Origin of the sequence: Streptomyces sp. SirexAA-E, assembly GCF_000177195.2 — a bacterium.
GTDB lineage: Bacteria > Actinomycetota > Actinomycetes > Streptomycetales > Streptomycetaceae > Streptomyces > Streptomyces flavovirens.
Genome location: NC_015953.1, coordinates 5,422,132 through 5,479,802, shown reverse-complemented (window position 1 = coordinate 5,479,802; position 57,671 = coordinate 5,422,132). Strand labels below are relative to the sequence as shown.

Sequence of the window (57,671 nt, the reverse complement as noted above, 5' to 3'; positions counted from 1 at the left end):
CCCTGACCCTGACGCCCACCGCCCAGCTGCCCACCACCCGCCACCCGCCACCCGCACCACCGTCCGCCCCACCCCCGGCACGTTCGCACGTCCCGCGGACCCGGCCGGGTCCGCCGCTACCCGTCCACCTCCCGGGCCGCGCATCATGGAGGCATGCCCGAAGGTGACACCGTCCTACAGGCGGCCAAGCGTCTCGACACCGCGCTCGCGGGTCATGTGCTGACCCGGTCCGATCTGCGGGTCCCCCGGTTCGCCACCGCCGACCTGAGCGGCCGCACGGTCCTCGACGTCACCGCACGCGGAAAACATCTGCTCACCCGTGTCGAGGACGGCCTCACGCTCCACAGCCACCTGCGCATGGACGGCTCCTGGCGTCTCTACGCCCCGGGCGAGCGCTGGCGCGGTGGCCCCGCCCACCAGATCCGCGCCGTCCTGGAGACGGCGGAGCGTACGGCCGTCGGCTACCGCCTGCCCGTGCTGGAGCTGATCCGTACCCGCGACGAGGACCAGGTGGTCGGCCATCTGGGCCCTGACCTTCTGGGACCGGACTGGGATCCTGACACCGCCGAGCGCAATCTTCGGTCGGCCCCCGGTCGCCCGCTCGGTGAGGCGCTGCTGGACCAGCGCAATCTGGCCGGCATCGGCAACGTCTACAAGTGCGAGCTCTGCTTCATGGCCCGTGCCACTCCCTGGCTGCCCGTGGGCGAACTCCCGCCGGCCACCATGACCCGTCTGGTCCGAACCGCCAAGCAGCTCCTCGAAGCCAACCGCGACAACCCCTCGCGGACCACCACCGCGCCCGTGGCCGTCTCCGCGCGTCCGGACCGCATGCGGGAAGCCCGCCGCTTCCGGGAGAGGCTGTTCGTCTACGGCCGGGCCGACCGGCCCTGTCTGCGCTGCGCGACGCCGATCCGCAGGGTCGAGCTGGACAACCGCCCTACCTACTGGTGCCCTGGCTGCCAGTCCGGCCCCACGCCCTGAAACGCTCGCCGACCCCGTCAAGAAGCAGACGGCAGGAAACCGACGTCAGGAAGCCGCCCGCTCCGGGCCCGGCTCCTCGGCTGCACGTACGTCCCCGTGGCCCTCCCCGGCGGCCCGCCCGCCATCGCCTCGATCCTCGTCTTCATCATCGTCGTCGGCGGGCCGTACGGTCGCCGCCACATGGACCGGCAGGAGACTCAGCCCCCAACCGCCCGCCACCACCGTGCCCTCGACCAGGCCCGCGTGTTCGGGTTCGAGAGCCAGCCGCAGGACGGCCCACCACCACACACCACCGAGGACGAGCGCCGGCACCCACCGCCGCACCATGGCTGCCTCCTCCGGCCGACGCTAGTACGGCCCGGTCTCGTGCCGGGAGGGCGCATCGGCGCACTACCGGCGTGCATGGCCACGACCCGGCGACGCTCGCGCGCCCTCCCCCACACGCCGGAGGCCGGAAGCCGTCCCGGGAGCGCCGCATCACCGCGCTCTCCCGCAGTTTCTCCCGGGGCCGCCCGGCCTGCATCCCACGCTCCGTGTGTCCCCGCACGCGGTGCCCGCCGGCCCGGCCGCCCGCACTCCCGGGCTCCGCACATGCCTGTGCCCCCGTCGTGTATCGACGGGGGCACGGATATGTACGACGCCGGTCCCTGCGCCAGGGACGTACGGGACCGAGCGGCAGCCACTACCGCCCGTCGTCGTCGGTCAGCGAGTCCTTCACACCCTTGGCGCGGTCGGCGGCCCCGCCCACGGCGTCGTCCGCCTTCGCCTTGGCCTGGTCGGACTTGCCCTCGGCCTCCTTGCGGCGGTTACCGGTCACCTTCCCGGTCGCCTCCTTGGCCTTGCCCTTGAGCTTGTCCATCGCGTTCTCGTTCTTGTCCGTCATGACTGCTCCTTGCTTGGAAGTCTGTGCTGCCCGGGCCGGTGGCACGGGGACGGTCAGGCGGATTCCGCCTGGAACATCCACGCGTGCTTCTCGAGGTCCGCCGTCAGCGTGATCAGGATGTCCTGGCTGACGGGGTCGGGCTCGTCCGTCGCCTCGATCCGCTCCCGCATCCGGTCGATGACCACCTGGAGGGCATCGACGAGCACCCGGACCGCGTCCACGTCCTTGACCCAGCCCTCCGGGACGGAGTCGATGGCGGTGGTCTTCGCGAGCGTCCTGGACCGTCCGTCCGGGTTGACGCCGACCGCGGAAGCCCGCTCCGCGACCGTGTCCGAGTGCTGCCGCGCCGTGTCCACGACGTCGTCCAGCTGGAGGTGCACGGACCGGAACCGCGGACCGACCACGTTCCAGTGGACCTGCTTGGCCACGAGGGAGAGGTCGATCAGGTCGACGAGCGCGCCCTGCAGGGCGTCGCCCACGATCTTGCGGTCGCTCTCGGACAGAGGGCTCTTCACGACAGACATCCACTTCTCCGATCAAATCGCTGTGCGGCATGCCTTCGTCCACGATGGCACAAATCACACAAAAGAGTCATTCGGGGAGTTCGTTCAGGAGAACGCCTCCCGGCCTCACTCCGCGCCTGCCCCGCGAACCGCCTCGCACACACACCAGCCAAAAGCCCCGGCCGGCCCGTGAGGGCCGACCGGGGCTTCCGGTTCACCATGAACCACGCAGGTCAGGCGGCGACGACATCCACCGCTTCCGCGGGCGCCTTGATGGTCACCCGTCCCGACGGCACGCCTGCCACCGAGGTGACGGAGACGGAATTGAGCATCGGGCGTACCGGCACGGGCACCGGGTCACTGGCTGCTGCCGACTCGGCCAGCTCTGCCAACGACAGTTCATCGCTCACTTCACGCATGAGCTCGGACATCCGTACGTCAAGCGCGTCGCAAATGGCGGAGAGCAGCTCGGAGGATGCCTCCTTCTGCCCCCGCTCCACCTCGGAGAGATAGCCGAGCGAGACTCGGGCGGACGAGGAGACTTCGCGCAGAGTACGGCCTTGGCGCTGGCGCTGCCGACGCAGCACGTCACCAAGCAGGCGACGGAGCAGAATCATCGGTGGCTCCCTCCTCGGACCGCGTAGCCGCATCCTTCACGCCCCACCGTACCGCCTCGCGCTGCGGCCGTGCGGGGAGCGATGTCGTGTTCACTCAGGGCTGCAAACATCAATTCCCCCCGTTCTGTTCCGTATCCTGTGCCCTCGCGTTCTCGGCGAGTTCGCCCGAGAGCAGCTCCAGCAGGCTTCGGACACTCTCTCTACGGATGTCCGCCCGCCCGCCGTTCAACCTCAGCTCGACGACTTTCTGTACGCCGCCGGGCCCGGAGACCGCCACGAAGACGGTGCCGACCGGTTTCCCGTCCTGGGGCTCGGGTCCCGCGACCCCGGTCGTGGAGATCCCCCAGTCCGCCCCCAGCGCCCGGCGCACACCGGCGGCCATCGCCACGGCGACGTCGGGATCGACCGCGCCTCGCTCGGCGAGCAGGGCCGCGTCGACGCCCAGTACATCCCGCTTGAGCACCGTGGCGTAGGCCGTCACCGACCCACGGAAGCAACGGGACGCTCCGGGTACCCCGGTGAGCTCCGCGGCCACCAGGCCTCCGGTCAGGGACTCGGCTACCGCGAGCGTCTCGTCGCGCTCCCACAGCCGCCTCAGCACCTGGGCCGCCACGGACGTCACCGCTCGGTCTCCGTCGCGCCACGGGCACCGGCGACGGGCTCCACGACGCCCTCGGGCGTGCCTGCGCCCTCGCCCGCTTCCGCGTCCACGGTGCCAGGGACGGCTTCCGCGCCCGCCGTGCCCGTGTCCGCGCTCAGCACGGCGACGACGGGCGCGGACTCGGGTCGTACGGCCTCCGCGGCCGCGACGACCGCCTCCAGGGCCGCCGCGCGCTCGGCCGCCAGTCCCTTACGGCGCAGCACGACAGCTTGCCGAACGTAGTCGAGTCCGGTGACGACCGTCAGCACGACGGCCGCCATCATCACCCAGAAGCGGAGGGTCGCCAGCGGGCCGGTCAGGGCCAGGACGTACATGCCGGCGGCCGTCCCCTGGGCCAGGGTCTTCAGCTTCCCGCCCCGGCTGGCCGGGATCACCGCGTGCCGGATGACCCAGAACCGCATGAGGGTGATGCCGATCTCCCGGAAGAGGATGACCGAGGTGATCCACCAGGGCAGATCACCGAGGGCCGAGAGACAGATCAGGGCGGCACCCATGATCGCCTTGTCGGCGATCGGGTCGGCGATCTTCCCGAAGTCGGTGACCAGGTTGTAGGCCCGCGCGAGATGCCCGTCGAAGAGGTCGGTGATCATCGCCACGGCGAACGCCGCCCAGGCGAACGAACGCCAGACCGGGTCGTAGCCGCCGTCGTGCAGGAGCAGCAGGACGAAGCCCGGGACCAGGAGCAGCCGCACCATGGTGAGGATGTTGGCGATGTTCCACAGTCCGGCCTGGTTGACGGCCGCCGCGCCCAGCTTGCCGCCGCGGGGTGCCGGCGTCGCGCCGGAGCCGCCTGCTGCGGATGCCGGGGCTCCCGTCATCTGGCTGCCTCCGCAAGCTCGTGGTGTTCGGCCACGAGGTCCACTCCCTCGGTGCCCACTGCCTTCGCTTCGACCATAAGGCCCGGGACGAGGCCCTCGCGTGTGGTGAAGACGACCTGGCCGTCCGTTTCGGGTGCCTGGTGCGCCGCACGGCCCACCGCGACCGGTCCGTCCTCGTCGGACTCCACGGACTCGACGAGGACCTGGAGGGTCTCCCCGACCCGTTCCTCGGCGCGCTGCGAGGTCAGCTCCTCGGCCAGCTGGGAGATGTGGGCGAGCCGCTCGGCGATGACGTCGGCGTCCAGCTTGTTCTCGTAACCGACGGCCTCGGTCCCCTCCTCGTCGGAGTAGCCGAAGACGCCGATGGCGTCCAGGCGTGCTCCGGTGAGGAAGCGTTCCAGCTCCGCGAGGTCGGCCTCGGTCTCGCCGGGGAAGCCCACGATGAAGTTCGACCGGGCACCGGCCTGCGGGGCCTTGCCCCGGATGGTGTCCAGGAGCTCCAGGAAGCGGTCCGTGTCGCCGAACCGTCGCATGGCCCGCAGCACCCCGGGGGCGGAGTGCTGGAAGGACAGGTCGAAGTAGGGCGCGACCTTCGGCGTCGAGGTGAGCACGTCGATCAGCCCGGGCCGCATCTCGGCGGGCTGGAGGTAGCTGACGCGGATCCGCTCGATGCCGTCGACGTCGGCGAGCTCGGGCAGCAGGGTCTCCAGGAGCCTGATGTCGCCGAGGTCCTTGCCGTAGGAGGTGTTGTTCTCGGAGACCAGCATGACCTCCTTGACCCCCTGCTCGGCGAGCCAGCGCGTCTCTCCCAGGACGTCCGACGGGCGCCGGGAGATGAAGGAGCCGCGGAAGGAGGGGATGGCGCAGAAGGAGCAGCGACGGTCGCATCCGGAGGCCAGCTTCACCGACGCGACGGGGCTGGTCCCCAGCCGGCGGCGCAGCGGCGCGCGCGGTCCGGAGACCGGGGCTACGCCCTCGGGGAGGTCGGCCGGCGCCGGCGCGATCTCCTGTGCGTGGCCGGGCAGCGCGACGGCGGTGTCCTGGCGCTCGGCGGGGCTGATCGGCAGCAGCTTGCGCCGGTCGCGCGGGGTGTGCGACGCGTGGATGCCGCCGTTGAGGATCGTCTGGAGGCGGTCGGAGATGTCGGCGTAGTCGTCGAAGCCGAGGACACCGTCCGCTTCGGGCAGCGCTTCGGCGAGGTCCTTGCCGTAGCGCTCGGCCATGCAGCCGACGGCCACCACGGCCTGGGTTCTGCCGTGATCCTTGAGATCGTTGGCTTCGAGCAGGGCGTCGACCGAGTCCTTCTTGGCGGCTTCGACGAACCCACAGGTGTTGACGACGGCGACATCCGCGTCCGAGGCGTCCTCGACGAGATCCCAGCCGTCCGCTGCCAAGCGGCCTGCCAGCTCCTCCGAGTCCACCTCGTTACGGGCGCAGCCAAGAGTGACAAGGGCGACGGTACGGCGTTCGGGCATGGACTCAAGACTACTTTGTCCCGGAGCCCGCCCCGGCGAGCAGGGTTCGGTGCTACGGGGAGTGACCGAACGGCGGGCGTGCGGCGAGGGCCGGGAAAGCGGTGAGCGCCCGGTACGGGACCGGGCGCTCAACGGTATGTCTGCGGCGTGGAGATCAGCCGACCTCGGGGTCGCCCTTGGTGTACGAGAGCCGCTCGACCTGTCCCGGCTCGAACTGGTCGTCGACCTTCTTGCCGTTCACGAAGAGTTCGATGGAGCCGGCGTCACCCAGGACGAGGTCGATGCGCTCCTTGTCCTGGAAGGTCTTGGAGTCGCCCTTGGAGAGCAGCCCGTCGAAGAGCTGGCGCCCGTTGTGGTCCTTGGCCGAGATCCAGCTCTTCCCGGTGGCGCTGAGCTTGACCGTCACCTTGTCCCGGGGGGCCGCGGCGATGGCGCTCTCGGAGGGGGCCGGCTTGGGGTCGGCGGGCTTGGTGGCGGTCGGGCTCGGCACGGTCGTGTCCGGGGTCGAGCCCTCGGCGACCTTGGCGGTGCCGGAATCGTCGTCGTCACCGGTGAAGACCGTGAACCCGACGAAACCGATCACGGCGACGATGGCGGCGACCATGGCCGCGGTCCAGTTGGGGCGACGGGGCTCGGAGCGGATCCGCTCCGCCTCGAACAGCGGCGCCGCCGGGGTGGGGGCGGGGCTGCCCCCGTGTTCGGCGTCGTACTGGGCGATCAGCGGGTCGGGGTCGAGCCGGACGGCCTGGGCGAGCATGCGGATGTGGCCGCGCGCGTACACGTCGCCGCCGCAGCGGGAGAAGTCGTCCGTCTCGATCGCGTGCACGATGGGGATGCGCACCCGGGTGGAGCTGCTGACTTCCTCGACCGTCAGGCCCGCCGCGATGCGGGCCTGCTGAAGCACATGACCGATCGAAGGCCGGTCGTCTTCTGGGGAGTTGCCGATGGACACGGGGGCGCCTTTCGAGCGTGAGCCACCTGCTGGATGTTCAGTCTAGGGGTGGTACGAAAGGGTGGGGCAACCGGGAGGGACGACTTTGTACGCCATCGGGTTCGCCGGAGAGCCCCTCGGGCAGGGCCTGGAACGGAGCGGCAGGCAGTCATCCCACCGCCTCTCCTTTCCACTTGACGTGCGACCGGTCGAAAGGGTTGCCCTTCACCTTCCTACGAAGCGGTTTCCCCACGAATCACGGCCAACACTCCGTCGATCTCGTCGGCCTTCACCAGGACGTCGCGCGCCTTGGAACCCTCGCTGGGCCCCACGATGTTGCGGGACTCCATGAGGTCCATCAGCCGCCCCGCCTTGGCGAAGCCGACCCGGAGCTTGCGCTGGAGCATCGAGGTGGAGCCGAACTGGGTGGAGACGACCAGCTCCGCGGCCTGGCAGAGCAGATCCAGGTCGTCGCCGATGTCCTCGTCGATCTCCTTCTTCTGTTTCGTCCCCACCACCACGTCGTCGCGGAAGACCGGGGCCATCTGATCCTTGCAGTGTTGGACGACGGCCGCGACCTCGTCCTCCGTGACGAAGGCGCCCTGCATACGGGTCGGCTTGTTCGCCCCCATCGGCAGGAACAGCCCGTCACCCTTCCCGATGAGCTTCTCGGCGCCGGGCTGGTCGAGGATGACGCGGCTGTCGGCGAGCGACGAGGTGGCGAAGGCGAGGCGCGAGGGCACGTTGGCCTTGATGAGGCCGGTGACCACGTCGACCGAGGGGCGCTGGGTGGCGAGCACCAGGTGGATACCGGCCGCGCGGGCGAGCTGGGTGATGCGGACGATGGAGTCCTCGACGTCCCGGGGCGCGACCATCATCAGGTCCGCCAGCTCGTCGACGATCACCAGCAGGTAGGGGTAGGGCGAGAGCTCCCGCTCGCTCCCCTCGGGCGCCTTCGCCTTGCCGCTGCGCACGGCGTGGTTGAAGTCGTCAATGTGCCGGTAGCCGTAGGCGGCGAGGTCGTCGTAGCGCAGGTCCATCTCCCGGACGACCCACTGGAGCGCCTCGGCGGCCTTCTTCGGGTTGGTGATGATCGGCGTGATCAGGTGCGGGATGCCCTCGTAGGCGGTGAGCTCCACGCGTTTGGGGTCGACGAGCACCATCCGGACGTCCTCCGGGGTCGCCCGCACCATGACCGAGGTGATCAGGCAGTTGATGCAGGAGGACTTTCCGGAACCGGTCGCGCCGGCGACCAGTACGTGCGGCATCTTCGCCAGGTTGGCCATCTCGTAGCCGCCCTCGACGTTCTTGCCGAGCGCCACCAGCATCGGGTGGTCGTCCTCGGCCGCGTCCGCGAGCCGCAGCACGTCACCGAGGTTGACCATCTCACGGTCGGAGTTCGGGATTTCGATGCCGACCGCGGACTTCCCCGGGATCGGGGAGATGATCCGGACGTCCGGGCTCGCCACGGCGTACGCGATGTTCTTGGTGAGGGCGGTGATCCGCTCGACCTTGACGGCCGGGCCGAGTTCGACCTCGTAGCGCGTGACCGTCGGGCCCCGGGTGAAGCCGGTGACGGACGCGTCGACCTTGAACTCCGTGAAGACATTGGTCAGGGAGGCCACGACGGCGTCGTTGGCGGCACTGCGCGTCTTGCCGGGGCCGCCGCGCGTCAGGAGGTCCAGGGAGGGCAGCGCGTAGGTGATGTCACCGGAGAGCTGGAGCTGCTCGGCGCGCGCGGGCAGCGGATCGGAACGTTCGGGCACCGGCTTGGTCAGGTCCGGGACGCCGCCGGAGGCGGAGGAGACCTCGTCGCGGGCGGAGCCGGAGGGCGTGCCGTCGCCTCCCGTGCCGCGTGTCCCCGGGGCGCTCCTCTTCTCGCCCGCCCTGGCCCCGGGCACCGGCGTCCCGGTGTGCTCACGGTCCGCGGAGACGCCCTGGGTGAGGTCGGCGACGACCGGCGAGGGCGGCATCCCGTTGAGTACGGCCCCGTCGAGGGCGGCAGCGGCGGCGGCCGCGACGTCCACCGCGTCCAGCGTGCGGTTCATGGCGGGCTGGGCGGAGGACCTGCGGGTCCGGCGGCGTTTGGCCGGCACCTCGCCGTCTGCGCGGTCCACGTCGTACACGTCCTCGGCGGCGGAACGGCGGCCCGGGGAACGCCGGGAGGCCTCCGGCAGCACGTCGCGCCACTGCTCGTCGTACCGCTCGTCGTCGGCGTCCGCGTACTCCTCCGGCGGCGCGACCAGGCCCAGCCTGACGCCCAGCTGCCTCAGTCGCTGCGGGATGGCGTTGACCGGGGTGGCGGTGACGACCAGCAGCCCGAAGACCGTCAGCAGCAACAGCAGCGGAACGGCGAGGACCTCTCCCATCGTGAAGATCAGCGGCTTGGAGGCGGCCCAGCCGATGAGGCCGCCGGCGTCCTGCATCGCGTCGGTGCCGTCCTCGCGGCCGGGTGAGCCGCAGGCGATGTGCACCTGCCCGAGCACGCCCACGACGAGGGCGGAAAGGCCGATGACGATACGGCCGTTGGCCTCGGGCCGCTCCGGATACAGGATCAGCCGCACGGCGACGGCGCCCAGCAGTATGGGCACGAGCAGGTCCAGCCGCCCGAACGCCCCGGTGACGAGCATCTCCACGAGGTCGCCGACGGGTCCCTGGAGGTGTGACCAGGTACCGGCCGCCACGATCAGCGCGAGGCCGAGGAGGAGCAGGGCGAGACCGTCCTTGCGGTGCGCGGGGTCGAGCCCCTTCGCGCCGCGCCCTATGGAGCGGAACACCGCGCCGACGCCGTGGGCCGTGCCCAGCCAGAGGGCCCGGGCCAGCCGGTACACACCCCCGGTGGGGGACGGCGCGGGTTTGGGCGCCGGCTTCCTGGCCGCCGCCTTCCTGGCGGCTGCCTTCTTCGCAGGCGCGGTCTTCTTCGCTGCGGGCTTCTTGGCGGGCGCGGCTTTCTTGGCCGGCCCTTGGGTACGGCCGGCAACCTTCGCGGTGCCCGCCGCTCCCTGGGAACCCTTGCCGGACGTACGTGAGGCCATGTGACTGAGGTTACCGGTGTCGACCTCGGTGGACACGTGTGCCTACGGCTTCACCCGTCCGTGTCGCCCGGTCGAGGCGCGAAACTGACGTCCTGTCAGCCGCGGCAACCCCCGGGGCCGCTAGCCCTGCGAGGGCAGCGCGTTCGCTGAGCCGCCGGTGCCGGGCTCCAGAGCGTCCAGCGCACGGCGCAGCCCGGTCAGCTTGCGCTCCAGATGGGCGGCGGTGGCCACGGCCGCGGCGTCGGCCGAATCGTCGTCCAGCTGCTTGGAGAGGGCTTCCGCCTGCTCCTCGACCGCGGCCAGCCGAGCCGAGAGCTCGGCCAGCAGGCCCGCGGGCTCCTTGTCGTCGGCGCCCGGCTGCACGCCGCCCTCGAGCTGGAGCCGCAGCAGTGCGGCCTGTTCACGCAGCTGGCAGTTCTTCATGTACAGCTCGACGAAGACCGAGACCTTGGCCCGCAGCACCCAGGGGTCGAAAGGCTTCGAGATGTAGTCCACCGCGCCCGCCGCGTAACCCCGGAAGGTGTGGTGCGGGCCGTGGTTGATCGCGGTGAGGAAGATGATCGGGATGTCCCGGGTCCGCTCCCGCCGTTTGATGTGCGCGGCCGTCTCGAATCCGTCCATGCCTGGCATCTGGACGTCCAGCAGAATGACCGCGAAATCGTCCGTGAGCAGCGCTTTGAGCGCCTCCTCCCCTGACGATGCCCGCACCAGTGTCTGATCGAGCGCAGAGAGGATGGCCTCCAGCGCCAGCAGATTCTCCGGCCGGTCATCGACCAGGAGGATCTTGGCCTTCTGCATCATGGCCCGCCCTCCTCGCCCCGGAATCGCACCGGGTGCCGCCCCAGGGGACGACTCCCTTACGCCGTCCGTCCTTGTGCCGGTCATGGTAGCCGCACCCCGCCCGTCACCACACCCTGTCACCGCGATGTCACTGTGCACATAGCTCAAACGCGGGGCGAGTCCAGAAGGTTCCCCGGATTCCTCACACTCACACCCGTTCCAGCACAACCGATCAAGGGTTCGCGATGACAGGCACCCTGTGCGGTCACTCTCCGCGCATCCACCTTTCCATCACGGACAACAGGTGGTCGGAATCGACGGGCTTGGTGACGTAGTCGGAGGCTCCGCAGTCGATCGCCTTCTCCCGGTCGCCCTTCATCGCCTTCGCGGTGAGCGCGACGATGGGCAGCCCCGCGAACTGGGGCATCCTCCGGATCGCCGTCGTCGTGGCGTAGCCGTCCATCTCGGGCATCATGATGTCCATCAGCACGATCGTCACATCGTCGTGCTGCTCGAGGACTTCGATGCCCTCGCGCCCGTTCTCCGCGTACAGCACCGACAGCCCGTGCTGCTCCAGCACGCTGGTGAGCGCGAAGACGTTGCGGATGTCGTCGTCGACGATGAGCACCTTCTCCCCGTGGAAGCGGAACACCGGCCGGGTCTCCTGTTCCTCCTGCGGGCCCTGCACCCACTCCTCCGGCACGGGGGCCGGGGCGGTGTCCGCCTCGCCGGTGGCGCCGTTCGGCAGGGCCGGGCGGCGGGCCGCCGTCCCCAGGGCCTTGCGCCGGCGCCGGAACACCCCGGCGGTACCGGCCGGATCGCCCAGGGGCGGCTCGTCACCGGCGTGCGGTCCCGTCTCCAGGTGCGGGTCCTCCCCCGCGCCGCCCGAGGGGATCTCGACGCTCCCGGGCACCGTCTGCGGGTAGCCCTGCGGCGGCAGCCCGCTCGGGTGCAGCGGCAGGTACAGCGTGAAGGTCGACCCGCGTCCCGGCTCGCTCGCGGCGTGGATCTCGCCGCCCAGCAGACGCGCGATCTCCCGGCTGATGGAGAGCCCGAGCCCCGTACCGCCGTACTTGCGGCTGGTGGTGCCGTCGGCCTGCTTGAACGCCTCGAAGATCACGAGCATCTTGCTCGACGCGATACCGATCCCGGTGTCGGTGACGGAGAACGCGATCAGGTCCGCGTCGGCGTCGTGCAGCGAGCCGGCCTCCAGCAGGTGTTCCCTGATGGAGTTCGGCACGTCCGCGCCGGCCGGCCGGATCACCAGCTCCACGGCACCGCTGTCGGTGAACTTCACCGCGTTGGACAGCAGGTTGCGCAGCACCTGGAGCAGCCGCTGCTCGTCCGTGTGCAGCGTGGCCGGCAGCTCCGGGGAGACCCGTACGGAGAAGTCGAGCCCCTTCTCCGCGGTGAGCGGCCGGAACGTCGCCTCCACGTAGTCGACCAGCTGGACCAGGGCGATCCGGGTCGGACTGACGTCCATCTTGCCCGCCTCGACCTTGGACAGGTCCAGGATGTCGTTGATCAGCTGGAGCAGGTCGGAGCCCGCGCCGTGGATCGTCTCGGCGAACTCCACCTGCTTCGGCGAGAGGTTGCTCTCGGCGTTGTCGGCGAGCAGCTTGGCGAGGATGAGCAGCGAGTTGAGCGGGGTGCGCAGCTCGTGCGACATGTTCGCCAGGAACTCCGACTTGTAGCGCATCGAGACCGCGAGCTGCTCGGCGCGCTCCTCCAGGACCTGCCGGGCCTCCTCGATCTCGGTGTTCTTCACCTCGATGTCGCGGTTCTGCTGCGCCAGCAGCTCGGCCTTCTCCTCCAGTTCGGCGTTGGAGGCCTGGAGTGCCTTCTGCCGGTTCTCCAGCTCCTGGGAGCGGTCCCGGAGCTGTTCGGTGAGCTCCTGGGACTGTTCGAGGAGCTTCTCCGTCTTCGTGTTGACGCTGATGGTGTTGACACTCGTCGCGATCATCTCGGCGAGCTGGTTGAGGAAGTCCCTCTGGATGTGCGTGAACGGCTGGAACGAGGCCAGTTCGATCACGCCGAGCACCTTGCCCTCGAAGAGCACCGGGAGCACGATCACGTGCGCCGGGGGCGCCTCACCGAGCCCGGAGGAGATCTTCAGGTAGCCGGGCGGCACGTTGTCCACCTGGATCGTCCGCTTCTCCTCGGCAGCCGTACCGATGAGCGTCTCGCCGGGCCGGAAGGACGTCGGCATCGAGCCCGCCGAGTAGCCGTAACTGCCGCGCATCCGCAGCTCGTACGCGCTGTCCTTGCCGCCGTCGGCCGTACCCACCTCGTCGCTGTCGCCGGTGGGCACGGCGAGGAAGAACGCCCCGTGCTGGGCCGAGACGACCGGGGTCAGCTCGCTCATGATCAGCGAGGCCACGTCGTCCAGGTCGCGGCGGCCCTGCATCAGGCCGGAGATGCGGGCGAGGTTGCCCTTGAGCCAGTCCTGTTCCTTGTTGGCCAGGGTGGTGTCGCGCAGGTTGGCGATCATCGTGTTGATGTTGTCCTGCAGCACCTGGATCTCGCCGGCCGCGTCGACGTCGATCTTGAGGTTCAGGTCGCCCCGGGTCACCGCGGTGGCGACCGCGGCGATGGCGCGCACCTGCCGGGTGAGGTTCCCGGCCATCTCGTTCACCGACTCGGTGAGGTCACGCCAGGTGCCGTCGACGTCGCGCACCCGGGCCTGCCCGCCCAACTGGCCCTCGGTACCCACCTCACGGGCCACCCGGGTCACCTGCTCCGCGAAGGACGAGAGCTGGTCCACCATCGTGTTGATGGTGTTCTTCAGCTCCTGGATCTCGCCCCGGGCGTCGATGTCGATCTTCTTCGTCAGGTCTCCCTTGGCGATGGCCGTGGTGACCGTGGCGATCTGGCGTACCTGGCCCGTCAGGTTGGACGCCATCGAGTTCACCGACTCGGTGAGGTCCTTCCAGGTGCCCGAGACACCCGGGACGCGCGCCTGCCCGCCCAGCTCGCCCTCGGTGCCCACCTCGCGGGCCACCCGGGTCACCTCGTCGGCGAACGAGGACAGCGTCGTCACCATCGTGTTGACGGTGTCGGCGAGTTCGGCGACCTCGCCGCGCGCCTCGACGGTGACCTTCTTCGTCAGGTCTCCGTTGGCGACCGCGGACGAGACCCGGGAGATGTTGCGCACCTGGCTGGTCAGGTTGTTGGCCATCAGGTTGACGTTGTCGCTGAGGTCCTTCCAGATGCCCGTCGCACCGCGCACCCGGGCCTGCCCGCCGAGGATGCCCTCGGTACCCACCTCGCGGGCGACCCTCGTCACCTCGTCCGCGAAGTTGAGCAGCTGGTCGACCATCGTGTTGACCGTCGTCACCAGTTCGAGGATCTCGCCCTTGGCGTCGACAGTGATCTTCTTGGAGAGGTCGCCCTTGGCGACGGCGGTGGTCACCTCGGCGATATTCCGCACCTGGAGGGTGAGGTTGTTCGCCATGCCGTTGACGGACTGGGTGAGGTCCTTCCACGTACCGGAGACGCCCTGCACCTCCGCCTGTCCGCCGAGGATGCCTTCCGTGCCCACCTCGCGGGCGACCCGGGTCACCTGCTCGGCGAAGTTGGACAGCTGGTCGACCATGGTGTTGAGCGTGTTCTTCAGCTCGAGGATCTCGCCCCGGGCGTCCACGTCGATCTTCTGCGACAGGTCGCCCCGCGCCACCGCCGTGGCGACCTGGGCGATGTTGCGGACCTGGGCGGTCAGGTTCCCCGCCATGCCGTTCACCGAGTCCGTCAGGTCACGCCATACGCCGGCCACGCCCGGAACCTGCGCCTGGCCGCCCAGCCGCCCGTCGGTGCCCACCTCGCGGGCCACCCGGGTCACCTGGTCGGCGAAGGCGGAGAGCTGGTCCACCATCGTGTTGATGGTGTTCTTCAGTTCCAGGATCTCGCCCCGGGCGTCCACGTCGATCTTCTGCGACAGGTCACCGCGCGCCACCGCCGTCGTCACCTGGGCGATCTGCCGCACCTGGGAGGTGAGGTTGCCCGCCATGAAGTTGACGGAGTCGGTGAGTTCCTTCCAGGTGCCGGACACACCGTCGACGCGCGCCTGACCGCCGAGACGGCCCTCCGTGCCCACGTCACGGGCCATCCGAGTCACCTGGTCGGCGAAGTTGGACAGCTGCGCCACCATGGTGTTGACGGTGTTCTTGAGCTCCAGCATCTCACCGGCCACATCGACGGTGACCTTCTGCGAGAGGTCGCCGTTGGCGACGGCGGTGGTCACCTGGGCGATGTCCCGGACCTGGCCGGTCAGGTTGCGGAAGGCGGTGTTCACCGAGTCGGTGAGGTCCTTCCAGGTACCCGCCGCGCCCGGCACCTCGGCCTGGCCGCCGAGGCGCCCCTCGACGCCGACCTCCCGGGCGACCCGGGTCACCTCGGACCCGAAGGACTGAAGCTGGTCCACCATGGTGTTGACGGTGTTCTTGAGCTCCAGCATCTCACCGGCCACGTCGACGGTGACCTTCTGCGTCATGTCACCACTGGCCACGGCCGTGGTCACCTGCGCGATGTCCCGCACCTGTGTCGTCAGGTTCCGGAAGACCGTGTTCACCGAGTCGGTGAGGTCCTTCCAGGTACCGGCGGCTCCGGGCACCTGCGCCTGCCCGCCGAGCAGCCCCTCGCCGCCGACCTCGCTCGCCACGCGCGTCACCTCGTCGGCGAAGGTGCGCAGCGTCTCCGTCATCTGGTTGATCGTCTCGGCGAGCTGGGCGACCTCGCCCCGTGCGCTCACCGTGACCTTCTGCGACAGGTCGCCGTTGGCGACGGCCGTCGTCACCTCGGCGATACCCCGTACCTGGGAGGTGAGGTTGCCCGCCATCGTGTTGACGGAGTCGGTGAGGTCCTTCCAGACCCCGGCCACCCCGGGGACCGTCGCCTGGCCGCCGAGCTCGCCCTCGGTGCCCACCTCGCGGGCGACCCGGGTCACCTCGGAGGAGAACGACGACAGCTGGTCGACCATCGTGTTGACGGTGTTCTTCAGCTGGAGCATCTCACCGGCCACGTGGACGGTGACCTTCCGCGACAGGTCCCCCTTGGCCACGGCGGTCGTCACCAGGGCGATGTCACGCACCTGTGCGGTCAGCCGGTACGCCATGGTGTTCACGGAGTCCGTGAGGTCCTTCCAGGACCCGGACATGCCCCGCACCTGGGCCTGCCCGCCCAGCTTGCCCTCCGTACCCACCTCGACCGCGACGCGCGTCACCTGCTCGGTGAAGGCGGACAGCTGGTCGACCAGGTTGTTGACCGTACGGGCGACCTTCAGGAACTCGCCGCGCAGGGGCCGCACCGTCTCGTCGGCCGTGTGCGTCCGCAGCTCCATCCGCTGCTCCAGGTCACCGTCGGCGACCGCGGAGAGCACCCGCCCGACCTCGGACACCGGCCGCGCCAGATCGTCGACGAGCTCGTTGGAGGCGTCGATCGCGGCCGCCCAGGAGCCCTCGCAGGCGCCGGTCTCCAGTCGTTCGGTGAGCTTTCCCTCGCGGCCGACCACGCGGCGCACCCGGGCCAGCTCACCGGTCAGATGGAGGTTGCGGTCGGCGACCTCGTTGAAGACCGCCGCGATCTCCGGGAGCAGGCCGTCGCCGGAGACGGTCAGCCGCCTGCGGAAGTTGCCGTCGCGCATCGCCACCAGGGCCGCGAGCAGTCTGTTCAGAGCCGCCGCGTCCACTTCGATGGTTCCATGGCGCTGTTTTTTCACGGACTGTCCGCCTTTTGTGCGCGTTCCTGAACCCCGCGCCGCCACGCCAGACTCCACCGTGTCCCTCCCGCAGGGGTTGACCGTTCGCTCGGGCCGTTCGGACCCGCTGTCGGAAGCTTTCCCACTTCCACTTTGGCTCACCGCCACAGCACACCGTCGACGGGTGACTATGCGGACGTCAAATCGTTGAAACGTACCAGGCCGGAACCGGACGGGGGGCAAGGTCGTGCGGTTGTCGCTCTTCCCTCACCGGGCATCCACAGCCGCACGCCCGCGCACCACCCGAGGGGCCGGGGAGACAAGTACGCCCTCGTGTACCCGGGACACCGGGCGAGCGTCTAGCCTGGCAAGCGAATCGAAGCGGCGAGAAACGGGCACAGGACTCGGGGAAGCGACGAGACACCATATGGGGAGTGCTGTGATCACCGCGCGTGCGGCTGCCACCTTCGATCCGGTCGGACGCTCGGTGGCGACGGCCCGCGCATTTGTCCGCGACACCCTCCAGGGGTGGGGGTACACCGACGTCGTCGACGACGCCGTCGTCCTGACCAGCGAACTCGTGACCAACGCGGTCGTCCACGCCGGCACCGCGGCCGACGTCCTGTGTCTGCGCACCGAGGACGGTGTGCGCGTCGAGGTGTCCGACCACTACCCGGAGCGTGAGATCCCGCTGCAGAGCTCCGGGCTGGACTTCGGCAGCCCGGACCGGGAAGGCGGCCGCGGGCTGCTGCTCTGCGCCGCTCTCGCCACGCGCTGGGGCGTCGAGTACAGCCCGGCGCACAAACATGTCTGGTTCCAGCTCGATCTTCCCGAGCGCCCGGTGGGTATCCGTTCCGCGGGACCGGTCCTGCCCACGGCCCTGCTTCCGGTCGCCGACGAGCGGGTGCGGGTCGCGGTCGTCCAGATGGACAGCTCGGGGGCCATCGCCTCCTGGAACGACGACGCCGTCTTCCTCTTCGGGTACGCGGCCGACCAGGTCACCGGCAAGCAGCTCACCGACTTCGCGGCCTGGCCGCACACCCCGGGCACGAGCACGGGCATCGCCGACGCGCTGCGGCTCTCCCGCTGGGAGGGCAGCTACGGCATCCGCGGCGCGGACGGCCGGGTGATCCCGGTGTACGCCTCGCACCTCAGGGTCCGTGACACCCAGGGTGAGCCCTCCACGGTCTGCCTCCTGGTGCGCGACTACGAGCGTGCCGTGCTGCAGACCCCGGTGCGGGCCCCCGTCGACTCCTCGAACGAGCACCGCGCCGCGGATCCCTTCGAGGTCTTCATCGGCTCTCCGGCCCCTGACGACCTCGACGGACTGCTGCAGCGCACGGTCGAGCGCGCCCGCGACATGCTGGACGCCGACGCCGCGTTCCTGCTGCTGGCCACGGACGACGAGACGGAGCTCGAGGTCCGGGCGACGACCGGACTGCCCTCGGCCCGTCAGCGCTTCGCCAGGGTCCCCGTCGAGGCGGGCACCAACCGTTACAGCTCGGCCCGGATGCCCGCGGTCCATGAGGACCTGGCGGCCGTCCCGGGCGCCGTACCGCTGCTCACCGACACGGGGATGCGTTCCGTCGTCACGGTCCCGCTCAAGGTCGAGGGGCGGCTCACCGGTTCCCTGGGGGTCGCCGCGGAGGCGGCGGGCCGGTACTCCAACGAGGAGGCGCTGCGCCTGCAGTTCGCGGCCGACCGCATCGCGCTCGCCGTGGAGTCGGCCAGGCTCGGAGAGCTGGAGCGGCTGCGCCGCGGTTCCCTGTCGTTCCTGGTCGAGGCGTCCGACCTGCTGGCGGGCACCCTGGACAGGGACCAGACACTGGCGCTCATGGCGCAGATGACGGTGCCGACGCTGGCGACCTGGTGCGCCGTGTACACGATCGCCGATCAGTTCTCGGAGCCGTACCTCTCGTACGTCCTGCACGAGGACGAGGAGCGTATCGACGGCCTCAAGGAACTGTTGGCCTCCATCGCCCCACCGGACCCCGTGCCGACCCCGGGGGCGCGCATCTGGCCCGCTCCCGCCCGCGCCGGCCACGAGGCCGCCCTGCGCGTCTCCACCCGGACGCTCGGCAGGGACGCACCCTTGAGCATGGGGACGGCCGCGCGTACGACGCTGGCGACGGCCGCCGCGGTCGGCGGCGAGACGGTGGTGCTGCCACTCGTCGCACGCAACCGTGTGATCGGCATGCTCACGCTGGGCAAGCCGTCCGACGAGCACTTCCGACAGGAGATCCTGGAGCTGGCCGAGGACCTGTCCCGGCGGGCGGCCCTGGCGCTGGACAACGCCCGGCTGTACTCGGAGCGCATGGCCATCAGCCAGTCCCTTCAGCGCAGTCTGCTCCCGCCGGGCCTGCCCGATGTGCCCAACGTCGAGATCGAGGTGATCTACCGCGCCGCGGGAGAGGGCAACGAGGTCGGCGGCGACTTCTACGACGTCTTCCCCATCAGCGACGGCGCCTACGGTTTCGCCATCGGCGACGTCTGCGGTACGGGGCCGGAGGCGGCGGCGGTCACGGGCCTGGCCCGCCATGCGCTGCGCCTGCTGGCCCGTGAGGGCTTCGGGGGCCCTGCGGTGCTGGAGCGCCTCAATGCGGCCATCATGGACGAGGGCGACCGCAGCCGCTTCCTCACCCTGCTGTACGGGGAGTTGTGGCCACAGGAGGACGGCAGCGCCCTTCTGAAGGTGGTCTGCGCCGGGCATCCCCTTCCGCTGCGTCTGCGTCAGGACGGCTCCGTGGAGGCCGCGGCCGACCCCCAGCCGCTGCTGGGCGTCATGGACGATCTGGAGTTGTACGAACAGGAGGTCACCCTGGAGCCGGGCGATGTCCTGCTCTGTGTGACGGACGGTGTGACCGAACGCCGTGAGGGGACCCGCATGTTGGGCGACGACGGCTTGGCAGAGGTTCTCTCGGTGTGTACGGGCCTCACGGCCGGCGCGGTCGCGGGCCGCATTCTGCGGGCGGTCGAGCGCTTCGCGGCGGAGCCGGCATCGGACGACATGGCGATCCTGGCCATGCGTGTCCCGGAGCCGCAGAACTTCTAGGGGACGCGTCGTCGCGCACAGCAGAAAGGCCCCCGCCTCAGGCGGGGGCCTTTCTGCTTTCCTGAGCCCCAATGCGGAATCGAACCGCAGACCTTCTCCTTACCATGGAGACGCTCTACCGACTGAGCTATTGGGGCCTGTTGCTTGTCGCCCTGCGGCAACGAGCTAAAGCATACCCTAATCAGGCGCTGCTCAGAACCACCGTTCGGCAGCTCCCTGCTTCTGCGGCTTCCGGCTACGCGCCCGGATGCGGGCCTCCGTCGCCGGCCAGGAGCCTCCGCTTCGAACCTCCTGCGGGCGGGCTCCCCTGGAACGCAGAAAAGCCCCGTGCCACAAGGGCACGGGGCTTTCCCGGAACAATAGTTCGGCGGCGTCCTACTCTCCCACAGGGTCCCCCCTGCAGTACCATCGGCGCTGAAAGGCTTAGCTTCCGGGTTCGGAATGTAACCGGGCGTTTCCCTAACGCAATGACCACCGAAACACTATGAAATTAACCAACACCGGAGAAAACACGGCAGTTCGTTATTTCAGAACCAACACAGTGGACGCGAGCAACTGAGGACAAGCCCTCGGCCTATTAGTACCAGTCAGCTCCACCCGTTACCGGGCTTCCACATCTGGCCTATCAACCCAGTCGTCTACTGGGAGCCTTAACCACTCAAGGTGGTGGGAATACTCATCTCGAAGCAGGCTTCCCGCTTAGATGCTTTCAGCGGTTATCCTTTCCGAACGTAGCCAACCAGCCATGCCCTTGGCAGGACAACTGGCACACCAGAGGTTCGTCCGTCCCGGTCCTCTCGTACTAGGGACAGCCCTTCTCAATATTCCTACGCGCACAGCGGATAGGGACCGAACTGTCTCACGACGTTCTAAACCCAGCTCGCGTACCGCTTTAATGGGCGAACAGCCCAACCCTTGGGACCGACTCCAGCCCCAGGATGCGACGAGCCGACATCGAGGTGCCAAACCATCCCGTCGATATGGACTCTTGGGGAAGATCAGCCTGTTATCCCCGGGGTACCTTTTATCCGTTGAGCGACAGCGCTTCCACAAGCCACTGCCGGATCACTAGTCCCGACTTTCGTCCCTGCTCGACCCGTCGGTCTCACAGTCAAGCTCCCTTGTGCACTTACACTCAACACCTGATTGCCAACCAGGCTGAGGGAACCTTTGGGCGCCTCCGTTACTCTTTAGGAGGCAACCGCCCCAGTTAAACTACCCATCAGACACTGTCCCTGATCCGGATCACGGACCCAGGTTAGACATCCAGCACGACCAGAGTGGTATTTCAACGGCGACTCCACAACCACTGGCGTGGCTGCTTCAAAGTCTCCCACCTATCCTACACAAGCCGAACCGAACACCAATATCAAACTATAGTAAAGGTCCCGGGGTCTTTCCGTCCTGCTGCGCGAAACGAGCATCTTTACTCGTAGTGCAATTTCACCGGGCCTATGGTTGAGACAGTCGAGAAGTCGTTACGCCATTCGTGCAGGTCGGAACTTACCCGACAAGGAATTTCGCTACCTTAGGATGGTTATAGTTACCACCGCCGTTTACTGGCGCTTAAGTTCTCAGCTTCGCACACCCGAAAGTGCACTAACCGGTCCCCTTAACGTTCCAGCACCGGGCAGGCGTCAGTCCGTATACATCGCCTTACGGCTTCGCACGGACCTGTGTTTTTAGTAAACAGTCGCTTCTCGCTGGTCTCTGCGGCCACCCCCAGCTCAGGAAGCAAGTCCCCTCACCAGTGATGGCCCCCCTTCTCCCGAAGTTACGGGGGCATTTTGCCGAGTTCCTTAACCATAGTTCACCCGAACGCCTCGGTATTCTCTACCTGACTACCTGAGTCGGTTTAGGGTACGGGCCGCCATGAAACTCGCTAGAGGCTTTTCTCGACAGCATAGGATCATCCACTTCACCACAATCGGCTCGGCATCAGGTCTCAGACTATATGCACGACGGATTTGCCTACCGTGCGTCCTACACCCTTACCCCGGGACAACCACCGCCCGGGCTGGACTACCTTCCTGCGTCACCCCATCGCTTACCTACTACAAGTCTGGTTCATCGGCTCCACCACTACCCTCAACTCCGAAGAGATCGGGCCGGCTTCACGGACTTAGCATCGCCTGATTCAGTACTGGGCGTTTCAAAGCGGGTACCGGAATATCAACCGGTTGTCCATCGACTACGCCTGTCGGCCTCGCCTTAGGTCCCGACTTACCCTGGGCAGATCAGCTTGACCCAGGAACCCTTAGTCAATCGGCGCACACGTTTCTCACGTGTGTATCGCTACTCATGCCTGCATTCTCACTCGTGAACCGTCCACAACTCGCTTCCGCGGCTGCTTCACCCGGCACACGACGCTCCCCTACCCATCCATACTCCCGTTGAGGATATGTGTATGAATGACACGACTTCGGCGGTACGCTTGAGCCCCGCTACATTGTCGGCGCGGAATCACTTGACCAGTGAGCTATTACGCACTCTTTCAAGGGTGGCTGCTTCTAAGCCAACCTCCTGGTTGTCTCTGCGACTCCACATCCTTTCCCACTTAGCGTACGCTTAGGGGCCTTAGTCGATGCTCTGGGCTGTTTCCCTCTCGACCATGGAGCTTATCCCCCACAGTCTCACTGCCGCGCTCTCACTTACCGGCATTCGGAGTTTGGCTAAGGTCAGTAACCCGGTAGGGCCCATCGCCTATCCAGTGCTCTACCTCCGGCAAGAAACACACGACGCTGCACCTAAATGCATTTCGGGGAGAACCAGCTATCACGGAGTTTGATTGGCCTTTCACCCCTAACCACAGGTCATCCCCCAGGTTTTCAACCCTGGTGGGTTCGGTCCTCCACGAAGTCTTACCTCCGCTTCAACCTGCCCATGGCTAGATCACTCCGCTTCGGGTCTAGAGCGTGCAACTCAAACGCCCTATTCGGACTCGCTTTCGCTACGGCTTCCCCACACGGGTTAACCTCGCTACACACCGCTAACTCGCAGGCTCATTCTTCAAAAGGCACGCAGTCACGACTGCTGTTCCGAAGAACAACAGCGACGCTCCCACGGCTTGTAGGCACACGGTTTCAGGTACTATTTCACTCCGCTCCCGCGGTACTTTTCACCATTCCCTCACGGTACTATCCGCTATCGGTCACCAGGGAATATTTAGGCTTAGCGGGTGGTCCCGCCAGATTCACACGGGATTTCTCGGGCCCCGTGCTACTTGGGTGTCTCTCAAACGAGCCGTTAATGTTTCAGCTACGGGGGTCTTACCCTCTACGCCGGACCTTTCGCATGTCCTTCGCCTACATCAACGGTTTCTGACTCGCCTCACAGCCGGCAGACTGTGAAAAAGAGATCCCACAACCCCGCATGCGCAACCCCTGCCGGGTATCACACGCATACGGTTTGGCCTCATCCAGTTTCGCTCGCCACTACTCCCGGAATCACGGTTGTTTTCTCTTCCTGAGGGTACTGAGATGTTTCACTTCCCCTCGTTCCCTCCACACTGCCTATGTGTTCAGCAGCGGGTGACAGCCCATGACGACTGCCGGGTTTCCCCATTCGGAAACCCCCGGATCAAAGCTTGGTTGACAGCTCCCCGGGGACTATCGTGGCCTCCCACGTCCTTCATCGGTTCCTGGTGCCAAGGCATCCACCGTGCGCCCTTAAAAACTTGGCCACAGATGCTCGCGTCCACTGTGCAGTTCTCAAACAACGACCAGCCACCCATCACCCCGTTCTGACGAACGAGTGCACTGGGGCCGGCAACCAAAGGGACAGACTCAAACGAGCCCGTACCTTCAGATACCCAACAGCGTGCCCGACCCGACCAACCCGTTCCCGTTTTCCACGCCGAAGCAGTACTAACGAAACCGTGCTCATCGTGCCGAATAGTCAACGTTCCACCCATGAGCAACCAGCACCGAACATTCGCCGGTGTACTGGCCTCTGACCCAGCGAACCGGGTAAGAAGTGCTCCTTAGAAAGGAGGTGATCCAGCCGCACCTTCCGGTACGGCTACCTTGTTACGACTTCGTCCCAATCGCCAGTCCCACCTTCGACAGCTCCCTCCCACAAGGGGTTGGGCCACCGGCTTCGGGTGTTACCGACTTTCGTGACGTGACGGGCGGTGTGTACAAGGCCCGGGAACGTATTCACCGCAGCAATGCTGATCTGCGATTACTAGCAACTCCGACTTCATGGGGTCGAGTTGCAGACCCCAATCCGAACTGAGACCGGCTTTTTGAGATTCGCTCCGCCTCACGACTTCGCAGCTCATTGTACCGGCCATTGTAGCACGTGTGCAGCCCAAGACATAAGGGGCATGATGACTTGACGTCGTCCCCACCTTCCTCCGAGTTGACCCCGGCAGTCTCCTGTGAGTCCCCATCACCCCGAAGGGCATGCTGGCAACACAGAACAAGGGTTGCGCTCGTTGCGGGACTTAACCCAACATCTCACGACACGAGCTGACGACAGCCATGCACCACCTGTATACCGACCACAAGGGGGGCACCATCTCTGATGCTTTCCGGTATATGTCAAGCCTTGGTAAGGTTCTTCGCGTTGCGTCGAATTAAGCCACATGCTCCGCTGCTTGTGCGGGCCCCCGTCAATTCCTTTGAGTTTTAGCCTTGCGGCCGTACTCCCCAGGCGGGGAACTTAATGCGTTAGCTGCGGCACCGACGACGTGGAATGTCGCCAACACCTAGTTCCCAACGTTTACGGCGTGGACTACCAGGGTATCTAATCCTGTTCGCTCCCCACGCTTTCGCTCCTCAGCGTCAGTAATGGCCCAGAGATCCGCCTTCGCCACCGGTGTTCCTCCTGATATCTGCGCATTTCACCGCTACACCAGGAATTCCGATCTCCCCTACCACACTCTAGCTAGCCCGTATCGAATGCAGACCCGGGGTTAAGCCCCGGGCTTTCACATCCGACGTGACAAGCCGCCTACGAGCTCTTTACGCCCAATAATTCCGGACAACGCTTGCGCCCTACGTATTACCGCGGCTGCTGGCACGTAGTTAGCCGGCGCTTCTTCTGCAGGTACCGTCACTTTCGCTTCTTCCCTGCTGAAAGAGGTTTACAACCCGAAGGCCGTCATCCCTCACGCGGCGTCGCTGCATCAGGCTTTCGCCCATTGTGCAATATTCCCCACTGCTGCCTCCCGTAGGAGTCTGGGCCGTGTCTCAGTCCCAGTGTGGCCGGTCGCCCTCTCAGGCCGGCTACCCGTCGTCGCCTTGGTAGGCCATCACCCCACCAACAAGCTGATAGGCCGCGGGCTCATCCTTCACCGCCGGAGCTTTTAACCCCGTCCCATGCGGGACAGAGTGTTATCCGGTATTAGACCCCGTTTCCAGGGCTTGTCCCAGAGTGAAGGGCAGATTGCCCACGTGTTACTCACCCGTTCGCCACTAATCCACCCCGAAGGGCTTCATCGTTCGACTTGCATGTGTTAAGCACGCCGCCAGCGTTCGTCCTGAGCCAGGATCAAACTCTCCGTGAATGTTTTCCCGTAATCGGGATGAACACCACGAGAGCGGAACGACCAGGTCGGAATAAGACCGGTCGTTCACAGCGTCCTCGCTGTGTTTCGCCTACCAGCACCCAAGGGCCTGGCAGGTCTTTTCAAAGGAACCACCAACCTGCCGAAGCAGGCCGGGGTATCAACATATCTGGCGTTGACTTTTGGCACGCTGTTGAGTTCTCAAGGAACGGACGCTTCCTTCGGTCCCGTTTCACCGGGGCCCTCCGGGCGCTTCCCTTCGTTCTTGCGTTTCCGACTCTATCAGACTCTTTCGTGTCCGATTCCCGGTCGAAGCGGGTTCCTGCTCGGCGGTTAATTCACCACCATGCTTTCCAGTTCTTCGCTTTCGCGTTTCCCTTTCCGGCGGTTCCAACCTTACCAGACTCTTTTTCCGTTCCGTTTCCGGTCCGAATTTTGAATCCGATGGCCTGTGGATCGGCCTTTGCCTTTCGGCGGACCCGACATTATCAGAGATTCTGAGTCGGAATTCCCGCCCCGTCCGGAGCGACGTGCACGCATGACTGCGCGCGGTGCTTCCCGTTCAGGCGGAACCAGAAACGTACTGGAGCGGGGCGCCCCGATGCAAATCGAGGTGCCCCGCCCCTGGTCACAGGCTGCCGGTCAGACTTCGACGACGACCGGAAGGATCATCGGGCGCCGGCGGTAGGTGTCCGAGACCCACTTGCCCACCGTGCGGCGGACGAGCTGCTGGAGCTGGTGCGGCTCCATCACCCCGTCCTGCGCCGACTTGTTGAGCGCCTCCTCGACCTTGGGCACGACGGCGGTGAACGCACCGTCGTCGATGCCCGAACCGCGGGCCTGGATGTGAGGTCCGCCCACGATCTTGCCGGAGGAGCTGTCCACCACGATGAAGACCGAGATGATCCCCTCGTCGCCGAGGATGCGGCGGTCCTTGAGGGAGGTCTCCGTGACGTCGCCGACCGAGAGGCCGTCGACGTAGACGTAACCGGCCTGGACCTTGCCGACGATCTTCGCCTTGCCGTCGATCAGGTCGACGACGACGCCGTCCTCGGCGATCACGATGTGGTCCTTGGGCACGCCGGTCAGCGCGCCCAGTTCGGCGTTGGCCCGCAGGTGGCGCCACTCACCGTGCACCGGCATCAGGTTCTTCGGCTTGCAGATGTTGTAGAAGTACAGCAGCTCGCCGGCCGACGCGTGGCCCGAGACGTGGACCTTCGCATTGCCCTTGTGGACGACGTGCGCGCCCCATCGGGTCAGACCGTTGATCACGCGGTAGACCGCGTTCTCGTTGCCCGGGATGAGCGACGACGCCAGGATCACCGTGTCACCCGGCACGATGCGGATCTGGTGGTCGCGGTTGGCCATCCGGGACAGGGCCGCCATCGGCTCGCCCTGGGAGCCCGTGCAGACCAGTACGACCTCGTCGTCCGGCAGGTCGTCGAGCGTCTTGACGTCCACCACCAGCCCGGCGGGCACCTTCAGATAGCCCAGGTCACGGGCGATACCCATGTTCCGGACCATGGAACGCCCGACGAAGGCGACGCGCCGGCCGTACTCGTGGGCGGCGTCCAGGATCTGCTGGATGCGGTGGACGTGACTGGCGAAGCTCGCCACGATGATGCGCTTCTGCGCGTTGGCGAAGACCGTGCGCAGGACGTTGGAGATGTCCCGCTCCGGCGGCACGAACCCGGGGACCTCCGCGTTGGTCGAGTCGGAGAGCAGCAGGTCGATGCCCTCCTCGCTCAGCCGTGCGAACGCGTGCAGGTCGGTCAGGCGGCCGTCCAGCGGGAGCTGGTCCATCTTGAAGTCACCCGTGGCGACAGCCAGGCCGGCGGGTGTCCGGATGGCCACCGCGAGCGCGTCCGGGATGGAGTGGTTGACCGCGATGAACTCGCAGTCGAAGACACCGATACGCTCCCGCTGCCCTTCCTCCACCTCCAGGGTGTACGGGCGGATGCGGTGCTCCTGGAGCTTGGCCTCGATGAGCGCGAGGGTCAGCTTGGAGCCGATGAGCGGGATGTCCGGCTTCAGCCGGAGCAGGTAGGGAACGCCGCCGATGTGGTCCTCGTGGCCGTGCGTGAGGACGATGCCCTCGACGTCGTCCAGGCGGTCCCGGATGGTGGTGAAGTCCGGAAGGATCAGGTCGATGCCCGGCTGCTCCTCCTCGGGGAAGAGGACACCGCAGTCGACGATGAGCAGGCGGCCGCCGTACTCGAAGACCGTCATGTTGCGGCCGATCTCCCCCAGGCCGCCGAGCGGGGTGACGCGCAGACCGCCCTTCGGGAGCTTCGGCGGGGTACCGAGTTCAGGATGCGGATGACTCAAAAGACTCTCCTTACCACGCACGCCACGTACCGCTGAGGGCACGTGGCGCGCATGTCATTCGTGCACTTGCTGTTGTCAGAAGGTGTATCCGTCGCGAGTGTCCTCGCGTATTCAGTTGTGAAGTCCGTGGTTACAGCTGTACCCCGCCGGCCGCCAGATCGATCTTGAGCTGGGCCGTCTCCTGGGCGGTGAGTTCCACCAGAGGCAGGCGCAGCGGACCGGCCGGCAGGCCCTGCAGGGTGAGCGCGGCCTTGGTGGTGATCACACCCTGCGTGCGGAACATCCCGGTGAAGACCGGGAGCAGCTTCTGGTGGATCTCCGTGGCCTTCTGCACGTCCCCGCCGAGGTACGCCTCGATCAGCGCGCGCAGATCAGGGCTGACGACGTGGCCGACGACGGAGACGAAGCCGACGGCTCCGACCGAGAGCAGCGGGAGGTTCAGCATGTCGTCGCCGGAGTACCAGGCGAGACCGGACTGGGCGATGGCCCAGCTGGCGCGCCCCAGGTCTCCCTTGGCGTCCTTGTTGGCGACGATACGGGGGTGCTCGGCGAGCCGTACGAGTGTCTCCGTGTCGATCGGGACCCCGCTGCGGCCCGGGATGTCGTACAGCATCACGGGCAGTCCGGTGGAGTCCGCGATGGCGCTGAAGTGCCGCAGCAGGCCTTCCTGCGGGGGCTTGTTGTAGTACGGCGTGACCGCGAGGAGGCCGTGGGCGCCGGTGCGCTCGGCGGTGCGGGCCAGCTCGATGCTGTGCCGGGTGTCGTTGGTGCCGATCCCGGCGACGACGTGGGCCCGGTCTCCGACGGCTTCGAGCACCGCCCGTACGAGCTGGTCCTTCTCCGCGTCGCTGGTGGTCGGGGACTCACCGGTGGTGCCGTTGACGATCAGGCCGTCGTTGCCTGCGTCCACCAGATGGGCGGCGAGCCGCTGGGCACCGTCGAGGTCGAGTGCGCCGTCCGCCGTGAAGGGCGTGACCATAGCGGTGAGGACCCGCCCGAAGGGGGTCTGCGGAGTGGAGATCGGAGCCATGGGTAACACGCTACTCGTTGCTCGGAGCGCCGTGCCCCCTCGGGGGACGGGAGAAGAGGAGCCCGGCACTGCCTGCTCGGGGGTTCAAGCAGTGCCGGGTCCGTTTGATCAGCCTAGATGAACTTCACGAAAGGCCGCAATACGGACACCGCCTACGGGGCCACCCGTCCGTTTTTGTTGAAGGCGGCATGAGTCAGCGGCATGAGCCGTGCCCAGTGCTGTTCCATCTGCTCGCCGACCATCTCGATCTCGCGCTGCGGGAAGGAGGGGACCTTGGCCAGCTCGTGCTGCGTCCGCAGGCCGAGGAAGTGCATCAGCGACCGGGCGTTGCACGTGGCGTACATCGTGGAGAAGAGGCCTACGGGCAGGACGGCGCGGGCGACCTCGCGGGCGACACCCGCGGCCAGCATCTCCTGGTAGGCGTCGTACGCCTGCCGGTAGGAGTCCTCCATCACACGGCTGGTGAGCGCGTGCTGCTCCGGGGTCCCCTCGACGAACTCGTACTTGCCGGGGCGGCCCTGCTGGATGAGCTTGCGGGACTCCCCGGGGGTGTAGAAGACCGGTTCGAGCTCCCTGTAGCGGCCCGATTCCTCGTTGTACGACCAGCCGACGCGGTGCCGCATGAATTCGCGGAAGACGAAGATCGGGGCACTGATGAAGAAGGTCATCGAGTTGTGCTCGAAGGGACTTCCGTGCCGGTCCCGCATCAGGAAGTTGATCAGGCCCTTGGAGCGCTCGGGGTCCTTGGTGACCTCCTCCAGGGACTGCTCGCCGGCCGTGGACACGCGGGCCGCGAAGAGCACGTCGGAGTCGGTGGCAGCGGATTTCACCAGGTCAACGGTGACATCGCTGCGGAAGTGGGCCTTCGTGGGCTCGGGGGTGTCGGTCACCGGCGGGGGTCCTTCCAATGGCGTCGCACGGGCGGCGTCCACTCTACGGGCCGGAGAACGGGCCTCCGGCCGTCGGCCCGGAGCGGGGGTGCCGGGCGCCGCCGGAGGCCCGGGGCGTCGGCTCGGGGCGTCCGGGTAGGCGCCGGACAGCCGTCCGCAGGATTTCTTCACCCCGTTCGGCGATTCGGGGCACCGATCGGGTCTCCCGTACGTCTGACTCATTAGCAGCACCCGTCACAGAGTTCAAGGAGAGTTTCCTCATGTTCCGCCGGCGTGAATCCGTCCCGTTCTCGTTTGTCGCCGAGGCCGAGCGGTTCCGCAGCAATGTCACCCCGCCGCCCCGCGAGCGTGCCAGCGTCTCCCAGCTGGCCGGCCGATCCCTCGTGGGGCTGATCCTGGTCGCGGGATTCGCCGGATCGCTGCTCTTCGGCGTGCCCGCCCTCGAGACCGACCGGACGCCCTCGCACAGTCAGCAGTCCGAGGCGTCCTCGCACCGCTGACCCGTACGGGCCCCCTGGGGTGGTCGACCGGGGGGCTCCTCGGTAGCCTCACCGGGCACAGCAATCGAGCGTGCTTGTGAGTGAGGATCAGTCGTGCCCCTGCCCTTTCTGACGGCCGACCGCGCATTCGACGCGAGCGCGGAGGACACCGCGCTGCCGTTCGACGACCACGACAGCTGGCGGCGGCCCTACCGTCCCGGTCCGTGGCGGGTCTCCGCCGCAGCCGCGCTGCTGCTGCTGGCGTCGTTCGTACTCCTGGCGGCGATGATCATCGCGTTCGCCGGTTCGGCCTCCGGCGGCGGCGCGTGCCTCGCGCTGGCGGCCGTGGTGATCGTCTGCGCCCTGCGGCTGCTGCGGGTCGGCGCGTGGGTCAGCCGGCACGGAGTGCGCCGCGTGGCCTTCTTCCGTACGACGACGGTGGCCTGGGACAAGGCTGCGGCGCTCCGTACCGTCCAGCAGCCGGTGAAGTGGCTCGGTCTGCCGCGTACGGTCCAGGGCCAGGCCCTGGTCGTGGTCCGCCGGACCGGCGAGCAGCTGCCGCCGCTGGTCACCGACCACAACGCGGACTTCCTGGCCCGTGCCGAAGCCTTCGACCGTGCCACCGACACGATCGAGGCCTGGGGCGCGGAGTACCGCGTCGGCTGACGGACGCTCCGTAGGACGGAACGAGCCGGTACGGCGCCCGAGCGGCGCCGTACCGGCTCGTTCGTGTATCAGGCGGCCTGTACCGGCTTGTTCGCGTGCAGGGCGATGGCGCGCTGCATCGCCTTGCGGGCCCGGGGGGTGTCCCTGGCGTCCTGGTAGGCGACGGCCAGCCGGAACCAGCACCGCCAGTCGCCCGGGTGGTCCTCGGTCTCCTCACGGCGCCGGGCGAACACCGCGTCCGCGGAGGCCCGGTCGATGCGTCCGGAAGGGGTGCGGACCAGTTCGTCGACGGGCAGGCCGCCCTCGGCGTCGAGCTCTGCGGCGAGGGCGTTGGCCCTGCGGACGAACTGGGTGTTCTTCCAGAGGAACCAGAGCCCGATCACCGGCAGGATCAGCACGGCCACACCGAAGGCGACGGTGAGCAGTGTGCCGTGCCGGATGAGCAGGACGCCTCGGCTGCCGGCCAGGAGGAAGTAGAAGACCAGGACGGCGGCGGTGACGGCGTAGGTGAGTTTCGCGCGCATGGGGTGGGCCCCGTCAGTTCAGGTCGAGGAAGTGTTCCAGGCCGAGGGTGAGGCCGGGAGTGGTGACCACGCGGCGGGCGCCGAGCAGGATGCCCGGCATGAAGCTGCTGTGGTGCAGGGAGTCGTGCCGGACGGTGAGGGTCTCGCCCTCGGCGCCCAGCAGGACCTCCTGGTGGGCGAGGAGCCCGCGCAGCCGTACCGAGTGGACCGGGATGCCGTCGACGTCCGCGCCGCGTGCGCCGTCCAGTGCCGTGGCGGTGGCGTCCGGCTGCGGTGCGCAGCCGGCCTTCTCACGGGCCGCGGCGATGAGCTGGGCGGTGCGGGTGGCGGTGCCGGAGGGGGCGTCCGCCTTGTTCGGGTGGTGGAGCTCGATGACCTCCACCGACTCGAAGTAGCGGGCGGCCTGCTCCGCGAACTTCATCGTGAGGACCGCGCCGATGGAGAAGTTCGGTGCGATGAGCACCCCGGTCTCCGGGGAGGCGGCCAGCCAGGTGTTCAGCTGCGCGAGCCGTTCGTCGGTCCATCCGGTGGTGCCGACGACCGCGTGGATGCCGTGCCGGACGCAGAAGTCCAGGTTGTCCATCACGGACGCGGGCGTGGTGAGCTCGACGACGGCCTGGGCGCCGGTGTCGACGAGGGTCTCCAGCCGGTCGCCACGGCCCAGCGCGGCCACCAGCTCCATGTCGTCCGCGGCCTCGACGGCCCGTACCGCCTCGGAGCCGATGCGGCCCTTGGCGCCGAGAACGGCCACACGCAGCTTGCTCATGTGCTCTTTCCTTAGGGGTTAGGAGACCGCTCGGTGGAGGCGGTCGGCCTGCTTGTCCTTGAGCGGTCCGATGACCGAGAGCGAGGGACGGTGCCCGAGGACGTCCGCCGCGACGGCGCGGACCTCGTCGGGGGTGACCGCCGCGATCCTGGCCAGCATGTCGTCGACCGACATCTGCTCGCCCCAGCACAGCTCGCTCTTGCCGATCCGGTTCATCAGCGCGCCGGTGTCCTCGAGGCCGAGCACGGTGGAGCCGGCGAGCTGGCCGACCGCACGGCTGATCTCCTCGTCGGGGAGCCCCTCGCTGGCCACCCGGTCGAGTTCCTCGCGGCAGATCCCCAGGACGTCGTGCACCTGGCTGGGCCGGCAGCCCGCGTAGACGCCGAAGAGCCCGCAGTCGGCGAAGCCTGAGGTGTACGAGTAGACGCTGTAGGCCAGGCCGCGCTTCTCCCGTACCTCCTGGAAGAGGCGGGAGCTCATGCCGCCGCCGAGCGCGGTGTTCAGGACGCCGAGGGCCCAGCGGCGCTCGTCGGTCCTGGCGAGGCCCGGCATGCCGAGCACGATGTGGGCCTGCTCGGTCTTGCGGTCGAGCACGTCCACCCGGCCCGCGGTGCGCAGTGCGCGGGACCCGGCGCGCGGGGCGGTGGGGACGGCGTCGGTGCGGGTCAGGGCGCCCGCGCGCTCGAAGGCCCGGCGGACCTGGCGTACGACTGTGGCGTGGTCGACGTTGCCCGCGGCGGCGACGACCAGGTGGGTGGGGTCGTAGTGCTTCTTGTAGAAGCGGGCGATCCGGCCGCGGTCGAGTGCGTTGACCGTGTCGACGGTCCCGAGGACGGGGCGGCCCAGCGGGGTGTCCCCGAGCATGGTGTGCGCGAACAGGTCGTGCACGCAGTCGCCCGGGTCGTCCTCCGTCATGGCGATCTCCTCGAGGATCACGCCGCGCTCGGCGTCGACGTCCTCGGGGGTGATCAGCGAGCCGGTCAGCATGTCGCAGACGACGTCGATGGCCAGCGGCAGGTCCGTGTCCAGGACCCGCGCGTAGTAGCAGGTGTACTCCTTCGCCGTGAAGGCGTTCATCTCGCCGCCGACCGCGTCGATCGCGGAGGAGATGTCGAGGGCGCTGCGCTTGTCGGTGCCCTTGAAGAGGAGGTGTTCGAGGTAGTGCGTCGCGCCGTTCAGGGTGGGGGTCTCGTCGCGTGATCCGACGTTGACCCAGATCCCGAAGGTGGCGGAGCGGACGGAGGGCAGGGTCTCGGTGACGACGCGGAGCCCGCCGGGGAGAACCGTGCGGCGGACGGTGCCGACGCCGCCGTTGCCCTTGAGGAGCGTTTGGGTACGGGCGACGGCCCGCCCCTCGGAGGAGGGGCGGGCCGTCGTCGCGGAACTACGGGACGTCACTTGGAGGCGTCGTCCTTCTTCTCGTCTTCTTCGCCCTCGATGACGGGGACGAGGGAGAGCTTGCCGCGGGAGTCGATCTCCGCGATCTCGACCTGCACCTTGGCGCCGACGCCGAGGACGTCCTCGACGTTCTCGACGCGCTTGCCGCCGGCGAGCTTGCGGATCTGCGAGATGTGCAGCAGACCGTCCTTGCCGGGCATCAGGGAGACGAACGCACCGAAGGTGGTGGTCTTGACGACCGTACCCAGGTAGCGCTCGCCGACCTCCGGCATGGTCGGGTTGGCGATCGCGTTGATCGTGGCGCGGGCTGCCTCGGCCTGCGAGCCCTGCTGGGCACCGATGTAGATGGTGCCGTCGTCCTCGATCGTGATGTCGGCGCCGGTGTCCTCCTGGATCTGGTTGATCATCTTGCCCTTGGGGCCGATGACCTCACCGATCTTGTCCACCGGGATCTTGACGGTGATGATCCGCGGGGCGTTCGGGGACATCTCGTCCGGGACGTCGATGGCCTCGTTCATGACGTCCAGGATGTGCAGACGCGCGTCACGGGCCTGCTTCAGCGCGGCGGCCAGGACCGAGGCGGGGATGCCGTCGAGCTTGGTGTCGAGCTGGAGCGCGGTCACGAACTGCTTCGTACCGGCGACCTTGAAGTCCATGTCGCCGAAGGCGTCCTCCGCACCGAGGATGTCGGTGAGGGCGACGTAGTGGGTCTTGCCGTCGATCTCCTGGGAGATCAGGCCCATGGCGATACCGGCGACGGCGGCCTTGAGGGGCACACCGGCGTTCAGCAGCGACATGGTGGAGGCGCAGACCGAGCCCATGGACGTCGAGCCGTTGGAGCCCAGCGCCTCGGAGACCTGGCGGATCGCGTAGGGGAACTCCTCGCGCGACGGCAGCACCGGCACGATGGCGCGCTCGGCGAGAGCGCCGTGGCCGATCTCGCGGCGCTTGGGCGAGCCCACGCGGCCGGTCTCACCGACGGAGTACGGCGGGAAGTTGTAGTTGTGCATGTAGCGCTTGCGGGTCACCGGGGAGAGGGTGTCCAGCTGCTGCTCCATGCGGAGCATGTTGAGGGTGGTGACGCCCAGGATCTGGGTCTCGCCACGCTCGAACAGCGCCGAGCCGTGCACGCGCGGGATGGCCTCGACCTCGGCGGCGAGCGTACGGATGTCCGTGACGCCGCGGCCGTCGATGCGGACCTTGTCCTTGATGACGCGCTCGCGGACCAGCTTCTTGGTCAGCGCGCGGTAGGCACCGGAGATCTCCTTCTCGCGGCCCTCGAAGGCCGGGAGGAGCTTCTCGGCGGCGATCTCCTTGATGCGGTCCAGCTCCGCCTCGCGCTCCTGCTTGCCGGCGATGGTGAGCGCCTTGGCGAGCTCGGTGCTGACGGCGCCCGTGAGCGCCTCCAGGACGTCGTCCTGGTAGTCGAGGAAGACCGGGAACTCGCCGGTGGGCTTGGCGGCCTTGGCGGCGAGGTCGGACTGGGCCTTGCAGAGCGCCTTGATGAAGGGCTTCGCGGCTTCCAGACCGGCGGCGACGACCTCTTCGGTCGGGGCCTCGGCGCCGTCCTTGACGAGCTGGATGGTCTTCTCGGTGGCCTCGGCCTCGACCATCATGATCGCGACGTCGCCGTCCTCGAGGACGCGACCGGCGACGACCATGTCGAAGACGGCGTCCTCGAGCTCGGTGTGCGTCGGGAAGGCGACCCACTGGCCCTTGATCAGGGCGACACGGGTGGCGCCGATCGGGCCGGAGAAGGGCAGGCCCGCCAGGATCGTGGAGGCGGAGGCGGCGTTGATCGCGACCACGTCGTACAGGTGGTCGGGGTTGAGCGCCATGATCGTCTCGACGATCTGGATCTCGTTGCGCAGGCCCTTCTTGAAGGAGGGGCGCAGCGGCCGGTCGATCAGGCGGCAGGTGAGGATCGCGTCCTCGGAGGGCCGGCCCTCACGACGGAAGAAGGAGCCGGGGATCTTGCCGGCGGCGTACTGACGCTCTTCGACGTCCACCGTGAGGGGGAAGAAGTCGAGCTGGTCCTTGGGCCGCTTGGAAGCGGTCGTGGCCGACAGCACCATGGTGTCGTCGTCCAGGTACGCGACGGCGGAGCCTGCGGCCTGCTTGGCCAGGCGGCCCGTCTCGAAGCGGATGGTGCGGGTGCCGAAGGTGCCGTTGTCGATCACGGCTTCGGCGTAGTGGGTCTCGTTCTCCACTAGTGGATTCTCCATACTCGTCGTCTTTCGTCCTGCCGCCCGTGTGGCGGAGGACGGTGCGGAGAAGCGCACCGTGTGTGCGGGCCGGTCTTCGATCGAAGCTCCCGGGCGTTGCCCCGGGGGCCACTACCGAGGACCGGCGGCGGCCGTGGGGCGCCTCTCCTCGTTCTGTCCTTCTGGTCCTTCTGCGTCCAGGTTACTGAGCCGGAGCCCGGTCCTGCACGTACAGCAAAGGGAGCGGCCCCCTGGATCCGGGGAACCGCTCCCTCTCACAGCGTCTTACTTGGCGCCGCCGGCCGCACCGCGGCGGATGCCGAGGCGGTCGACGAGCGCACGGAAGCGCTGGATGTCCTTCTTGGCCAGGTACTGCAGAAGGCGGCGGCGCTGGCCGACCAGGATCAGCAGACCACGACGGGAGTGGTGGTCGTGCTTGTGCGTCTTGAGGTGCTCCGTCAGGTCGGAGATCCGACGGGAGAGCATCGCCACCTGGACCTCGGGGGATCCGGTGTCGCCCTCCTTCTGAGCGAACTCGGCCATGATCTGCTTCTTCGTAGCGGCGTCGAGCGGCACGCGTACTCCTTCAGGTGTTCGATGCGCCCACGAGTGCCCCTGGTCTGGTTCTCAGAGGTGCTTCCGTGACTCGGAGGCGAAGGTCCGATGAGCGCAGTCCCCAGAGGTCCGAAGACGCGTACACAAACGGCCACCGCCCAGAGTACCAGTCGCCCGGGGCCGCCCTCGACGGGTGTCAGCTGGTCATGGCCCGGGCCCGTGCGAAGACGTCCAGGACGGCCAGGCAGAGCGGGACCAGGGAGAGCAGCAGGACGCTCTCGGCGAGGTCGAGGAGCCGTCCCCAGAAGGGGGAGAGCCCCTTGCGCGGGATGATCAGGCCGATCGCGGTGAGCAGGGCAGCGCCGGCGGCGACGGCCGCCGAGAGCCAGATCGTACGGATGTCGAGGGAGCCCCGGTCTCCGTAGCGGACCAGGTCGTACAGCAGGTCGGCCGGCGGGTTGAGGGAGAGGCCGAGGACGAGCAGGGCGATCGCGCCGATGCCGGCCACCAGGACGCACGCGACCTGCGAGGTGTAGCGGAAGAGGCGGGCGCGCAGCAGCATCGCGAGTCCGGCGGCCAGAGCGAGGACCTGGCCCCAGACGTTGTCGGAGAAGCCGAGTACGGCGGCGGAGGCGACGACGACCGCGGCGCAGCCGCCGACCAGGCCGAGGAGCATCTCGTGGCCGCGGCGGGCCTGGGCGGCGATGCGGTCGGCGTCGACGGGTTCGCTCTCCCCCTCCCCGGCGGCCGGTTCGGCGAAGGCGTCGTCGTAGCCGGCCGGGGCGGTGCGCGGGGAGGCGTAGCCGATGGGCAGCCGGGCGAAGCGTGCGGAGAGGCCGGGCAGGAAGGCGACCAGGCCGAGGGCGACGACGACGGTGACCGCCGCGGTCCGGGTGGCGGAGGCCTCGGTGAGGATGGCCACGAAGGTGGCGAGGGTGCCGACGGTGGCCAGGAAGGTCGCGGCCACGAAGGGGGCGTCGCCGCTCGGGGTGAGGGCGACCAGGACGACCGAGGCGAGCAGCACGGCCACGCAGCCGAGCAGGAACTGGAGGCGGCCGGGGCCCGATCCGGCGTCGGGACCGATGATGCCCGAGCCCGCGATGAGGACGAGGGGCAGCGCGCCGAGTCCGAGGGCGACGGCCGTGGCACGGTCCGAGTAGACCCGGGCGCGCACACCCGCGAACGCGGTGAGCAGCAGTCCGGCGGAACCGGCGATGACGCCGGGCAGGCTGTGCATGTCGTGGCGTACGGGGTCGGCGAACCAGAGCACGAAGCCCATCAGGACGAGCAGCAGCACCCCGCCCACCAGGCCGGCGCCGCGCAGGAGTTCGTCGCTCCACAGGTGGCGGTCGCGGGTGACGGCGGAGGCGACGGCGTCGGAGACGTCGTCGAAGACGGCGGGCGGCAGCGACTGGGCGAAGGGGCGCAGGCTGAGGAGTTCACCGTCGAGCACCTGCTGGGCGGCGAGGGTACGGGCGCCGTCCAGGACGGTGCCGTCGCGGCGTACCAGGTGGTAGCCGGTGGGGGTGCCGGCCGGCTGGGTCTGGCCCGTGAGACGCAGGATCTCGGGGTAGACGTCGGCGACGGCGATGTCCTCCGGGAGGGCGACGTCGATCCGGCTGTCGGGCGCCACGACGGTGACGCGGCAGAAACCCGTCGCTGCGGTCGTACTCACGTGTCTGGTCCCCCTGATTCGCGGTTGCGCACGGTGCGCGCGCCACCCTACCGGGAGGGGGGAAGGGCATCGGCAAGTAGGATCGCCGTCGCGCGGACGGGAGTCCGCGCACACGCAGCCACGGGGGCGTCGGTGCGGACAGAGCCGGCCTCCGCCCGTCCGTATCGAGGGATTGATGCTCCGGTGAGCCAGATCGTCGTGAAACGTCCTCCGCGGTCTCTGCCGCCGGAAGTCCCCGTGGACGAGTTGACGTTGGAGGCACCTCCGGAGCTGCCGCGCGGGCAGCAGGAGGGCATGCTGATGCAGGTCCTCCCGGTGCTCGGCATGGGCTCGTCGGTGGTCTTCTTCTTCTCTCCGCAGGCGCCTCCGTTCATGCGGATCATGGGTGTGCTGATGCTGGTCTCGACGGTCGGCATGGTCGCCGCGCAGATCGTCCGGCACCGCCGCGGTACGCAGGGGCAAATGGGCGATGTCCGACGTGACTACCTCAAGTACCTGGCGCAGACGCGGCGTACGGTGCGCCGGACGGCGCGTACCCAGCGCGATGTGCAGCTGTACCTGCACCCGGCGCCGGAGCAGCTCTGGTCGGTGGTGGCCGAGGGCAGCCGGGTGTGGGAACGCCGGGTCGGGGACAAGGACTTCGCGCAGGTCCGGGTGGGTCTCGGCGCGCAGCAGCTGTCGACCCCGCTGATCGCCCCGGACACGGCGCCGGTGGACGAGCTGGAACCGATGTGCGCCGGGGCGATGCAGCGGTTCCTGTCGGTGCACGGTTCGCTGGACGGGCTGCCGATGGCGGTCTCGATGCGGGCCTTCTACCACGTGACGGTGTCGGGTCATCCGGAGTCGGCGCAGTCGGCGGCCCGTGCGCTGGTGGCCCAGCTGGTGACGCTGCACTCCCCCGAGGACCTGACGGTCGCCGTGGTGGCGGCGCCGGGTGCGGTGGGCCGCTGGGACTGGACGAAGTGGCTGCCGCACACGCAGGTGCCGGGGCAGGTGGACGGTGCCGGGACGAAGCGGTTGTTCGGTGACGACCTGGGTGAGCTGGAGAAGCTGCTGGCGAGCCGGCTGGACGGGCGGCCGCGGTTCAACCGGGAGAGCCAGCCGGTGATGGACCAGCCGCATGTCGTGGTGGTCCTGGACGGCGGGATGGTGCCGCCCGACTCGCTGCTGGCGGCGGCCGAGGGTCTGCAGGGTGTGACCATCGTCGAGGTGGTGCCGGGCGAGCTGGACGAGCCGCGCGGCGGTCTCTCGGTGGTCGTGCGGCCGGGGCTGCTGCGGCTGGAGTCGGGTGCGGGGCTGGCCTACGAGGGGGTGCCGGACGGCATCTCCCCGGAGGCCGCCGAGGCGCTGGCCCGGCAGCTGGCGCCGCTGCGGATGGGCGGGGGCGACGACGACGAACCGCTGCTGGCCAACCTGGACTTCACGGACCTGCTGAACCTCGGGGACGCGGCGGCGGTCGATGTGGCGCGTACCTGGCGGCCGCGGTCGATGGCGGAGCGGCTGCGGGTGCCGATCGGGGTCGGCGAGGACGGCCAGCCGGTGATGCTGGACCTGAAGGAGGCCGCGCAGGAGGGCATGGGCCCGCACGGGCTGTGTGTCGGCGCGACGGGTTCCGGCAAGTCGGAGCTGCTGCGCACGCTGGTGCTGGGGCTCGCGGTCACGCACTCCTCGGAGACACTGAACTTCGTCCTCGCCGACTTCAAGGGCGGCGCCACGTTCGCCGGGATGTCGCAGATGCCGCACGTGGCGGCGGTCATCACCAACCTCGCGGACGACCTCACCCTGGTCGACCGTATGGGCGACGCGATCCGCGGTGAGCTCCAGCGGCGGCAGGAGCTGCTGCGTTCGGCGGGCAACTACGCCAACATCCACGACTACGAGAAGGCCCGGGCGGCGGGCGCGGCGCTGGAGCCGCTGGCCTCGCTGGTGCTGGTGATCGACGAGTTCTCCGAACTCCTCACCGCCAAGCCGGACTTCATCGACATGTTCATCCAGATCGGCCGCATCGGGCGTTCGCTGGGTGTGCATCTGCTGCTGGCCTCGCAGCGCCTGGAGGAGGGCAAGCTGCGCGGTCTGGACACCTACCTCTCCTACCGGGTCGGTCTGCGGACCTTCTCGGCGGCCGAGTCGCGCACGGCGCTGGGGGTGCCGGACGCGTACCACCTGCCGTCGGTGCCGGGGTCCGGCTACCTGAAGTTCGGTACGGACGAGATGACCCGGTTCAAGGCGGCGTACGTCTCGGGGACCTACCGCACGGGCGGTCCCGACCTGTCGGTGGGGCAGCTGCCGATCGAGCGCCGGCCCGTGGTGTTCAGCGCGGCCCCGGTGCCCGTGGTCTACGCGGCGCCGGATCCGGCGCACGTGGCGTCGCGGAAGGCCGAGGAGGACGAGGCGCTCGCCGACACGGTGCTCGACGTGATCGTGCGGCGGCTGGAGGGCCAGGGGGTGCCGGCCCACCAGGTGTGGCTGCCGCCGCTGGACCGGGCGCCGACGCTGGACCAGCTGCTGCCGGGGCTCGCGCCGACCACGGACCGCGGCTTCACGGCGACCGAGTACACGCGGCCCGGAGGTCTGACGGTCCCCCTCGGACTGATCGACAAGCCGTTCGAGCAGCGGCGTGAGGTGCTCTACCGGGACTTCTCCGGGGCGGCCGGTCACATGCTGGTGGTGGGCGGCCCGCAGTCCGGGAAGTCGACCATGCTGCGGACGCTGATCTCCTCGTTCGCGCTCACCCACACCCCGCACGAGGTGCAGTTCTACGGTCTGGACTTCGGCGGTGGCGGTCTCGTCTCGCTGGCGGACCTGCCGCACGTGGGCGGTATGGCGTCCCGGCTGGACCCCGAGCGGGTGCGGCGGACGGTCGCCGAGGTAGGCGGCGTGCTCAACCGCCGCGAGGAGTTCTTCCGCGCGAACTCCGTCGACTCCATCGCCACCTACCGGCGCAAGCGCGCCCAGGGCGAGCTGCCCGGCGAGGCGTGGGGCGACGTGTTCCTGGTCATCGACGGCTGGGGCGGTTTCCGGAGCGAGTACGAGGGTCTGGAGCAGGTCGTCACGGAGATCGCCGCGCGGGGTCTCGGGTACGGCGTCCACGTGGTGATCAGCGCCGCCCGGTACATGGAGGTGCGGGCGCAGCTGAAGGACCAGATCCTGGGGCGTCTGGAGCTGCGGCTCGGCGATGTCATGGACTCGGAGTTCGACCGCAAGGTCGCGGCCAACGTCCCGGCGGGGGTGCCCGGCCGGGGTCAGGTGCCGCAGAAGCTGCACTTCATGGGCGCGCTGCCGCGTGTCGACTCGGTCAGCGACGCCTCGGACCTGTCCGAGGGCACGGCCGCTTTCGTGGGCACCGTGCGGTCGAACTGGGCGGGGCCGTCGGCTCCGGCGGTGCGGCTGCTGCCGCGCAAGCTCCCGGCGGACCAGTTGCCCAAGGGATTCGAGTTCCCGGAGCGGGGCATCGCGATCGGCATCGACGAGACCTCGCTGGAGCCGGTGTTCGTGGACTTCGAGACGGACCCGTTCTTCCTGGTCTTCGGTGAGAGCGAGTCCGGCAAGACCAACCTGCTGCGGCTGATCGCCAAGCAGATCGCGGAGCGCTACTCCCCCGACGAGGCGAAGCTCGTGGTGGGCGACTACCGGCGCGCGCTGCTGGGGGCGCTGCCGGAGTCGCATCTGCTGGAGTACGCGCCGATGGCGAGCGCGATGCAGATGCACATGGAGGCGCTGGCCGGGGTGTTCGCACGGCGGCAGCCGCCCACGGATGTGACGCCGCAGCAGCTGCGGGACCGCAGCTGGTGGTCGGGGCCGCAGATCTTCATCATCGTGGACGACTACGACCTGGTGGCGACGAACGCGGGCAACCCGCTGGCACCGCTCGCGGAGTACCTGCCGTTCGCCCGGGACACCGGGGTGCGGTTCATCATCGCCCGCAGCTCGGCGGGCGCGTCCCGGGCGATGTACGAGGGCTTCATGCAGCGCGTCAAGGAGCTGGGCGCGCAGGGCGTGGTGCTGGCGGGCGATCCGTCCGAGGGTGAGCTGATCGGTCCGGTGCGGGGCCACGCGATGCCGCCGGGGCGCGGTTACTTCGCCTCCCGCCGGCGCGGGACGCCGCTGGTGCAGACCGGCCGGCTGCCCGAACAGCGCTGAGCCAAGGCCCGGTCGCACCCGGGCCTGCTGTGCGGGCGCTCCGTGTATTAGCTTGTCTCGATGTGGCCTACACGGAGCGCCCGGCCCGGGGCCACAGCGTCGGTAGGACCGGGCGCCGATGTCGTCACTACGGGGGTTTTCATGGGGTTCGACGAGGAATGGAGCCGACTGCGCTCGCAGGCCGCGGAGCAGCAGCAGGGCACGTCCATGCGGCTGAACGGCGCGGACGAGGGGCCGGCTCCCGGTCTCGGGGGCCAGGCCGACCTGGCGTCGACGCCTGCGGAGAAGAAGGCCGCGGCGAACACCATAGAGAACGAACTGGAGCCGAGCACCAAGAAGGCCACCGACTGGGCGGACGAGGCGTCCGCCACGGCCGTCAAGGAGTTCGACGGCTGGGACACCGGAGCGGGGCTGAAGAAGGTGACGGAGACCTGGGACAAGCAGGTCAAGGTGCTGATGGGGCGGCTCTCCTCGGAGAAGAACGCGCTGCGCGGCGCGAACCTCTACTTCAACAACAACGAACTCGACATCAACTCGCAGTTCTCGCCCCTCCTCACACCGCGGACGGGGCCGTACGCCTCCGGTCTCAACGGTCTGTAGGGCGCGTGTCCGTACGAAAAGGAACAGGTGTGATGAGCGGATCCCGGCACGTGCTGCCCGGCGCGGCGGTCCTGGCGGTGGCGTTGCTCGCCGGGTGTCAGGGGGGTACGGACGACGGGGCCGGTGGCGACGGTGTCCCCGTGAGCGTCGAGCGACTGGCCGAGATGGCGGACGAGGTCGGCCCCGACGGCTCCGGCACCTGCCCGCTCCCGTACGACTTCGCGAAGGCCGCGTCCACGGCGAAGATCACGGGAGAGGCGGGTGACGGGGCCGCGGCCGGGGACGACGAACCGGCGGCCACGGCGGAGAACGGCTACAAGGCCGAGAAGGGCGCGCCGTTCGCCGACAACCCCGGCGGGCTGGTCAGTTGCTGGTTCCACGTCGGCGGGCAGTCGGTGGAGGTCCACCTCATCGCGGCGGAGAAACCGCAGCCGGAGTCTCTGCTGGCGCCCGTACTGGTACGTGTCTCCGGCCAGGACGCCCAGGAGCTCAACCCCTATCTCCGCAGGACGGAGAAGGGGGAGCCGGGCACTCCCGTGCTCGGTACGACCGGTGACTACGCCACGGTGCGGGTCGAACCGGAGGGCGAGGGCCACGCCGCTCTGCTGCTGACGCTGGGCGAGCCGGAGGGGCCCGGCCTCGGCGAGGACCAGCTGTCGGCCCTGAGCCGGGCCCTGTACGAACAGATCAGTTAGCCGGACGGACGCGCCGCCGCGGCGGCGCCGGGCAGCGACGAACCAACGGGGAAGACATGCTCACATATCACGAGGTCATGACCACCGATCTGTCCCAACTGACCACCGCCGCAGGCAAATGGGACGACATGGCCGCGGAGATCAAGAAGGTGGAGGACCGGTACAAGGAGAGCGTCCAGAGCATCACGCTCGGACCGTCCTGGCAGGGGCAGAGCGCCTTCAGCGCACACACCAACTTCGCCGCGACGCGTTACGAGTACACGGCAGCGCAGGCCGAGGCCAAGGCCATAGCCTCGCTGCTGCGGGACGCCCACACCGACCTCGTACGTCTGAAGCGGAATCTGGAGAACAAGGTCGCAGCGGCCGTCAAGGCCGGTATGCGGGTCTCCGAGGCCGGCGTGGTCACCTTCGACTACGACAAGCTGACGGAGGGCGAGCGCGCCGCGCTGCGCCACGACCCGGACTACGCGGAGAGCGTCCGCAAGGCCGTCGGTTCCTGGTCGGACGCGATAGACGACTGCGTCAGGGCCGTGGACGACGCCGACCAGGGCGTGAAGATAGCCCTGGACGCCGTCACGGTGGACGGCGTCACGGGCGACAAGAACGACGAGACGTTCGGCGTCGGCTTCAACGCGAAGCCGCTGGACGACATCGAGGAGTACGAGGCGGCCCATACGCAGGAGATCGCCACCCGGATCAACAACGGTGACAAGGTCTCCGCGGCGGACATCGCGGAGTTCCAGCGTTCGGTCCGGGACAATGCGCATGACAAGGTGTTCTCCCAGACGCTGCTGAACGGGCTGGGCCCCGAGGGCCTCATGAAGGTCAACACCAAGCTCAATGACCGTGCCTTCGACTCGGACAAGAAGCACAAGAGCCAGTACCTGGACATCCAGCGCGGCCTGGCCAACACGATCGCCACCGCCACGAAGGTGCCCGGCAGCGTGAAGGACGCCCCGCCCGGATCGCCCGCGTTCAAGAAGTGGGTCGAGAGCGGCGACGGGAAGTTCTACCGGGAGTGGACGGACAAGCTCGACGAGGCCGGCACGAAGAACTTCGGCAGCGGTACCCAACCGCTCTACGGCTACCAGTCGCTCGTCAGCCTGATGCAGAACGCGGACCAGCCGTTCGACGACCAGTTCCTGTACGACATGGGTGAGGATCTCATCGCCCTGGACAAGAAGTCACCGCAGTACTTCGAGCAGTTGGGTGCCTTCAAGGACGGTATCGAGACGGATCCGCTGGACGGCCTGCTCGGGGTGATGAGCGGGAACCCCGACGCGGCGACCGCGTTCTTCGACCCGGACGGCAACGGTGCCGGCGCCGATCACGTGGACAACAATCACTTGGCCTATCTGGCGGGCCATGGTGACGGCACCCGCGACTGGCCGAAGCTTCGGGTGTCCGGGATAGCACAGGGCGTGTACGACGATCCGACGAGTCACTACGGCCTGGGCCTGGCCCTGGAGGCTGCGGCTACCGGTCACGAGCCGCTGGGCCCGGGGCAGGATCCGTGGCCGGAGGCCACGCACACCGCAGCACAGGCCCGGGTTATGAACGGCACCGTCGAGGCGTTCGCGCCCATCAACAACGACGAAGTGTCCGAGGGAACCGAGGCGACCGTGCCACCGCTCCTGCGTCGATCGGTGGCCAACGCGCTTGCCGAGTACGCGTCGGACACGCACGAGATCATCGGCGCCGTCAACGACGACTACGGCAACGCCGCTGCCGAGGGCTACTTCACCGAGTCCGGCAAAGGGCACCTGGCTACCAACCCGAAGGATCTCGTCCAAGTCATGCGCGGGCTCTCAGAGGATCCCGACGCCTACGCGGCCCTTCACAAGGCAGAGGCCAGGCACCTCAACAACGAACTCGACAGGCTCCCGGAGGGTGCGACGGGATTCGAGCACAGCGGGACCTGGAACAAGGCCGGGTCGGTGCTCGGCACTTATACAGCGATACGAGAGGACGTCATCAACGACGGCCGGATGGCGGGTTACAGCGAAGCCGACTGGAAGTCCAAGATCGCTTACCACATCATCGGCGGTGCCGTGACTCCTCTCGCCATCACCACTACCGGCGGCGGTTCGCTGGTATTCGGGGACGCACTGCAGCGAGGTGTGGACACCTGGGCCTGGCAGTGGGGCAACGCGATGAAGGCGGAGGAGGACGCCAAGGCGAACTCCCAGATCGCCGATCTGTACCTGGAGGACTCCCGGCAGGTCTCCAACACGGTGACGGGTTGGGCCTCCGGTCGAGACGACCTCGACCTGAACAACGAAACGGATGCCAAGACGGTCGAGACGCTGAAGACCACGATTCTCGATGGCTCCGATCGTGGTGAGAATCAAGCCGGCAAGTACCTGACGGACACAACCAACTAGCCGGACCAGCAGCAGCACTAGCCAAGGACGATCCATGCCCAGTACGCCACCGACCCGCTACCGGACGAGATGGCTCCTCCTGCTGCTACTGGCTGTCTGCGTGGCGGTCGGTGCGGGCGCGTATGTCCTCATCGGCCGCACCGACCGCTCGGCCGACTGCACGCGACTGGTTACCGACAAGCGCGTTCAGGAAGCGCTCGACACACGTTCCGAACCTGGCATGGACTGTGCCGGCCTGGGCGACGCCGTCCTGAGCGTCACCGGTGGCGACAGCGCCGGGCCGCACACCGAGAAGCAGGCTGCTGCGATGAAGGGCTTCCTGCTCGCCGTCGCGGACGACGTCGCCGAACGCGACGGCCGGCCCGTGCCGGAGGGCCTGCGACGTCCGCTCGGCGCCGCGCTCGAAGGGCATGCAGTCGAGGTGTACGAGAACCTCAACGCGCTCGACTTCGTGTACAGCAACGCCGCGCCGCCGGCCGCCGAGGTATGGGAGGACGAGAAGGGCTACCACTTCGGGCTGCCACAGAAGTCTCTTGTCAGCGTCATACGCGCGGTCTCCGACGACCCGGCCGTGTACGCCGGACTGCGCACCGCTCTCACGGCCGAAGGTGCCGCCCGTATCGCTGCCATGCCGAAGGACGCCACCGGGGCTTCGCTGACCGCCGTACCCGCGGCCTTCGCACGCGTGACGGGGGCGCTCGACGGGATCGCGGAACGCACGGCAGGCGACGGAGAACCCCGAACGCGGTGGTACACGAAGGCCGTCGGCGTTCTGTCGGGCGATGAGGCCGCGGTGCCGGATCCCTCGGTCGACCTCGTGGGCCATCTCACCGGTGTGTGGCGGGAGCAGTTGCGTGCGGCACCCGAAAAGGCCGAGGCCATGAACGGCCAGAGCGAGGGGTTCTTCACCACGTGGGCTGACTTCAGGAAAGTCCCGGCGGCACAGCGGGAGCCGACGCTCCAGAGCTGCCGCAGCAGTGCCCACGCCACGTCACAGCGGGCCCTCGAAGACCTGGGTGACTGAGACAACGCCAAGAAGGACCCGAACTGGGACGCCTGGCAGTCGATGCGGCGCGAGGCCAAGCAGTCCTACGGGACCTCGCGTGGTGACGCGGCGGTCAACCTCGGCTGGGAGTAGGCCGGGGGCGCCGGGGCGCGCGTCCCGTGCGCTCCGGACCGCCGGACCCGGCCCTCACCGAACAGAAAGCACCTTCCGCATGATCGCACTTGCTCCCCGTTCCCGTTCCGGGCGCGCCGTCGCCGCCGTGGCGCTCGCGCTCGCCGTCGTCGGTGGCCTGTTCGCCGGGTACGGCGCCAACGTGTTCGGACCCGACCGGCTGTGCCGGGGCTGGATCACCGGCGCGGACGCCGAGCGGGCGCTGCCCGGGGGCGGCCGGCTCGGCGAATCCCAGGAGTCGGCGTCCACGTGCACGGTGGAGCGGAGCGGGTGGTGGCCGTGGGGCGGGAAGCGCCGTCTCACGGTCAGGGTGGTGTCGGAGAAGCCGCGCTTCCCCTTCGAGATGTCTCTGTGGAACGTGTCGGGTGCCTCCGCCCTCCTCACCGGCCCGGTCACCGGGGCGGTGGACCGCTGGGGAGGCTGGGCGTTCCTGCCCGAGGAGTGCGTGGGCACGGCCCCGGGGACCAGGAGTGGTGAACGGCCTACGGTGCGGGTGTCGCTCTCCCGCGACGAGGCACTCGACACCACCGCCCGGATCGTCTCCGCGGCGGTCGGCGGGGTGTCGCGGCAGTCGGGGTGCGAGGCGGCCGACGGCTCCGGTGCGGACACCCCGTCGCCGCTGCGGCCGTCGGCCGTCACGAACTCCGATCTCGACGAGGTGTGCGGTGTTCCCGGTTTCGCCCTGCCCGGCCTGCGCGGTCCGGGCGGTGCCCGGGTACGTGAGCAGACGTCCGGCTCCTTCGACTCGGCGTGGTTCTGCGACCTGTCGTTCGCGGGCGACGACGACGGGCCGTTCACCAGGATCGGCGTCGTGAAGTCCCCGGAACTGACGGCCTCCTTCGAGGACACCGGGGTGCGGCGGCTTACCTGCGGTGGTCGAGAGACGTACGTGGCACTGGACGGCCTGTCCTATCCCTGGGAGCCGGAGGAACGGCGGGCCGCGGGCCTCGTGGACCAGGCGGAGCTGGGGAAGCTGCTCGTCGACGGCCTCCGGGGGTCGGCGGCGTGCGGGTGAGCTGACCGGCGGTCCGTCCTCCGGTTCCGGTCACCCCGGCGCGGACGAGCAGGAATAATCGGCGTCCAGGCCGTAGGCACGAACACCCGGCGGTGGCGCTCCGCCGCCGCGAGAAAGGCGTCTGATGGGCACTCAGCAGGAGAAGGACGAGCTGTACGCACTCGACATCTCGGGGGTGGAGTGGCTGAGCGCCCCCGGTACCGAGGAGGCGGAGGAGCGGGTGGAGATCGCGCATCTGCCGGGCGGGGCCGTCGCGATGCGGTCCTCGCTGGATCCGGAGACCGTGCTGCGCTACACGGAGGCCGAGTGGCGCGCCTTCGTACTCGGGGCGCGCGACGGCGAGTTCGATCTGAAGTAGGCGGTCAGGCGGAGGATCGGGCCCGTGGGGGCCCGATCACACGGAAGAGGGGCACGGCCCGGTGGGCGTGCCCCTCTTCCGTGTGCGTGCGCGGATCAGAACGCCTCGGTGAACAGGCCCGAGGCCTTGATGTCCGTGGCGCGGTAGCTGTCCTTGCCGTTCTCGATGATCTTCGCGATGCCGTCGAGCTGCAGCTTCATGTGGTCGGCCCGGTTGTGGTACTCCTTCTGGAGACCGACGTACCCGGCGTGGGCGACACCGTCCCAGGTGTCGGTGACGACCTTGATGGCGCTGTCCATCTCGTCGAGGTCCGCGCAGATCTGGCGCGAGACCGCACGGAGGCGGTTCGCCATCTCCTGGACCGACTCGTACCTGACCTTGGTGTTACTCGGGTCTCCGGACATCTGTCTGCTCCTGGGTGTCGGGCGTGCTGCGGTGTGCGTGAGGGGTGCTACGGCGCGACTCAGAGGTTGTTGAGCCCTGAGGTGTTGCTGCCGGAGGCCATCGGCTGGATGCTGGCGAAGGCGGCGCGGACGTCGTCGTCGTTGGCGTTGCTGAGGTTCTTGGTCTGGCTGACACCCTCGAGCAGGATCCGCAGCTTCCGGCGGATCTCGTCGTGGTCCTCGTTGAGCGCGATCTGTGCCTTCGTGAAGCCCGACGCGCCGACGCCCGTCCAGCCCGCGCTCGCGGTGGCGAGGATGTCGGCCAGCTCACGCGACTGCTTGGAGACCGCCTCGGCGGTCTGGATGATCTTGTTCTTCGCCTGGACGATCGGATCGTCGGCAAGTCCGAAACCCGAACCGGTGTCGCTCATCCGGAGGTCCTATCTCTCAGTTCCCGGGCCCGCCCGCAGGTCGCGGACAGGTTGGTCGTGCACGGGTTCCCAGAAGCGTCCGGCCGTGCTCGCGCACGCCGGAACCGGACTCGGCCACTTCTCGTTCCCCCGTCACACACGTGAAGTCGGCTACCACCCTAGTCACATCATCAGCTCCGCCCAACCGGGCTTCGGACCAAGAGATGCACTTCACTGCATGGCACATTCATCGCGGGCCGCGCCGTCGCCGGACATCCCGGACGACCGTCGCGGTGCCGGCGACGACGCACACCAGGACGGCCGCCAGGGCCACGGCGTAGGTGGCGTAACGCTCGCTGCGCTCCTGGGAGGTCTCCGACATCGCCATGAGGGCCGGCTCGGGTGCCGGCGCCTTGGGCGGGGCGGGGTCCGGACGGGCGGCTTCCAGCGGGACGTCGTCCTTGTCGCCGGCCAGCGCCCGTACGGGGTCGACGACACCCCAGCCGACGAACGCGTCATGGCCGTTGACGGAGCGTTCGGCGGTCTGCTCGATCCGGGCGACGACCTCGTTGGCCTTCCACCCGGGGTACTTGGCCACCAGGAGGGCCGCGACCCCGGCGACGTACGGCGCGGAGAAGCTCGTGCCGTTGTCGGTGCACTGGCCGTTGCCCGGCACGGTGGAGACGATGTCGACGCCGGGTGCCGCGACCCCGACGAACTCGCCGGCCTGGGAGAAGGCGGCCCGTTCGTTGTTGCGGTCGGATGAGGCGACGGCGAGCACGCCGGGGAAGGCGGCCGGGTAGGTCTCCTTGAGCTTGCCGTCCATGCCGTCGTTGCCCGCGGAGGCGACGACGACGATGTCCTTCGCCAGCGCCCTGGCCACCGCCTTGCCCAGGTCGGAGTCCTCGGTGAGCGGCTTGGTGGTGTCCTGGGAGATGTTGATGACCTTGGCCCCCTTGGCGATCGCGTGGTCGATCGCGGTGGCCATGGTGGTGTCCTTGCCGCTGTTCTTCTCGTCGTTCTGCCGGATGGGGATGATCGTGGCCTCGGGGGCCAGTCCGACGAACCCGGTGCCCTTCCGGGGACGGGCGGCGATGATGCCGGCGACCTTGGTGCCGTGGCCGACCTCGTCGCCGGTGCCGTCGCTCTTGCCGCCCTTGAGGAGGTTGCGTCCGGCGGAGGTGTCGACGGCGTCCTTGAGCTGGGGGTTGGTGTTGTCCACGCCGGTGTCGATGACCGCGACCCGGACGCCCTTGCCCTTGGTGTCCTGCCAGAGTTCGTCGAGCAGGACGCGCTGGAGCGGCCACGGGCGCCCCGCGAACTGCTCCTTCATCGGGAAGGTGCACTCCCCGCTGCCGTCGAGGCCCGCCTGTGCCGTACGGCCCGGCCCTTCGGTGGCGTACGCGGCGTGCGGCGCGGCCAGGGCGGCCAGGGCGGCCAGGGCGGCGGTGGCCGCCGTCAGCGCGGCCGTCTTCCGGTACAACATCTGTTCCTCTCCCCCGGGTCCCGCGTTCGTCTCGTCTCCGGTGTCCGCGCCGTTACGAGGTCTGGGGCTGGCGTGCGCTGTTGGTGTCCAGCCTGGGTCCCTTGGACAGGAACTCCGACCAGGCGATCGGCACGAGCGAGGGGGTGACCTTCTCGTAGCCGAGGCGGCTCTGCGCCTGGCTGGCCTCGGGCCTGCCGTCCTGGGCCTGCCGGTCGGCGTCCCCGGCGCCGATGTCGGAGCGCTCGGCGTCGCTGTCGCCGTTCGCCTGGACCGCGTACCGCAGTCCGGTGTCCGTCACCAGGAAGAGCGACCCGTCGGGCTTCGTCTGCTTGCCCCGGACCTGGGTGTAGAGCAGGCCGCTGCCGGGCGTGACATACGTGCTGGTGCCGCCGGCGGTGACGGTGGCCGGGTAGGCGGTGCCCGCCCAGGTGCTGAGCGTCGTACGGCCCTTGTCGTCGACCTTGCGCAGCACGCTGCACACGGTGTCCCGGCTGCCCCCGCCTCCGGTCGAGTTGACCTGTACGGCCTTGTGGGCGGGCCAGTGGGCGGCCTGGCCCGCGAAGGTCTCCGGGTCGGGCACGAAGTCCTGGAGGCCGACGGAGCGTGCCTCGCTGGCCAGGTCGAGCCGCGCGGTCTGCGGCGAGTTGATCAGCAGCCAGGCGGTGAACTCGGAGACCGGCTGGACCTTGCCCTCCAGCACGACGTAGAAGGCCGTGCCCTCACCCGTCCTGGTCCGCAGGACCATCCCGACCTTGTTCTCGTCGGCGTCGAGCTGGCCCTCGACGTGGGCGGGCGCGCCGACGGTGCCGGGGATCCGGGGGAAGACCAGCGGGCTGCCGTCGTGCAGGGTGGCCAGCCAGTCGTCGGTGACGGCCTGCGGCTGCCGGCTGCCGACGAGGGCGTTGGTCAGGTGCCCGTCGTCGGCCGCGCTCTCGTCGATGCGGTACTTGGTGCCGGCCGCGTCGACGAGGTAGCGGACCTGGTCCTGGCCCTGGACGTACAGCACCTGGCCGTCGGCGAGCCGGCCCTTGCCCTCCGTCAGCTTGTCGTCCCGTGCGGCGAAGACGAAGGCGGCCTTCTGCACCGTGTTGCCCTTGCCGCCGGGCTGTTCGCAGACCGCCCAGCGCTTGGCGGTGCCCGCGTCCTTCTCCTCGGGGAGCCGGTCGGGGGCGTACGGGATGCCGAGGATCGGCCCGCGCGGCGGCTTGCCCGCGTCCAGGATGTCGTCGCCGACCTGGACCACGTCGAACTCCTGCGGGTTCAGCAGCAGCCGGGCGGAGGCGAGGTTGAGCACGGGGTGCAGGAGGGTCTTCTTGTCCTTGCCCTTGCCGGTGCTGAGCACGACGTAACGGGTGGTGGACTTCTTGCCGACGATCACCTTGGCGCCGGGCTTGGACCAGTCGGTGGGAGCGGACGGCTTGAACATCCCCCAGGCACCGAAGCCGGCGAGGATCAGCGCGCCGACGATCAGGCTGGGGACGACGGCGCGCAACGGGCGCGGGGCGCCCTCCTCGGTACCCGTGGACGAGGGTTGGAGGAATGCGGCCACCGTGCGCTTCTTCGCAAAGGTGTACGCGTTGAGCTCGTCCCGCCGTGATGCCATGAGTGTGTCTGTCTCCCGTGTCTCCCCGCGCGGCCCAGGAGCGTACGCCTCCCCGTCCTCGGTGCCTGGCCGGGGTGCCGGACCCTGGCGCCGGACCCGGCCCCCTACTATGCCTGCTGACCGCGCGCGCCGGTGGGGCGGGTAGGGTGATCCAGCCGCCGAAGCCCCGGCTGGAGCGGGGCGGTCGGGTTGAGTTGGGGCCTTATGAACGGGGGAATGCCGGAATGATGGCTTCCGCGACGCGGACACGTCCGGCCAGGAACGCACAGCCGTCCGGAGGCCCGGCAACCGGCAGCCGGGGAGGCTCCCGTCGCGGCTCGCGCACGGCCCGTCCCGGCCCCGGCGGCACGGCCGCGCCCCGGCTGGACGGACGTGCCGGACAGACCGGTTCGTTCCGATTGCAACAGCTCGTACTCGTCGAAATCGCCGTCGCGCTGCTGCTGACCGCGTGGGTGGTCGAGCCGCTGCTGCTGGTGCCCGCCGGTGTCGTCGCCGCGGTCCTGGTGCTGCTCGCCGTGGTCCGCAGGCACCGCCGGTCGCTCCCGGAGTGGCTGAGCACCGTACTGGCGCTGCGCGCCCGAGGCCGCCGGGCCGCGTCCCTGGTGCTGCCCGCCGGTATCGAGCCGGGCCTGGCCCCGGCCGTGGAGTGCGAACCGGCCCTGCGCACCTACGCGTTCAGCGACCGGGACCGCCGCCCGGTCGGCATGATCGGCGACGGCACGTACCTCTCCGCGGTCGTCCAGGTCGAGTCGGACGCCACCGCGCTGCGGCCGGACCGCTCGGCGCGGCCGCTGCCGCTGACGCTCGTCCGGGACGCTCTGGAGGTCGACGGGATCCGGCTGGAGTCGGCGCAGGTCGTCCAGCACACGCAGCCCGCTCCCGCGCCGCATCTTCCGCAGCAGTCGGTGGCCGCGCGCAACTACGCGCCGTTGCAGGCCCGGACGGGGTCTCCGGCGCTGCGGATCACCTGGATCGCGCTGAAGCTGAACCCGGAGCTCTGCCCCGAGGCGGTGGCGGCGCGCGGCGGCGGGATCGTGGGCGCGCAGAAGTGCGCGGTACGGGCGGCGGACCAGCTGGCCAGCCGGCTGACCGGCGCCGGGTTCCGCGCGACGGTGCTGACCGAGCAGGAGCTCACCTCGGCGATCGCGACCTCGGCCTGTGTCAGCCCGCTGGCGATGGCGCAGGCGAGCAGGTCCGAGACACCGGGCCGCCGCACCGAGGAGACCTCGCGCACCTGGCGCTGCGACGACCGGTGGCACACCAGCTACTGGGTGAGCCGGTGGCCGCACCTGGGCGGCGGGGGCGCGTCGATGCCGCAGCTGGTGGCGCTGCTCACCTCCATCCCGGCGCTCGCCACGACGTTCAGTCTGACCCTGGGGCACGGCGACCGTTCGGCGGTCTCGGTCACCGGGCACATCCGCATCACCGGGCGCAGCGACGAGGAGCTGCTCGCCGCCCGCCACGAACTCGAGCGCACGGCGCGCGGTGTCAAGGCGTCGCTGGTGCGGCTGGACCGCGAACAGCTGCCCGGGGTGCTCGCCACACTGCCGCTCGGGGGTACCCGCTGATGTCCGCCACGACGAACCCCCGGTCCCGGCTCGGCTTCGGCCTGATCGGCCCGCGCCGTGGGCGCCACACCGTCTCCTTCGACGAACTGGGTTCGCTGGGGCTGCCGGTGGGCGACGACGGTACGGTCATCGGGGTGGACGCCGAGGGGCGTCCGGCGGTGCTGGGCATCAACCGGCCCACTCCGTACGAGGTGACGCTGATCGGTGGTCTGTGGACCGCGCAGGTGCTGGCGCTGCGTTCCGCGGCGACCGGGGCGCGGATCGCCGTGGAGACCGGCCGCGCGCAGGCGTGGACGGGCCTCGCCCAGGCGGCGGGCGGCGGTCAGCCGTGCATCTCGCTGCACGAGGTGGGACGGGTACCGCCGCAGGGCGCGTCGGCCGGGTCCCCCGTGGTCGTGGTGCGCGACTGCGGAATGCGGCCCCCGCGCGGGCGGGTCGTGGCGGGTCCCTGGCAGTCCGTCGTCACCCTGCTGCCGTATCTGAGCCCGGTGGCCCCCCGGCTGATGGAGAAGTCGGCGCTGGTGGGCATCCAGCGGGTGTCCCCGGACGAGGCCGCGCGGATCGGGCAGATCCTCAACCTCCAGGCCGCCGAGACGCAGGCGCTGTCCACGCTCGCCGACGGGGTCACCTTGTGGTGTACGGACCGGGACCGGCAGTTCGTGATGACGCAGGCGACCGACGCCGAGACCGGATTGTTGGGCGGCGCCCGCCGGATGGACTGAGCGGCCGGGCGGACGGCGCGCGTTGCCGGATTTGCCCGGTAATACGGCGCCGGACACGCGGTTTCGACCGCTTCGGCCCGCCGAGGCCCGGGCGGCGGGCCCACTTGTGGGTGGTACGTGACCTCCTGGACAGTTCTTCCCCTGGGGTATGCCCTGCCTCAGCACCGCCCCTGGCGATTAGGGTGTGTGGGGCGCGGCAGAGGAACCTGCGGACAGGCACTGCGCGTCGCAAGGGGGAGAGCCGGGCGGATCGGACAACGGGAACGGTCGCCCCCACCCACCACGGCACAAGGGTGCTCGACCACACCAGGAGGCAAAGTGAACGGCGATCGGGACGAGATCCGCGGGGGATGGAACACGCCCGTCGACGAGTCGTCCGACGCGGAGCCCGCCGAGATGACGGGTGAGTTCACCATCGATTACACCCCGCCGGCCTGGTACACGCAGAACGCGTCGGGGGATTCGTCGGGCGGGGCCGGGTCTCCTCTCGCTCCGCCTCCGCCGCCGCAGGGCCCGCCGTTGGCCGTGCCCGGTCTTCCGGCCGGCGGTGGCTTCCAGCCCGGCTGGTCGCCGAGCGCCCCGGAGGCGTCCGAACCGTCCACCCCCGAACCGCCCGCGGTGCCGCCCACGGCCGCCACCCCGGCCACGCCCCCCGCCTCACCCGGACCGGTCACCCCTGCCGCGGCGGCGGGCGGTCCGGACGGAGCGGACGCGGAGCAGAGCCCTGCCGGGCCGTTCGGCGGCGGCGACGTGGAGAGCGGCGCGACGATGCGGTTCTCACCCGCCGCCCTGAAGCGGGAGATCGCCGAGCGCGAGGCGGCGTCCGCCGCCGGGGCTCCGGGCTCCGCTCCGCAGGAACCCACCGCCCCGGAGTCCGGTCCCGAAACCGGCACCGGCGAGGCAGACGCCGACGCACCGGCCGCGTCGGACGCGTCGGCGCCCGAAGGAGCCGCGGACGGCGGGGAGACCACGGACGCCGAGGACGCCGACGACACGGCGGCGAGCACCGACGCCCCGGCGGCGGAACCCGAGGGGCCCGCCCTCGCGGAGTCCGGTACGGCGGAAGCCGACGCCACGCCGGAACAGGAGCCGCGGGACGCCCGCCCCTCCGTCGACGCGCCTCAGGACGCCCCGCCGCCGAACGCGCCGGTCCCGTGGTCGCCCGCACCCCCCGCGCAGGGTTCCCTTCCGCCGCTGCCGCCCGCCTTCCAGCCCGCCGCGCCGCAGCCCGGCGCCCCGCAGCCGGCCCCGCAGTGGCCGGGGACCGCGCCCGTGGCGGCCCAGCCGCCCGCCCCTGGCGCCGACGCCCCCGGCGGTTACGGCTTCCCGCAGGCCCCCGCGCTCGGCCCCGCCGCCACGCCCCAGCCGCCGGCCCCGCCGAACCCGTATGCCCCGCAGGGTGGTTACGGGTTCCCCCAGCAGCCGCCGCAGCAGCCGTACCCCGCCCAGGGTGCCCCGCAGCCGCCGCCGGCCGCCCCCGCCGGGCCGCAGGACGGCTACGGCTTCCCGCCGCAGGCCGCTCCGCAGCCGCAGGCTCCCCAGCCGCCGCAGAGCGCGCCGCTCCCCCCGCAGATCCCGCACCAGGGCCAGGGGGCCCAGAGCGCTCCGCACCCGTCCGTACCGGGGCCGCAGCACCCCGGTCAGCAGCCGGACGCCTACCGGCCCCCACCGCCCGGACCCCAGTCCCCGCCGGTCGACCCCCGTACCGGGGCGGCCTGGCCCACCCCGGTGACGCACGACCAGCGCGAGCGTTCCGTGCCGGGCGCCCCGCTCGGCTACACGGCCGCCGTCGAGCTGTCCTCCGACCGGCTGGTCCGGGGCAAGCAGAAGGCGAAGAGCAGCCGCAACCCCTCCGGCGCGTCCCGCTTCAAGCTGGGTGGCAAGAAGGAGGAGATCGAGCGGCAGCGCAAGCTGGAACTGATCCGCACACCGGTGCTGTCCTGCTACCGGATCGCGGTGATCAGCCTCAAGGGCGGTGTCGGCAAGACGACCACCACGACCGCGCTCGGTTCGACCCTGGCCACCGAGCGGCAGGACAAGATCCTCGCCATCGACGCCAACCCCGACGCCGGGACGCTCGGCCGCCGGGTGCGCCGGGAGACCGGCGCGACCATCCGCGACCTGGTCCAGGCGATCCCGTACCTGAACTCGTACATGGACATCCGCCGCTTCACCTCGCAGGCGCCCTCCGGTCTGGAGATCATCGCCAACGACGTGGACCCGGCCGTCTCCACGACCTTCAACGACGAGGACTACCGCCGGGCGATCGAGGTCCTCGGCAAGCAGTACCCGATCATCCTCACCGACTCGGGCACCGGCCTGCTCTACAGCGCGATGCGCGGGGTGCTCGACCTCGCCGACCAGCTGATCATCATCTCGACGCCGTCCGTCGACGGCGCCTCCAGCGCGTCCACCACGCTGGACTGGCTGTCGGCGCATGGCTACGCGGACCTGGTGCAGCGTTCCCTCACGGTGATCTCCGGGGTCCGCGAGACCGGGAAGATGATCAAGGTCGAGGACATCGTGCAGCACTTCGAGACCCGCTGCCGCGGCGTGGTCGTGGTGCCGTTCGACGAGCACCTGTCGGCCGGTGCCGAGGTCGACCTCGACATGATGCGGCCCAAGACCCGCGAGGCGTACTTCAACCTCTCCGCGCTCGTCGCCGAGGACTTCCAGCGCGCCCAGCAGCAGCAGGGGCTGTGGACGTCGGACGGCAGCAACCCGCCGCCGCAGTTCGCCCCGCCCATGCCGGGTCAGCAGACGCCCCCTCAGCAGGCGCCGGGCCGGCAGCCGTACGCCCCGCAGCAGCCCGCACAGCAGCCGTACCCGGGGCAGCCCTACCCCGGGCAGCAGCAGCCCTACCCGCCCCAGCAGTATCCCCAGCCGCCCTACGGGGCCCAGCCCCCGCAGCAGCCCTACCCGCCCTACGGCGGACCGGGGGCCCAGCAGAACGGCTGGCAGCAGGCGCCCCCGCCTCCGCAGCCGGGCGCGAATCCGCCCGGTCCGGCGCAGGCCGAAGGGCAGGCACCGCAGCCCGGCCCGGTACCGCCGGCCGGCTGGCAGCAGTACCCGCCGCAGCCGCCTTCGGCGCCTGGCCAGTAAGGCATTAGAGGTCTGAACCAATGAGGGCCCGCACCGTTCCCACGGTGCGGGCCCTCATGGCATTCCCGCAGACCACACGCGGTTTGGCCGACCGTTGACGCAGCACGGACCCGCTGATAAACCTTCGCTTCACCAGCTGGCGAACCAGAGATCTGCCCGCCTTCACCGTGCGAGTCATGACGCGAGGTCCACGTCCCATGGTCACAAGTTCCCCTCCACGCCCCGTCCGTCCGCGCGGCCGCCTGCGCCTCCTGCTCGCCTCCGGCGCCGCCGCGCTGGCCCTGGCCGCCGGATCCGTCGTCCCCGGGAGCCCGGTCGGTCCCGCCGCTCAGGAGGCGCGGGCGGCCGACTCGGGCACGTCGACGCTGACGGTCGCGGTCGCGCAGAGCGTCGACTCCCTGAGCCCGTTCCTCGCCCAGCGGCTGGTCTCCACGAGCATCTCCCGGCTGATGTACGACTTCCTGACCAACTACGACGCCAAGGACAACCACACGGTCCCCGGCCTCGCCACGAAGTGGGAGTCGTCGCCGGACAAGCTGACCTGGACGTACACCATCCGCTCCGACTCGAAGT

The 57,671-nt window shown here is 69.2% G+C and carries 39 protein-coding genes, 1 tRNA gene and 3 rRNA genes (1 of these 43 running past the window's edge); 15 read left to right on the top strand and 28 right to left on the bottom strand.

All coding sequences use genetic code 11. The features are described from left to right. Window positions 1–153 precede the first annotated feature (153 nt). The gene (locus SACTE_RS24520; protein WP_014048706.1) at window positions 154–981 is read left to right on the top strand and encodes a DNA-formamidopyrimidine glycosylase family protein; all 828 of its coding nucleotides are present in this window, start codon (window positions 154–156) and stop codon (window positions 979–981) included. 45 nt (window positions 982–1,026) lie between these two features. Here the strand turns inward: SACTE_RS24520 and SACTE_RS24515 are convergent, their stop codons facing one another. From SACTE_RS24515 to SACTE_RS24465, 11 genes are all read right to left on the bottom strand, one after another. Then, window positions 1,027–1,308, bottom strand: coding sequence for a hypothetical protein (locus tag SACTE_RS24515; protein WP_014048705.1), 282 nt, complete (start codon window positions 1,306–1,308; stop codon window positions 1,027–1,029). 355 nt (window positions 1,309–1,663) lie between these two features. Beyond that, on the bottom strand, window positions 1,664–1,864 hold the full coding sequence (locus SACTE_RS24510; protein ID WP_014048704.1) for a CsbD family protein: 201 nt from the start codon (window positions 1,862–1,864) through the stop codon (window positions 1,664–1,666). Between the two features lie 53 nt (window positions 1,865–1,917). Next, on the bottom strand, window positions 1,918–2,388 hold the full coding sequence (locus tag SACTE_RS24505) for a DNA starvation/stationary phase protection protein (protein ID WP_014048703.1): 471 nt from the start codon (window positions 2,386–2,388) through the stop codon (window positions 1,918–1,920). A 212-nt stretch (window positions 2,389–2,600) separates the two neighbouring features. Beyond that, window positions 2,601–2,984 carry a helix-turn-helix transcriptional regulator gene (locus SACTE_RS24500; RefSeq protein ID WP_014048702.1) on the bottom strand — a complete coding sequence of 128 codons (384 nt, stop codon included), beginning with the start codon at window positions 2,982–2,984 and terminating at the stop codon, window positions 2,601–2,603. A 109-nt stretch (window positions 2,985–3,093) separates the two neighbouring features. Further along, entirely contained in the window at window positions 3,094–3,606 is a 513-nt protein-coding gene (locus SACTE_RS24495) for a nicotinamide-nucleotide amidohydrolase family protein (protein WP_014048701.1), read from the bottom strand. Continuing rightward, complete coding sequence (gene pgsA, locus SACTE_RS24490; RefSeq protein ID WP_014048700.1) at window positions 3,603–4,463, bottom strand: CDP-diacylglycerol--glycerol-3-phosphate 3-phosphatidyltransferase; 861 nt, start codon at window positions 4,461–4,463, stop codon at window positions 3,603–3,605. The genes SACTE_RS24495 and pgsA overlap by 4 nt, the downstream gene beginning before the upstream one ends. Next, complete coding sequence (gene rimO, locus SACTE_RS24485) at window positions 4,460–5,938, bottom strand: 30S ribosomal protein S12 methylthiotransferase RimO (RefSeq protein ID WP_014048699.1); 1,479 nt, start codon at window positions 5,936–5,938, stop codon at window positions 4,460–4,462. The genes pgsA and rimO overlap by 4 nt, the downstream gene beginning before the upstream one ends. Before the next feature lie 154 nt (window positions 5,939–6,092). Next, the gene (locus tag SACTE_RS24480) at window positions 6,093–6,890 is read right to left on the bottom strand and encodes a helix-turn-helix domain-containing protein (RefSeq protein ID WP_014048698.1); all 798 of its coding nucleotides are present in this window, start codon (window positions 6,888–6,890) and stop codon (window positions 6,093–6,095) included. Between the two features lie 212 nt (window positions 6,891–7,102). Then, entirely contained in the window at window positions 7,103–9,904 is a 2,802-nt protein-coding gene (locus tag SACTE_RS24475) for a DNA translocase FtsK (protein ID WP_051122637.1), read from the bottom strand. Window positions 9,905–10,024: 120 nt separating this feature from the next. Beyond that, a complete protein-coding gene (locus SACTE_RS24470) occupies window positions 10,025–10,705 on the bottom strand; it encodes a response regulator (protein ID WP_014048696.1) in 681 nt (226 codons plus the stop codon). A gap of 244 nt (window positions 10,706–10,949) precedes the next feature. Next, entirely contained in the window at window positions 10,950–16,397 is a 5,448-nt protein-coding gene (locus SACTE_RS24465; protein ID WP_014048695.1) for a HAMP domain-containing protein, read from the bottom strand. 418 nt (window positions 16,398–16,815) lie between these two features. Between SACTE_RS24465 and SACTE_RS24460 the strand changes: the two genes are divergently transcribed. Then, window positions 16,816–19,428, top strand: a complete 2,613-nt coding sequence (locus SACTE_RS24460; protein ID WP_019993267.1) for a SpoIIE family protein phosphatase — start codon at window positions 16,816–16,818, stop codon at window positions 19,426–19,428. Between the two features lie 64 nt (window positions 19,429–19,492). On the opposite strand, the gene SACTE_RS24455 is transcribed toward SACTE_RS24460, so the two are convergent. The 7 genes from SACTE_RS24455 to thyX form a co-directional block, all read right to left on the bottom strand. Then, window positions 19,493–19,565: transfer RNA gene (locus SACTE_RS24455), tRNA-Thr, on the bottom strand. 225 nt (window positions 19,566–19,790) lie between these two features. Then, window positions 19,791–19,907: ribosomal RNA gene (gene rrf, locus SACTE_RS24450) — 5S ribosomal RNA — on the bottom strand. Window positions 19,908–19,985: 78 nt separating this feature from the next. Then, window positions 19,986–23,110 (bottom strand): 23S ribosomal RNA (locus tag SACTE_RS24445). Between the two features lie 304 nt (window positions 23,111–23,414). After that, window positions 23,415–24,940: ribosomal RNA gene (locus tag SACTE_RS24440) — 16S ribosomal RNA — on the bottom strand. Together the 16S, 23S and 5S rRNA genes with 1 tRNA gene alongside form the textbook arrangement of a ribosomal RNA operon. Before the next feature lie 642 nt (window positions 24,941–25,582). Further along, complete coding sequence (locus SACTE_RS24435; protein WP_014048693.1) at window positions 25,583–27,268, bottom strand: ribonuclease J; 1,686 nt, start codon at window positions 27,266–27,268, stop codon at window positions 25,583–25,585. 130 nt (window positions 27,269–27,398) lie between these two features. Next, the gene (dapA, locus tag SACTE_RS24430) at window positions 27,399–28,298 is read right to left on the bottom strand and encodes a 4-hydroxy-tetrahydrodipicolinate synthase (protein ID WP_014048692.1); all 900 of its coding nucleotides are present in this window, start codon (window positions 28,296–28,298) and stop codon (window positions 27,399–27,401) included. Between the two features lie 152 nt (window positions 28,299–28,450). Beyond that, window positions 28,451–29,188 carry an FAD-dependent thymidylate synthase gene (gene thyX, locus SACTE_RS24425; RefSeq protein ID WP_014048691.1) on the bottom strand — a complete coding sequence of 246 codons (738 nt, stop codon included), beginning with the start codon at window positions 29,186–29,188 and terminating at the stop codon, window positions 28,451–28,453. 260 nt (window positions 29,189–29,448) lie between these two features. On the opposite strand from thyX, the gene SACTE_RS24420 reads away from it, so the two are divergent. Together SACTE_RS24420 and SACTE_RS24415 are read left to right on the top strand one after the other, a co-directional pair. After that, a complete protein-coding gene (locus tag SACTE_RS24420; RefSeq protein ID WP_014048690.1) occupies window positions 29,449–29,688 on the top strand; it encodes a hypothetical protein in 240 nt (79 codons plus the stop codon). Between the two features lie 93 nt (window positions 29,689–29,781). Then, window positions 29,782–30,333 (top strand): hypothetical protein, encoded by a 552-nt coding sequence (locus tag SACTE_RS24415; RefSeq protein WP_014048689.1) that lies wholly within the window; start codon window positions 29,782–29,784, stop codon window positions 30,331–30,333. 68 nt (window positions 30,334–30,401) lie between these two features. Here the strand turns inward: SACTE_RS24415 and SACTE_RS24410 are convergent, their stop codons facing one another. The 6 genes from SACTE_RS24410 to eccD form a co-directional block, all read right to left on the bottom strand. Further along, window positions 30,402–30,857 carry a hypothetical protein gene (locus SACTE_RS24410; RefSeq protein WP_014048688.1) on the bottom strand — a complete coding sequence of 152 codons (456 nt, stop codon included), beginning with the start codon at window positions 30,855–30,857 and terminating at the stop codon, window positions 30,402–30,404. 13 nt (window positions 30,858–30,870) lie between these two features. After that, window positions 30,871–31,623: a 4-hydroxy-tetrahydrodipicolinate reductase gene (dapB, locus tag SACTE_RS24405; RefSeq protein ID WP_014048687.1), complete on the bottom strand. Its 753-nt coding sequence runs from the start codon at window positions 31,621–31,623 to the stop codon at window positions 30,871–30,873. 18 nt (window positions 31,624–31,641) lie between these two features. Then, window positions 31,642–33,021, bottom strand: a complete 1,380-nt coding sequence (locus SACTE_RS24400; RefSeq protein WP_014048686.1) for a pitrilysin family protein — start codon at window positions 33,019–33,021, stop codon at window positions 31,642–31,644. Beyond that, window positions 33,018–35,231 (bottom strand): polyribonucleotide nucleotidyltransferase, encoded by a 2,214-nt coding sequence (locus tag SACTE_RS24395; RefSeq protein WP_014048685.1) that lies wholly within the window; start codon window positions 35,229–35,231, stop codon window positions 33,018–33,020. The genes SACTE_RS24400 and SACTE_RS24395 overlap by 4 nt, the downstream gene beginning before the upstream one ends. Window positions 35,232–35,510: 279 nt before the next feature. Continuing rightward, on the bottom strand, window positions 35,511–35,801 hold the full coding sequence (gene rpsO, locus SACTE_RS24390) for a 30S ribosomal protein S15 (RefSeq protein WP_014048684.1): 291 nt from the start codon (window positions 35,799–35,801) through the stop codon (window positions 35,511–35,513). Between the two features lie 175 nt (window positions 35,802–35,976). Further along, window positions 35,977–37,455, bottom strand: a complete 1,479-nt coding sequence (eccD, locus tag SACTE_RS24385; protein WP_014048683.1) for a type VII secretion integral membrane protein EccD — start codon at window positions 37,453–37,455, stop codon at window positions 35,977–35,979. Window positions 37,456–37,638: 183 nt separating this feature from the next. Here eccD and SACTE_RS24380 point away from each other — a divergent pair, with 183 nt between their 5' ends. The 7 genes from SACTE_RS24380 (at window position 37,639) to SACTE_RS24350 (ending at window position 47,824) form a co-directional block, all read left to right on the top strand. Next, window positions 37,639–41,595: a type VII secretion protein EccC gene (locus tag SACTE_RS24380; protein ID WP_014048682.1), complete on the top strand. Its 3,957-nt coding sequence runs from the start codon at window positions 37,639–37,641 to the stop codon at window positions 41,593–41,595. 141 nt (window positions 41,596–41,736) lie between these two features. Continuing rightward, window positions 41,737–42,195, top strand: coding sequence for a hypothetical protein (locus SACTE_RS24375; RefSeq protein ID WP_014048681.1), 459 nt, complete (start codon window positions 41,737–41,739; stop codon window positions 42,193–42,195). Window positions 42,196–42,227: 32 nt separating this feature from the next. Further along, window positions 42,228–42,890 (top strand): hypothetical protein, encoded by a 663-nt coding sequence (locus SACTE_RS24370; RefSeq protein ID WP_014048680.1) that lies wholly within the window; start codon window positions 42,228–42,230, stop codon window positions 42,888–42,890. A 77-nt stretch (window positions 42,891–42,967) separates the two neighbouring features. Then, the gene (locus SACTE_RS24365) at window positions 42,968–45,274 is read left to right on the top strand and encodes a DUF6571 family protein (protein ID WP_226995182.1); all 2,307 of its coding nucleotides are present in this window, start codon (window positions 42,968–42,970) and stop codon (window positions 45,272–45,274) included. 100 nt (window positions 45,275–45,374) lie between these two features. Beyond that, window positions 45,375–46,298 carry a hypothetical protein gene (locus SACTE_RS24360; protein ID WP_019992267.1) on the top strand — a complete coding sequence of 308 codons (924 nt, stop codon included), beginning with the start codon at window positions 45,375–45,377 and terminating at the stop codon, window positions 46,296–46,298. A 193-nt stretch (window positions 46,299–46,491) separates the two neighbouring features. After that, a complete protein-coding gene (locus tag SACTE_RS24355; RefSeq protein WP_014048677.1) occupies window positions 46,492–47,466 on the top strand; it encodes a hypothetical protein in 975 nt (324 codons plus the stop codon). A 124-nt stretch (window positions 47,467–47,590) separates the two neighbouring features. Beyond that, window positions 47,591–47,824: a DUF397 domain-containing protein gene (locus SACTE_RS24350; protein WP_014048676.1), complete on the top strand. Its 234-nt coding sequence runs from the start codon at window positions 47,591–47,593 to the stop codon at window positions 47,822–47,824. Between the two features lie 95 nt (window positions 47,825–47,919). On the opposite strand, the gene SACTE_RS24345 is transcribed toward SACTE_RS24350, so the two are convergent. The 4 genes from SACTE_RS24345 to eccB form a co-directional block, all read right to left on the bottom strand. Next, window positions 47,920–48,228, bottom strand: coding sequence for a WXG100 family type VII secretion target (locus tag SACTE_RS24345; RefSeq protein ID WP_014048675.1), 309 nt, complete (start codon window positions 48,226–48,228; stop codon window positions 47,920–47,922). Between the two features lie 59 nt (window positions 48,229–48,287). Then, a complete protein-coding gene (locus SACTE_RS24340) occupies window positions 48,288–48,638 on the bottom strand; it encodes a hypothetical protein (protein WP_014048674.1) in 351 nt (116 codons plus the stop codon). A gap of 226 nt (window positions 48,639–48,864) precedes the next feature. After that, window positions 48,865–50,103, bottom strand: coding sequence for a type VII secretion-associated serine protease mycosin (gene mycP / locus SACTE_RS24335; RefSeq protein ID WP_014048673.1), 1,239 nt, complete (start codon window positions 50,101–50,103; stop codon window positions 48,865–48,867). 52 nt (window positions 50,104–50,155) lie between these two features. Next, on the bottom strand, window positions 50,156–51,706 hold the full coding sequence (eccB, locus tag SACTE_RS24330) for a type VII secretion protein EccB (RefSeq protein WP_014048672.1): 1,551 nt from the start codon (window positions 51,704–51,706) through the stop codon (window positions 50,156–50,158). A gap of 227 nt (window positions 51,707–51,933) precedes the next feature. Between eccB and eccE the strand changes: the two genes are divergently transcribed. The 4 genes from eccE to SACTE_RS24310 all read left to right on the top strand — a co-directional run. Continuing rightward, window positions 51,934–53,274 (top strand): type VII secretion protein EccE, encoded by a 1,341-nt coding sequence (gene eccE, locus SACTE_RS24325; RefSeq protein WP_106708074.1) that lies wholly within the window; start codon window positions 51,934–51,936, stop codon window positions 53,272–53,274. Continuing rightward, entirely contained in the window at window positions 53,274–53,996 is a 723-nt protein-coding gene (locus SACTE_RS24320) for a hypothetical protein (protein ID WP_014048670.1), read from the top strand. The genes eccE and SACTE_RS24320 overlap by 1 nt, the downstream gene beginning before the upstream one ends. 318 nt (window positions 53,997–54,314) lie before the next feature. After that, the gene (locus SACTE_RS24315; protein WP_014048669.1) at window positions 54,315–57,098 is read left to right on the top strand and encodes an SCO5717 family growth-regulating ATPase; all 2,784 of its coding nucleotides are present in this window, start codon (window positions 54,315–54,317) and stop codon (window positions 57,096–57,098) included. 197 nt (window positions 57,099–57,295) lie between these two features. Next, window positions 57,296–57,671: the 5' portion of an ABC transporter substrate-binding protein gene (locus tag SACTE_RS24310; protein WP_014048668.1), read on the top strand. 1,502 nt of this gene lie beyond the right edge of the window; only the first 376 of its 1,878 coding nucleotides appear in the window; the start codon lies at window positions 57,296–57,298; its stop codon lies beyond the right edge, outside the window.

Excerpts from the sequence above, each read along its gene's own strand:
- SACTE_RS24520 (WP_014048706.1), top strand. The coding sequence starts at position 154 with ATGCCCGAAGGTGACACCGTCCTACAGGCGGCCAAGCGTCTCGACACC.
- SACTE_RS24515 (WP_014048705.1), bottom strand. The coding sequence starts at position 1,308 with ATGGTGCGGCGGTGGGTGCCGGCGCTCGTCCTCGGTGGTGTGTGGTGG.
- SACTE_RS24510 (WP_014048704.1), bottom strand. The coding sequence starts at position 1,864 with ATGACGGACAAGAACGAGAACGCGATGGACAAGCTCAAGGGCAAGGCC.
- SACTE_RS24505 (WP_014048703.1), bottom strand. The coding sequence starts at position 2,388 with ATGTCTGTCGTGAAGAGCCCTCTGTCCGAGAGCGACCGCAAGATCGTG.
- SACTE_RS24500 (WP_014048702.1), bottom strand. The coding sequence starts at position 2,984 with ATGATTCTGCTCCGTCGCCTGCTTGGTGACGTGCTGCGTCGGCAGCGC.
- pgsA (WP_014048700.1), bottom strand. The coding sequence starts at position 4,463 with ATGACGGGAGCCCCGGCATCCGCAGCAGGCGGCTCCGGCGCGACGCCG.
- rimO (WP_014048699.1), bottom strand. The coding sequence starts at position 5,938 with ATGCCCGAACGCCGTACCGTCGCCCTTGTCACTCTTGGCTGCGCCCGT.
- SACTE_RS24475 (WP_051122637.1), bottom strand. The coding sequence starts at position 9,904 with ATGGCCTCACGTACGTCCGGCAAGGGTTCCCAGGGAGCGGCGGGCACC.
- SACTE_RS24470 (WP_014048696.1), bottom strand. The coding sequence starts at position 10,705 with ATGATGCAGAAGGCCAAGATCCTCCTGGTCGATGACCGGCCGGAGAAT.
- dapA (WP_014048692.1), bottom strand. The coding sequence starts at position 28,298 with ATGGCTCCGATCTCCACTCCGCAGACCCCCTTCGGGCGGGTCCTCACC.
- SACTE_RS24420 (WP_014048690.1), top strand. The coding sequence starts at position 29,449 with ATGTTCCGCCGGCGTGAATCCGTCCCGTTCTCGTTTGTCGCCGAGGCC.
- SACTE_RS24410 (WP_014048688.1), bottom strand. The coding sequence starts at position 30,857 with ATGCGCGCGAAACTCACCTACGCCGTCACCGCCGCCGTCCTGGTCTTC.
- dapB (WP_014048687.1), bottom strand. The coding sequence starts at position 31,623 with ATGAGCAAGCTGCGTGTGGCCGTTCTCGGCGCCAAGGGCCGCATCGGC.
- SACTE_RS24375 (WP_014048681.1), top strand. The coding sequence starts at position 41,737 with ATGGGGTTCGACGAGGAATGGAGCCGACTGCGCTCGCAGGCCGCGGAG.
- SACTE_RS24370 (WP_014048680.1), top strand. The coding sequence starts at position 42,228 with ATGAGCGGATCCCGGCACGTGCTGCCCGGCGCGGCGGTCCTGGCGGTG.
- SACTE_RS24365 (WP_226995182.1), top strand. The coding sequence starts at position 42,968 with ATGACCACCGATCTGTCCCAACTGACCACCGCCGCAGGCAAATGGGAC.
- SACTE_RS24355 (WP_014048677.1), top strand. The coding sequence starts at position 46,492 with ATGATCGCACTTGCTCCCCGTTCCCGTTCCGGGCGCGCCGTCGCCGCC.
- SACTE_RS24350 (WP_014048676.1), top strand. The coding sequence starts at position 47,591 with ATGGGCACTCAGCAGGAGAAGGACGAGCTGTACGCACTCGACATCTCG.
- SACTE_RS24345 (WP_014048675.1), bottom strand. The coding sequence starts at position 48,228 with ATGTCCGGAGACCCGAGTAACACCAAGGTCAGGTACGAGTCGGTCCAG.
- SACTE_RS24340 (WP_014048674.1), bottom strand. The coding sequence starts at position 48,638 with ATGAGCGACACCGGTTCGGGTTTCGGACTTGCCGACGATCCGATCGTC.
- mycP (WP_014048673.1), bottom strand. The coding sequence starts at position 50,103 with ATGTTGTACCGGAAGACGGCCGCGCTGACGGCGGCCACCGCCGCCCTG.
- eccB (WP_014048672.1), bottom strand. The coding sequence starts at position 51,706 with ATGGCATCACGGCGGGACGAGCTCAACGCGTACACCTTTGCGAAGAAG.
- eccE (WP_106708074.1), top strand. The coding sequence starts at position 51,934 with ATGGCTTCCGCGACGCGGACACGTCCGGCCAGGAACGCACAGCCGTCC.
- SACTE_RS24320 (WP_014048670.1), top strand. The coding sequence starts at position 53,274 with ATGTCCGCCACGACGAACCCCCGGTCCCGGCTCGGCTTCGGCCTGATC.